Origin of the sequence: Clostridium sp. D53t1_180928_C8 (genome assembly GCF_015667795.1) — a bacterium.
Classification (GTDB): domain Bacteria; phylum Bacillota; class Clostridia; order Clostridiales; family Clostridiaceae; genus Clostridium.
Map to the genome: position 1 here is coordinate 1 of NZ_JADPEL010000023.1, position 51,273 is coordinate 51,273.

The window sequence follows — 51,273 nt, forward strand, 5'->3', positions numbered from 1 at the left end:
GACGTGCGAGTAGCACGGCCAGTAACAGAGCCTTATAGGCGTAGAGCAAACCACCCGTTTTACGGGTGGTCCTGATTTTAGAATTTTTAGATAATAAATATTTATTTATTATCTAAAAATTCTTCAAGAGCTCTTATATTATTTTTTTTGCCTATAATTACAATTAAGTCATTTTTTCTTAGTATATAGCTTGGATCAATTTCTATTACTGTATTTCTATCTCTTTCTAATGCTATAATATTTAAATTAAAATTATCACGTATTTTAGATTTTGATATTGTTTTTCCATCTAATTTATCAGTTATTTTAACTTTTTCTATATGAATATTATTATTTAATTCAATAAACTCTAAAGCTTCTTCATTTAGTAATCTATTTGCAATTCTAATAGCCATATCACTTTCGGGATATACGACTTCTGCACCAATCTTTTCTAAAACACATCCTTGTTCATAAGTTATTGCTTTAGAAATTACTCTAGGCACTCCTAAATTAATAACATTTAAGGTGGTTAATATATTTACATCTATTTTTTCACCTATACATACAAATACAGTTTCACAATTTTGAATTCCGGTTTCTTGTAAGGTTTCCTTATCTAAGTTATTGACAACAAAGGCATTATCAGTAAGTGTTCTAATATTCTTTATTTTATTTTCATCACAATCTAATACTATAACATCTCTTCCGGCTTCTATTAATGTTTTGGCTAAGGAAAATCCAAATCTTCCTATTCCTATTATTCCAAACTCTACTACTGATTTATAATTAAACATAAATATCTCTCCTATCCTATTATAACTGTTTCCTCTGAATAACATGCATTTGATGATTCCTTAAAGTACCAAATAGTAGCTATTGTCATAGGTCCTAACCTTCCAATAAACATAATTAGTGAAATAATAAATTTACTTAAATCAGAAAGATCAGGAGTTATGCCAGTTGATAATCCTACTGTACCAAAAGCGCTAGTTACTTCAAATAATAATTGTATAAAAGTATAATTTGGTTCCAAGATACTTAAGGTAAATGTTCCTATACATATAACAAACAAGGCTAAAATAGTAATATTAAATGCTTTTAATATAACACCAAGTGGTATTTTTCTTTTAAAGGCAACACAATGATTGTTAGTAGATGTACTATAAATACTTTTATACAAGGTAAATAATGTTGTAGTCTTTATACCACCACCAGTTGACCCTGGTGATGCGCCTATAAACATTAAAATAGTTAATACAAATAAGCCTGCATTTGTAAAAGTGCTTAATGGATAAGTACTAAACCCTGCTGTTCTTGCAGAGGTACTGAAAAAGAATGCTCCAAGCCATGATATATTTTCAGTAAGTTTCAATAATATAGTCCCAACTATTAATAGTATTCCTGTCATGATAAGAACTATCTTTGTATGTAGAGTGAATTTTTTAAAAGATCTTATTTCAATAATCTCTTTAATAACTAAAAATCCTATTCCACCAAATATAATTAATCCGCAGGTAGTTAAATTTAAAATTATATTATTTTGATAAGGTATTAAGTTTTGAAGTCCTCCTAATATATCAAAACCTGAATTGTTAAAAGCAGCAATAGAGTGAAACAAACTAATGCCTAAAGCATCTAATGGTTCATAATCTTTTGAAAATACTATATAACTTAATATTACGCCTATACTTTCAAAAACTAAGGTCATAATTAAAATTGATTTAACTAATTTTACTACTCCTTTTAAGGAGTCTAAATTCATAGATTCTTTTATAAGTGTTCTTTCCTTAATACCCACCTTTTTCCTCATTAACATAATAAATCCGACTCCAACTGATGTAACTCCCAGTCCACCTATTTGAATTAATAAGGCTACGATAGTTCGTCCAAATACAGTAAAGGTATCAGCGGTATCTATTGCTATTAAGCCTGTTACACACACAGCACTTGTAGATGTGAATAGTGCATCTATAAAAGATACATTTTTACCTTCATTTATAGATATAGGTAGCATTAATAATATAGTTCCTAAAAATATTACTATTAAAAAACCTAATACAATAATTCTACCGGGTTTAATTTTCTTAATTAATTTCATTTAAAAGTCACTCCCTTAAGAATAAAATAATATCTTGCTATTAATACTCCTTATAAAGTTAAATAATTAACTGGTGTTAAATTCATAATTTTTATTGAATATTATTTTTATATTAAGTATTTTATTAATAATTCTAAAAATTTGAAATAATTTTATTGATAAATATACAATAGCTTGTTCAAAAATATTAATTGATAGTTTATATTCAAAATACTCTTGATTAAACTCTTTCATAATAAAAATAGTGCTCCTTTTTTATTCAATAAGTATTAATAGCTTTTATATAAAAAGACATAATTTACAATTGAAAATATGTAAATAATGTCTTAATAATTTTAAAGGTTATTAGGTTTTATGTTTAAGTTCGTGGAAACATTAAGATTAATATCTAAGTATTTCCATGTAGTTTTATGGATAATTATATATAATCAAATATCTAATTTCAATAACTTTATTAATACTTTGATGTTAAATTTTTATAACAATAATTTAACGTTATTTAACAATTACTAAAAGTATATTAGTAGGATTTAAGATAAAAAAGTAGTATGGAGTACGATAATAAAATTTAAGCATACTAATCTTGTAAAGGAGAATGATAAAGATGAAGGTTAAGATAGTATGTAATATAGATAATGAAACAAAAGAAGTAGAGTTACCAATGAATGAATCGGAACTATTAGATATTCAAGGAAGTGTACTTGATAGAAATACGGTAGGGTATATAACAGGTGCAGAAGTAAAGTATTATGATGAAAATGAAGAAGAAATAGATAATATATTCATTTTAAATAAAAAGTTGCAAAAGTAATAAATTGATTTATAATGTTTTTTTATAAGTACTAAAATTAAAATTAGAAGATAAAGTACGGTAAAAATGAAAATGAGGTGTATTTTATGAAGGAAATTATGAATCAAGCTAAATTAATAAAAGATGAATTAATAAGTTATAGAAGGACTATGCATAGTAACCCAGAGGTAGGTTCAGAGTTACCTAAAACAAAAGCATATGTTATGGATAAATTAAAGGAGTTCGGATATGAGCCTCAAGAAATATGTGAAAGTGGTATAGTTGCTACAATTAATGGAAATAAAGAAGGAAAAGTATTTTTATTAAGAGCAGATATGGATGCATTACCAATGAAAGAGGTAACTGAATGTGATTTTAAATCAAATAATGGAAGTATGCATTCATGTGGTCATGATATGCATACTTCAATGCTTTTAGGGGCAGCTAAGCTATTAAAACAAAATCAAGATAAAATAGAGGGAACTGTAAAATTAGTATTTCAGCCAGATGAAGAAGGATTTACAGGGGCAAAAAAAATGATACAATCAGGAGTTTTAGAAAATCCAAAGGTTGATGCAGCTATGGCAATGCATGTTCATTCAGGAACGCCATCTAATGTTGTTTTATGTGGATTAGGAACTAGCATTGCAGGATGTAATAGATTTAGAATAGTAGTAAGAGGAAATGGATGTCACGGGGCTATGCCTGAATTGGGTGTAGATCCAATAAATATAGCAGCTCACATATATATATCTTTACAAGAAATAATTGCTAGAGAAATATCGGCTACACAATCAGCCGTGTTAACTATAGGTAAATTTGTTGGTGGAGAAGCAGCTAATATAATACCAGGTGAAGTTGTTATGGAGGGTACAATAAGGAGTTTAAATAAGGAGATTGGGGAATTTATATTTAATAGAATTAATGATATTGTTATTTCTACTGCTAAGATGTTTAGAGGAGAAGCAGAGTTAATTGAGTTATCATCAGTTCCGCCACTGACTAATGATACGGAGTTATCTAATGAGGTTACTTCTTATTTAAAGGATTTATTAGGTGAAAAATCAGTAGTATTATTTGAAGGTGGGGGAATGGGATCTGAGGATTTTGCTTCATATTCATATAAGGTTCCTAGTGTTTATCTTATGCTAGGTGCTGGTACAAAACAAGAAAATTCATTGTATGGAGAAGCAATGCACAATGAAAAGGTGGTATTTAATGAAGACATATTAGTTACTGGAGCAGCTATGCATACATATTCTGCAATTATGTGGTTAAAAAATAATAAATAAAATAATTTATTATTTTTTAATCTAATTTTAATCTTTCTTATATTTTAGATTAATTTTCCAAATGTATTATATAACCATGATGAACGACAAAAGTAATTAAAAATTAAAAATCATGGAGGTAATATAAATGGAAAGAAATGAAATGATCGAGGTATTAATGGGAAAGGCTAATGTAACTAGAGAGGAAGCAGAACAAGCTTTAGGGAACTGTAATTTTGATTTGTTAGATGCTATTGTTTATTTAGAGAGAAGAGGAAAAGTAGAGAACAATGAAACAACTACTATAATTGAAATTAAAGAAGAAAAAGAAGAAAGTAAAAATCAAAGTAAAAAGCATGAAGAAAATTTTGGCGGTATAGGAGAAGTTGTTGGAAGAATATTTAAATTTATAGGTAAAATATTTAGAAAAGGAAATGAAAACTTCTTTGAAATTAGAAAAAATAATGAAAAGCCAATAAGAATATCTTTAACAATGTCAATAATTTTATTGTTGTTATTTATGCCACCAACTTTAATACTATTAGTTATAGGATTGTTCTGTGGATATAAATATTCATTATCAGGGAAGAAAGTAAATTATGAAGGCGTAAATAATATTTTTGAAGAAGTCTCAAAATCAGCAGATACTATTAAAAAAGATTTTAAAAAAGGTTATGAAGAACAATAGGTTAATGAGGAATAGGGTAAAACTTATTCCTTTATTTTTTGTGAAAATAATAGTTTAGATGTTATAATTTAGTAGAATACTTATAAAGAGAAGTTATTAATTAAATTTGGGAGAATAAAATGGAAAAGCGAGAGCTTGTAGATAAATTAAAATATAAAACTAATATAAGCTATGAAGAAGCTAAAGATGCTTTAGAAAATAGTAATTGGGATATGTTAGAAGCTATGCTTTATTTAGAGAATAAGGGAATAATAAAAAAACCTGCTGTAAGTGTTTTTTATAGTAATAATCAGCAGTATGAATATAGTAAAGGGGAAGAAGAAGGCAAAGAGGATTATAAAAATAATAATAGTGAAAATAGATATAATAAGAAAAATGATTTTTATGGAGTCTTTGAAGTAATATGTAAGTCTATAGATACATGCAATAATATTTTAATTGAGATAAAAAAAGATAATGGATTGCTTTTTAAATTACCTCTTACAGTAGTAATAGTATTATTATTTTTTGCATTTTGGATTTTGATTCCTTTAATAATTATTGGATTATTTTTTGGAATCAAATTTAAAGTGTATTCTAAAAATGTAAATACAGATAAAGCTAATAAAGTAATAAGTAGAATTGAAAAAATAGTTTATGAGATAAAAGAAAAAGTAAAAAGGGGGACTAAACATGATTAAAATTTTAATTATTGAAGATGAAGAAAAGCTAGCAAGATTTGTTGAGCTAGAACTTAAACATGAAGGTTATGAAGTAATAAAAGCAACTAATGGAAGAATAGGTATTGAAATAGCAGAGCAAGATAAAGTAGATTTAGTTCTTCTTGATGTAATGCTTCCGGAGATTAATGGACTTGAAGTGTTAAGAAGGATTAGAAGAGTTTCAGATATTCCAATAATAATGCTTACTGCAAGAGATTCTGTTATGGATAAGGTATCAGGTCTTGATGCAGGGGCAGATGATTATATAACTAAACCATTTGCAATAGAGGAATTACTTGCAAGAATAAGAACAGCTCTTAAAAAGAGAATAGTTACAGAAAAGAAAAATGAAGATGTAATAAGTTGTGGATTATTAAGTTTAGATAAAATGAAGCATAAGGTAATGTATGATAATACTGAAATTGAATTAACTAATAGAGAATTTAACTTGCTTCAAATATTAATGGAAAATAAAAATATAGTATTAACTAGAGATGTACTTATAGAAAAAGTCTGTGGTTATGATTATATTGGTGAAACTAATGTAATAGATGTCTATATAAGGTTTTTAAGAACTAAAATTGATGATGCATTTAAAACAAAAATAATAACGACAGTTCGTGGAGTAGGATACGTAATAAAGGATGAGTAAGCATAAGAAGAATAAAAAAGTTACATCTATTGCAATAAAGCTTAATGCTATACAGGTAAGAGATTTATTCTTTAAGTTTCTTATAATTGATACCATATTACTAGCTATATTACTAATTTTATGGTGCATTGATTCAGAAAAGAGTTTTTATGGCTCAGTAGTAGAAAGTGCTCAAAGAAAAATAAACTTTTATCCAATAGAAACAGCAACTTATACAGTAATTTGGGATAGTGGAAATACTATGGTTAAGGAAGCGAGTGAGTTTTTATATAATATAAGAAAAATAAGTATAATATTAGGAATTGCAGAAGGGATATTTTTATTAGAAGAAATAATTTTTGGTACAGCAAAGGTTAGAAGAATCTTAAGACCTCTTAATGAAATAGCAGAAACAACAAGTAGGCTTAGTAATTTAGATTTTGATGAAGAAAAATTTCATAACTTAGAGGATGCCATATCTAAAATAAGCCCTGTAACTTCTGATGAAAGAATAAAGATTGAGGATAGTGAATTTCAAGGTTTAGAAGAGGCGATAAATAAATTATTAGATAGAATGAGGGATTCATATAGGCAGCAGGCGAGATTTGTCTCAGATGCTTCTCATGAACTTAGAACTCCAATTTCGGTAATACAAGGATATGCAAATATGCTTGATAGATGGGGAAAAGATGATGAAAGTGTATTAGAGGAATCGATAGCTGCAATAAAGTCTGAATCTGAAAGTATGAAGAATTTGGTAGAACAGTTATTATTTTTAGCTAGAGGTATTAATGGAAAAACTCATCTTACTTTAACTAAGTTTTCTCTTAATAATCTGATTAAGGAAGTTACTGAAGAATCTAAAATGATAGATGATAAACATATATATAATTATGTTGATTTTGAAGAAGATATTGATGTTTATGGTGACATTGGACTTATTAAGCAAACAGCTAGGATTTTAGTTGAAAATGCAGCAAAGTATACAGAACAAGGAGAAGAAATACTTCTTAAAGTTAGTAAAAATAATAGTGGTGAAGCTTATTTTTCTATTCAAGATAATGGAATTGGAATGGATGAGGAAGATGTACCTCATATATTTGAAAGATTCTTTAGAGCAGACACAGCAAGAGTTAGAAAAGATGGTGGGACAGGGCTAGGATTATCTATAGCTAAGTGGATTATTGATAATCATAAGGGGTATTTTAGTGTTTTAAGTAGAAAAGAAATAGGAACTAGAATAACGGTATATTTACCATAACAAATATAATAAATTAAAATTAAATTTACTATATTATCAATAAAATCTATTATTAATGGTAATGTACTAATATTATGTAAAATAATTAAGAGTTCTTTTTATTATCTTGTTAAATTTAATAAATTCATTATTTAACGTTAGGATTCAACTATAGGCATTGTATCAAAATATTATGTCTATAATATACTGTTATTATAACTGTATAAAGGAGTTGGATAAATTTATGGCTTACTTTGAAGGAAGTTATAGATTAGCTAAGAGTGATTTAGTTAGTGAAATTGAATTTCAATTTGATGAAAGACCAGATGGTGATGATGTTCCTATATCAATTGATGCTATGAATCCTACCCATATGCTTGAAGTAGGATTTAAGCAAGTTTTCGCAGGCGATGTTATATGGTTAAATGGGGTTGTTGTATTAGATCATGAATATGAACCAGACTTAGAAGATGGGGAAACTACTGAAGCTGAAAATGCTAATATTACAATAATTATTCAGAAGGTTTCTTCATTAATGAGTACTCCTAAACCTATATACACTTTAGAAGTTGATCTTGCACCAGCAAGTGATGATGTGGCAATTCCATTTTCACATGTAGATATTGAAACTACAAACCTTAGAAATGTTAGATATAGGGTATTGGTATATTCAGATGCTAAAGCTATGGAAGATGTTGATATTGAAGGACCAAATACTTTAACAGCTATTAGATTTATAAAGTAAAATAAACGTTATGTATACAATTTAAGTAAAAAGGTATATTTTAATTTACAGATTATTTATACTGTTTATTGAAGTTAATATAAAAAGTCTCATTTAAAATACAAAATATAAACAGGAATATATCTATTAGATTAATTTTCACATTTAAGATGTATTATATTTAATCCTAAAATTAAATATAATACATCTCTTTTTTTAGTAACAAAAACAACGCTTTTTAGATGTTAAAAAGTCAATAAATTTTTCTTCATAAGGAGCTAATATATAATTTTTTCTAAATACTATATAGTACTCAAAAGGAAACTTTATATTATTTACATTAATCTTTTTAAATACACCACTTCTTAATTCATGAGTAAGTGAAACCTCCGGTAGAAATGAATATCCGTGCCCAAAAGAAATAGAGGATTTTATAGATTGTGGAGAGTTCAAAGACAAAACAATATTTAAGTTATTAAAGTTAATTGAGTTATTTTTCATACTCTCTTTTAAAATAGATTTATTAGCAGAGCCATTTTCTCTTACTATTAAGGGTAAATTGTATAATTCATTTATGCTAATAGACTTTATATCATTATTTTTTCCACCAACCAAAATAAGGTTATCTGATAATAAGGGAATTATTTCAAAATTCTCACTGTTATTAGGTTCACCCTGTATAATTCCTATATTAGTTTCATGGTTAGATAACTTTTTTAAAATATCAGAGGTATTGTCTATATCCATTGATATATCAATATTGCAGTGAATTTCTTTAAATGTATAAATACTACAAGGTATAACATGTTCACCTAAACTTTTACAGCAAGAAATAGCTAGTTTAGATTTAATATTTTTTAATTCTGTTAGTTTTTTCTCTAAATTATCTTCTAAAGATAACATAGATTCAGAGAATTCAAAAATTATTTTTCCAGCTTCTGTTAAACTAACACCTGTATTACTTCTATTTAATAGTTTAGAGTTCATTTCATTTTCTAGCTTCTGTATTTGTATACTAACACCTGGTTGGGTCATATGTAGTTGTTTAGCAGCCCTAGATATACTATTACATTTAACTGTAGTATAAAAGGAACGAAGATACGTTAAATTCATATTTTCACATCCTACCATTATTTTATTACTTAATATTAGTATTTTTAAATATTAGCATTTTTATTTTTTTGAAATGGAATACATTAATATTACATAAAATTACTTAATTAAACAAGCTTTATAACAAACTGTTATTAAACATAACATATTATTATTATGTTATGTTGTAATTTATATGATATTATCACAAGGAAGGCCAGAATAGGTTATATATTTAAAAGATAAAAATTTAACAATTATGTAAGTATAGATTTTAAAAGTTATATTGAAAGGTTGGAAAGTAATATGGGCAAAAAGATAGTTATTGTTGGAGGAGTTGCAGGTGGGGCTTCAGCAGCTGCTAGACTAAGAAGATTAGATGAAAAAAATGAAATAGTTATGTTTGAAAGAGGACCACATGTTTCATTCTCAAACTGTTGCTTACCATACCACTTAAGTGGAAAAGTTGAGAGTCATGATGATTTAGTTCTTATGAAGCCTGATAAATTTTATAGTCAATATAGAATAGATGCAAGAGTTTATAATGAAGTAGTTTCAATAAATAGAAAAAATAAAACAGTTCATGTTAGAAATGTAGTAAATGGTAGTGAGTATGATGAAAGTTACGATAAATTAGTATTATCACCGGGAGCTAAAGCTATAATTCCACCAATTAATGGTATAGAAGATATCAATGTATTTACAGTAAGAAATGTTGTTGATATTGCTAGGTTAAATGTATATATAAAAGATAACAATTGTAAGAATATCTCTGTAATAGGTGGAGGATTCATAGGAGTTGAAGTTGCAGAAAATTTAAAGGAAGCAGGATACAATGTAACATTAATAGAAGCTATGGAGCAAATAATGAAACCATTTGATTATGATATGGTTCAAGTATTACATAAATCAATGGATGATCATGGTATCAATTTAATAGTTGGGGACAAAGTAAACGCTTTTGGATTTAATGCTGTTATTTTAGAATCAGGTAAGAAAGTTGAAGCTGATGCTGTAGTTATGGCAATAGGAGTTACTCCAGAAACTGATTTAGCAAGAGAAGCAGGATTAGAAGTAGGAAAGACTGGTGCTATAAAAGTTAATCAAAATTACTTGACAAATGATAAGGATATATATGCAGTAGGTGATGCTGTAGAAGTTTATCATGCATTAACTAATTCAACAACAAAATTACCATTAGCAGGGCCAGCACAAAAGCAAGCAAGAGCAGTTGCCGATCATATTCATGGAAGAGCATCAAGAAATAGTGGGTATATTGGATCTTCATGTATTCAAGTATTTGATTATAATGGAGCTTCAACAGGATTAACGGAATCACAAATAAAGGATTTGAATTTAAACTTAAACTATGAGGTAGTAAGAGTTATACCACAAGATAAAGTTGGACTAATGCCAGGAAGCGAGCCATTACATTTTAAATTGATATTTGAAGTTCCAACAGGAAGAATATTAGGAGCACAAGCAATTGGTAGGGGAAATGTTGATAAGAGAGTAGATATAATAGCAACTCTTATTAAAATGGGAGGAACAATTGAAGATTTAAAAGATTTAGAATTATGTTATGCTCCACCATTTGGAACAGCTAAAGATGTTGTTAATCATGCTGCATTAGTTGCTTCAAATATTTTAGAAGGAGCATTTAAGCAAGTATATGTACATGAAGTAAGAGACTTAGTTGAAAATGGAGCTTGTATAATTGATGTAAGAGAAGCTGATGAGTATGAAGAAGGACATATAATTGGAGCTATTAACTTACCATTAAGTGAAATAAGAGATAGATTAGAAGAAATACCAACAGATAGACCAATTTATTTACATTGTAGAAGTGCACAAAGAAGTTATAATGCATGTTTAGCATTACAACACTTAGGTTTTGAAAATGTATATAACGTATCAGGAGGATTTATGGGTATATCATTCTATGAATACTTCAATGATAAAGTTTTAGATAGACAACCAATAGTTTCTAAATATAATTTTGATTAATTAAAGTGATAATACGCTAAGGTGTTTTAAGAATTATTGATTAAAACACCTTAGATAAATAAAAAATATTGTTTGTTAATTAACAAATTATCTAATTAAGGGGGAAATAAAGTGAAAAAGAATATGGAATATATTATTGGATTTGCTTTACTAGCAATAATACTAATAATGGGAAAAATAAGTCTTGATAACTCAATGTTATTCTTCAGATTAATTATTGGATTAGGATTAGGGTATGCTCTTACTAGGTCTTTTTTTGGATTTGCGGGTGGAGTAAATAGAAGTTATAGAGCAGGTTCTACAAAATTAATGAGAACATTAATGATATTATTTGTAGGTACAGCGATAGTTAATGTTTGTTTCTTATTTGGACAAGATGTAACTCAATATGATTTATGGGTTAATCCAATTAATCTAGGACTTATATTAGGGGGATTAATATTTGGATTTGGTATGGCATTTTCAAGTTGTTGTGCATCTGGAGTTCTTACTGATGTAGTTACTGGTTTACCACGTGCATTAATAACACTTGTATTCTTTGGATTAGGTGTATTTGTAGGATTCCCAATTCAAGGTTCTGCTTCGTGGATAAATAAATCATGGTTATCTACTGAAACATTTGCTAATGGTGTATACTTACCAGACCTATTTAAATGGGATGGGGTAGATGGATATTTAGGTGCTATTATAGTAACTGCTATTTTAGGTGGTATAGTAATTTGGATTGCTAAAAAATATGAAGATAAGAGAAGGTCAGAAAATACATATAGTGGTGTAGATACAGAGATTCTTCAAGAAAAAACTTTTGAAGACAATGAGGAATTTAAGTTATTTAGTAAGAAAACTTATGAAATATTATTTGTAAGACCATGGACTTTAGGAATAGGTGCAGTTGTAATTGGTGGTATATTTACATTATTAATGGGTGTAACTAAAGCAGGATGGGGGGCCTCTACTCCTTATGGCTTCTGGTTTGGTAGACTTCTTGTAATGCTTGGTGTTTCACCAGAAAAACTTGCTGAGTTTTCAGGTAAATCAGTAGAAATGTTTACAGCACCATTTTTCTCAAATGGAATGAATGTACAAAATACTGGTATAATTTTAGGTACACTTATTGCTTTACTTTTAGCTGGAAGTTTTACTAAGACTTTTAAAGCTGGTTTAGCTATAAGTTTCAAAGAAGCTATAATTTATATTGTTGGTGGATTTGCTATGGGATTTGGTACAAGATTATCAAATGGTTGTAATGTAGGTGCTCTTTATACACCAATAGCTAATTTTTCACTATCAGGATGGATATTCTTAGTATTCCTAGTTTTAGGAGGAATTTTAGGAAATATAGTTTTCAAAAAATCAATGATGAATAAATCATGTAAAACTTGTAAATCTTAATTATTATAAATAAGAATAAATTTAAAAAAGCTGCAATTGGTTAAATTAAATAAAATCAATTGTAGCTTTTTAATATAATTTAAATATTATTTTAAATTTTAAGTTAAATTTAAGGATGGAATTAGTTATGAATAAAAGAAGTTTAAGTAAGATTGATATATTCTCAATAGTTTTAGGGGCAATAATAGGATGGGGATCTTTTATGTTACCAGGAACAAAGTTTTTAAAGGAGTCGGGTGTAATAAATACATTTTTAGGACTTGCTTTAGGTGTTATATGTATAATAATTATTGAAAAAAATTATTCAATAATGATGAGTACTCATGATGAAGAGGGAGGAGAATTTTCATATACATATAATAATTTAGGAAAGAAACATGGTTTTGTTGTAGGTTGGTTTTTAAGCCTTGCATATTTTACAATGATTCCATTAAATGCAACAGCATTTCCTCTCGTAATCAAAAAATTATTTGGAGGAGTTTTAGAATTTGGGTATTTATATAATATAGCAGGATATAATGTTTATTTAGGTGAAATATTGGTATCAAGTATAATAATACTTGCATTTGCTATATTAAATTTAAAAGGAATTAAGAAAACAAGTAAAATTCAGAATATAATAATTTTTAGTCTAATATCAATGATAGTGATAGTAGGTATAGGAATGATTTTAAAAGGTGATAAAACAAAGTTTATTAATACATATATTGAAGGTTATCATTTTGATTTAAGTGAAATAGCAAAGGTTTTTGCAATAACACCTTTTGCATTTATAGGATTTGATGCAATTCCACAGTTAAGCAAGGAGTTTAATTTTTCAAAGAAAAAGGCTTCAATAGTTGCAATATTTTCTTTAATAATTGGAGGATTAATTTATAATATATTAAATATAATAACTGCATTAGCTTATACAGCAGAAGAAGCAATAAATTTAGAATGGGCAGCAGGAAGTGCGGTATTAACTGTATTGGGTAAGGGTGCATTTGTTTTATTAATTATAGCTTTATGTTCAGCTGTATGGAGTGGAATAAATGGATTTATGATTTGTAGTTCAAAGCTATTAGGGTCCATATCTAATTATAAAATGTTACCATCAAATATTGGAAAGGTAAATAAAAATGGAGTCTTTGGAAATGCTATTATATTTATAACAATAGTAAGTTTAATAGCACCGTGGTTTGGAAGGGAGGCTATAATTTGGATAGTAGATATGTCATCAGTAGGAGCCTCAATTGCATATCTTTATGTATCATTTATAGCTTTTAAACATGGAAAAAGTAAAATAAGTAAATTAATACCAATAATAGGTATAATAATAAGTATAATTTTTATGATATTATTACTTTTACCAAATTCGCCTGCTTCATTAAGTAAAGAAGCGATGATAGCGTTAGTAGTATGGAGCTTGATTGGATTTTTTGTTTTTTATAGGATTCAGTTAAAGTTTAAAGTTAAGGAAAGAAGAAACAGAAAATTAGCTTCTTAGTTAGTGAGAAAATAGAAATATAATAATATTAATAATTAATAAAATAGGATAGCATTTAGCTATCCTATTTTATTGTTATAGTTTAATTTTTCTAAAGGCTAATGGGGTTTTACCATGAGTTTTTTTAAACATTTTAACAAAATTTCCACTATAATTATAACCAAGTTTTTTAGCTATTTCTTCAACACTTAGCTCAGTGGTAGAAAGCAAATTTTCAGCCATTGTCATTCTTATAGAATTAGTATATTCACTAATAGACATATGATATTTAGCAGAAAACCCTGCTTTTAGCTTTTGCTCGTTTAAAAACACCATCTTACTTAAACTCTTAATAGTAGGAGGGTTACAAAATTCCTCAGTTAAAATGTCATGAGCACGTTGTATTGCATTAGCATCAGAGGCTGTTAGTGTAATATATCTATCCTTGCCTATTTGAATCTTTCCATAATTTAATTGATTAGTAAAAACATTTTCTGGTGAAGAAGCAATTTCATTATAAAGCAAAGCAATACATTCCAATATTTTGCTTTCTAAATAAAGAGAAGTAATTTTATCTGTTTCAGACATACTCCTTAATCTTTGAATGATAGATGATACTTCAAGAGGTAAATATATATAAGTATAATTACTAATAAAGTTATCAAAATCTATAGTTTTAGGGAAATTAGGTTTTATAATTTCATCAAAGTACTTTTTATAAATAGTTATTTCTGCACCATGAAAATGCTGACCTTTTTTCCATGTTTGTTTACCTTTTATACCTTGTTCAGCAACGAAAAAAGAAGAAGGACTAAAAGAAGATATAGGATTATTTTCAATTTCAAATTCAGTTTCTCCAGTATAAACAGTTCCAAATCTCATTAAGTGTTCATTATGATCAAAGGAAATAGAAAAATCACTAGGTATAGTATAATCACCAATTCCAAAGTCATAATAGCTCTCTCTACTATATTTAATGAAATATCCAAGTTCAGGTTTCTTTTTATTTTTGTAAATTGTATAGTTTTCTGTTTCGTAAGGAGTAAAAGTCATTTCTTTTAAAACTCTATTTTGAAAATCTTTTGTTGTTTTAGAAATCATGAATACCTCTCAGTAATAAATTGTTTGTTTAAATTTAGGAAATAATATTTTTAATAGATTATATAAATAAGGTTTATTATTTACTATCTAAATTATACATTTTACACTAATAAAAAAATAATTTAAATAGATGATAAAATTATTAAATTAGGTGCAATGGTTGAAATGAGAATGACTCTCATATACAATTAACTCAAGTCAAACGAGAGAAAAATCGAAGTTAGTTATAAGATATATGGAGGTATAAAATGAAAAAGAAAATATTAAAGACATTAGTTGCAACTTGCATGACAGCTATGATGTTTGTAGGATGTGCAAGCAATAGTGCATCAAATGAAGATAAAGCTATAGGAAACACTGTAACAGTTACAGATGTAAGAGGAGAAGTTGAAATACCTGCAGATCCTCAAAGAATAGTAGATTTAAGTGGTAATAGTGATATTTTATCAATTTTAGGATATAAGGTTATAGGAACTGCAAATAGTGATGCTTATGATTACACTAAGTTCCCTTCATACTTAGAAGAAACATTAAGTGGAGCAGAAATATTAGGATATAGCATGCAAGATACTATGGATGTAGAAGCTGTTATGAACTTAAAACCAGATTTAATAGTTATATCAACAGTTCAAGAAAAAATGTATGATGCATTAAGTGAAATTGCACCAACTGTAATGATTCAATTAGAAGCTTTAAACTGGAAAGATGATGTTAGAGCTTTAGCAAAAGTATTTAATAAAGAAGATGTTGCAAATGAATGGTTAACTAAATATGAAACAGAAGCTAAAGAAGAAGGAGATAAAATCAAAGCTGAATATGGTGAAGATACAACTTATCTTTCATTCTTAGCAAGTGGGGGACAATTCTTCATATTCGATGGTGCAGGTTTTGGTGATGTATTATATAACGATATGGGATTAGCTAAACCAGCAGGAATGCCAGAACAAACTGATATTAGTTTACCAGTTGTAACTTATGAAGGATTAGCAGCAATTCAAACAGATTATATATTCTTAATTGCAACAGATGAAGATTTAGCACAATTAGAATCAAATGCAATTTGGAACAGCTTACCTGCAGTTAAAGAAGGTCATGTAGTAGTATTACCATCATCACCATACTTTAACCAAGGATATAGCTCAATAGGTAGAGAAGTATTAGTAAATGAAATAGGTGATATGTTAAATGAAACAAAGTAATAAACGTACAATAATATTTGTAATTTGTAGTTTGTTACTCTTAGTAGGAGGATTGACTTTAGCTGTAAGGTTAGGGTCAGTCCATATTACTTTTTCAGATATTTGGAATAGTATCTTCAATTACAATGAAACTTTAGAACTTATGCTAGTTAGAGATGTACGTATTCCAAGAACACTTTCTGTGTTATTTACTGGAGGAGTTTTAGGAGTAACAGGAGCAATGATTCAAGGTGTTACTAGAAACCCAATAGCAGAACCATCAATATTAGGTATAAGCCAAGGGGCAACTTTAGTAATAGCTATTTTTTATGCAGCTGGAATAGGAATAACAACTAAAAATGTAATGATAGCATCTTTTATGGGTGCATTAATAACTGGAGTTATAGTTTTAGGTTTTATATCAAAAAAAGCAAATAATAACTCAATTGCAAAGATACTTTTAGCAGGAACAGCTATGAGTACATTCTTTATCTCCTTAACTACTGTAATTGGACTTTTATCAAACCAATCTCAAATGATAGGATTCTGGGTATCAGGTGGTTTTAGAAATGCAAGTTGGTCAGATTTTAAATTAATATTTATTGTAGGAGTTATTGGTCTTATTATTGCAATATTCTTATCACCAAAGATAAATATATTAAACTTAGGTGATGATGTAGCAATTGGACTTGGAGAAAATCCAGAAAAAATAAGATTTATTACGCTTATGGTTATAATACCAATGTGTGCAGCAGCTGTTGCAGTAGGAAAAAATATAGCATTTGTTGGTCTTATAGTACCACAAATAGTTAGAAAATTATTAGGTGAAGATTATAGAAGAAATATTCCATGTGCATTTTTACTTGGAGCAGTTCTTTTAACTTTTGCAGATGTTGCAGCTAGAATGATATTTAATCCTTATGAGACACCGATTGGGGTATTTACAGCATTAATAGGAATACCATTCTTTATATCAGTAGCTAGAAAGGAGAGAGGATAATGAATAAGAAAAAATTTAATATAGTTATAGCGGTATTAATAGTTTTATTGGTTCTCTCTTTTTTAGTTACTTTATGTTGGGGTACATATAAAGTTTCACCTTTAGAAGTTATAAATACACTTCTAGGTAATGGAACGAAGCTTCAAAATACAGCAATATTAACAATAAGACTTCCGAGAATGTTAGTTGGAGTATTTGTAGCAATTGCATTATCAACAGCTGGAGCAATTCTTCAAACAGTTACTAAAAATGATTTAGCTGATACAGGAATAATAGGTATAAATGCTGGAGCAGCAGTTGCGGCAATAATGTTTATTACATATTCAACAGGAGCATATTATAGTGAGTTAGGACAGCTATCAATATTTGTTTTACCATTTATGGCTATAGTAGGGGCAAGTATTACTGCTTTTATAATTTATATGATGTCTAGTAGAAAAGGAATAAAACCTAAAAGACTTTTATTAATTGGTATTGGATTAAATGCTGGATTAAATGCATTTATAACTTTCTTTACTTTTAGAGGTGGTGTTGGAGACTACAATAGAGTGTTAGTTTGGACATCAGGAAGCCTTTGGGGATCAGGATGGAGTTATGCAAAAGTGATTATTCCAATAGTAGCAGTAATGTTTATGATAGTTTTATTGAATCATAAAAAGTTAGATGTATTAAATCTTTCAGATGAGCTTGCTATATCATTAGGTTTAAATTTAGAAAAGGAAAGAAAGAAGTTTTTGAATTTTGCGGTGATTTTAGCAGGAACAGCAACAGCTTTTGCAGGGAATATAGGATTTTTAGGACTTATAGCTCCCCATATTGCAAGAAAGCTAGTTGGACCTTATCATAAAAAATTTATTACCGTATCTGCAATAATAAGTGTTATTATAGTTATTCTTGCAGATGCAGTTTCAAGAAATCTATTCTCACCAATTGAAATACCAGTTGGAATAACAGTATCAATATTTGGTGTACCATACTTTATTTATTTAATGATGAAGGAGAAGTAATTATGGAAGCTATTAGTGTAAAGAACTTAAGTGTTGCATATGAAAATAATACTATAATTGAAAATATGAGCTTATCAATACCAAAGGGAGAAATAAGCATAATAATTGGAGCTAATGGATGTGGTAAATCAACTTTACTTAAGACAGTAGCAAGAATTAATAAGCCAAAGAATGGTGATATCTTTATAAATGGTAAGAACATAAAGAAAGTTAAAGAAAAGAATATAGCTAAAGAAGTTGCATTTCTTCCACAAGGACCAGTATGTCCAGATGGACTTACAGTAAGAGAACTTGTTGCTTTTGGAAGATTTCCTCATCAAAAAATGATAGGTGGACTTACTACTCATGATAATGAGCTTATAGATTGGGCAATAGAAGAAACAGGACTAAGTGAATTTGCAGATAGAGAAGTTGAAAATTTATCAGGTGGACAAAGACAAAGAGCATGGATTGCAATGACTTTAGCTCAAGAAACAGAAATAATAATGCTTGATGAACCTACTACATACTTAGATATGTCTTATCAATTAGAAGTTTTAGAGGTGCTTGAAAAGCTTAATAAAGAAAAGCATATTACAGTAGTTATGGTTCTTCATGAACTTAATAATGCTTGTAGATTCGCTCATAACATAATTGGACTTAAAAAAGGTAATATTATTTGCCAAGGTAGGCCGGTAGATGTAATTAATAAAGAAAATTTAAAAACAATATATGGAATTAATGCCAATCTTACAATAAGTGAAGATGGTAAGTATCCAATATGTATGGAATATGACTTATTCAGGGGGACTAATGAAAAATAAAAATTTTATAATAATAGTTATGGGGCAGATTATTTCTCTGTTTGGTAATGCCATTCAAAGATTTAGTATGTCATTATATCTATTAGAATTTACAGGGAGTACAGCTGCTTTTTCTACCATATTAGCAGTATCAACTATACCTTATATTATATTTGCACCAATTTCAGGTAGGCTTTCTGATAATGTAAATAGAAAAAAGATAATGGTTTATTTAGATTTAATCTGTTCAGTATTAATTGGAGGTTATGCATTTATATTATTAAGAGGGCATGATCATGAACTTATAGTTGGAACTGTAATGTTTATATTATCAATATGTGCAACCTTATATGGACCAGCAGTTACTTCATCTATTCCACAAATAGTAGAGGAAGAAAAGTTAACTTCTGCAAATGGAATAATAAATCAAGTTGGATCAATTGTAAACTTTGCAGGGCCAATACTTGCAGGATTACTTTATGGAATATTAGGTATTAAAATTATAGTAATAATAAATGCTATAAGCTTCTTAATATCAGCTATTATGGAAATGTTTTTAGATATTCCAGACATAGTTAAAAAAGAAGAATCAATTAGTGATAAAAATAAAAAAGTAATATCTATGGATTTTGTAAAAAAATCATGTGTAGATATGAAAGAAAGCTTTGTTTACTTAAAGAAAGAAAAGAAGGTTATATTAGGAATTATAGCTTCTTATGCATTATGTAATATTTTCTTAGTACCAATATTATCAATAGTTGCACCATACTTTATAAATGTATTCTTAGGACTTCCATCACAAGTTTTTGGAATAGTAGAAGCAATATGTGTTTTAGGAATGATATTAGGAGGGCTATGGATAAGTGTAAAACCTAATATGTTTTCTATTAAAAAGGTGCATTATACATGTTTACCTATGATATTTGGTATTATTATTATGTCTACATTAGGCTTTATAAAATTGAATTCTTATGCTTTAGCAGGAATTTTTGCTTTTGGTGGCTTTGCAATAATGTTATCAATAGCATTATCAAATGTATTAACTTTAACATTTATACAAAAACAAATTCCAAGTAATATGTTAGGAAGAGTATCAGCATTTTCAACAGCAGTAGCAACGATAAGTGTTGCACCAGGACAAATATTATTTGGACAAGTAATAGATATAGGAATACCCATAGGAATAATTCTTTTAGTGTCAGCAATATTTAATATTGGACTTATGTTATTTATTAAATGGAATATACGTAATGTAGAAGTTAATTAATATAAAATAAAACTACTTTCAATTGATTTTATTTCAAGTGAAAGTAGTTTTTATTTTAATAAATTTTATTAAGCATATTTATATTTAGATTTATATTTTTTTAGATAAAATATAGATACTATAAGTGATAAAAGTTCAGCAACAGGTACGGATAACCAAACTCCATTTATTCCAATTAGTAATGGTAATACTAAAACAGATATTACTATAAATACTAAGGTTCTTAGGAAAGATATAATTGCTGATATCTTACCATTAGAAAGAGCTGTAAATAATGCAGATGTAAAAAGATTTAATCCCATAAATAAAAATGAAATAGAAAAAAGTTTTAAACCTATATTAGATAATTTATATACATTAGTTCCATTGCTTGTGAATATTGAAACTAATAAATCAGATTTTAATAATCCAAACATAAATACAAGAATAGATGTAACAATAATTCCTATTAAACTAAGTTTATAAATTTTATGAAGGCGATTATTATCTTTTTTTCCATAATTAAAACTTATTAATGGAGAACACCCCATAGAATACCCCATAAAAACAGCTACTAATAATCCTTGAATATAAAGTATTACAGTAACCGCAGCAACGCCATCTACGCCTATTGACCTCATTAAAATATTATTAAACAATAAAGTTACTATACTAGCGGAAAGAGAAGATACCATCTCAGAAGAACCGTTAATACAAGTTTCAGATAAAAGTTTTAAGTTGAAAATCTTAGTTTTTACAATATATAATGAATTTTTACGATTGAATATAAAATATGCTAAGCCTAAAAGTCCAGGGACAGAATATCCTATACCTGTAGCAATAGCAGCACCTGAAATACCAAAGTTAAGAACTTTTATAAAAACATAATCTAAAATTACATTACTTACTCCACCTATAATAGTAAAAGTAAGACCTAAATTAGCCTTTCCAATAGTAATAAAAAATGTTTGGAATACTACAGAAAACATAGTTGCAGGCAAAAATATTAAACTTATTACTGCATAGTTAAAGCAATAATTATAAATAGAGTCATTTGCTCCTAAAAACTTTAAAAGTGGATTTATAAATATAAAGCTCAATATAGAAATAATAACACTTAAAGCTATAGAAATAAAAACTATAGTTGAAAAATCCTTTCTTGCTTCACTTTCTTTTCTTTCCCCCATTTTTTTAGAGATTATGGCATTACCACCTGTAGAAAGCATTGTAGATATAGCAATAACAGTCATAATTATTGGAAATACTATATTTATTGCAGATAAAGCATCAGTTCCAACTAATCTTGAAACAAACATTCCATCTACCATAGTATATAAATTCATAAAGACCATTCCAATAATTGATGGAAGAGAAAATAAAAATAGTGATTTTGCTGTAATTTTTTTATCTAATGCATTATCAGTATAATTATCTATAGATGTTTCTTGTGATTTTTCCATAGAACAATTCATAAAATCATCTCCTTGTCTATTTAATTATTTAAGAATACAATAGAAAATATAAACTATGTTGTTACAACACAGTCAAGGAGGCGGAATGAAAAAATCATTTTTTACAACAGGACAGTTTGCAGAATTATGTGAAACAACAAAAGAGACTCTTAGACATTACAAAAATATAGGACTTTTAAAGCCAGAGGTAAAAGGACAAAATGGGTATCAATATTATTCACAAAGGCAATTATATGATTATTATTTAATAAATACTTTAAAAAATACAGGTTGTTCTTTAAATCAAATAAATAAATATATTAATAATGAAGAAGTTGATTTAAGAGTATTATTGGAAGATCAATTACAGCAAATATTAATAGAAAAACGGAATATAGAGAAGAGAGAACAGGTTATTAAACAAAGTATTAATAAATATGATTTAATGAAAGGTTATATAAATTTTAATAGTTGTTATATTAGTGAAGAAGATGATGAATATTTTGTTATAACTGTATTAAAGGATGTTGAATCAAATAGTGAGTGGATGAAAAGTATCAATAATCATTTAAGATACTGTGAAGAAAATAGACTTAGTATAGAATATCAATTATCATATATGGCAATACTTGCTGAAGAAGAAAGAGATTTTAAATATTATATTGCTAGTAAGATTTATTCAAAAGTAGAATGCGAAAGGCTTCATATAAAGGCTAAGGGAAAATATATAAAGTATATACATAAAGGTGAATATAAACCAGTAGAAATTTATAATATTATAGAAAAGTATGCTAATGAAAATAATTTAGTTATTGGTAAAAACTCATATGAATCTGAGATTTCTTTATATAGACAAGGGTATGAAGAAGATTATGTAACTGAGATTTCTGTAGAAATTATATAGTTTTTAATATGCCAATATAAAAAAGAGCTGTTTAAAACAGCTCTTTTTTGTTTCGGATATTTTAGAAAACAGATAGTATTAGTTACAAAAAAGTAACTAATTGATAAAAATAGTGTTTTAAATTAAGCTAAGGTAACAATGAGCAAATAAAAAGGAAGGTGCACAAATGAAGAAGTTAAGAATAATTTTAATAGCAGTATTTGCAATTTTAACTATAAATATCAGTACGTTTAACGCACTTGCCGATGTACAAAAAACTAATAACAAAATTATTAGAGTTGGGTCATCGGGGACTTATTATCCTTTTACTTTTATGGAGGGAAATGAGGTGCAAGGTTTTGAAGTAGATATTTGGAATGAAATAGGCAAGAGGCTTAATTATAAAATAGATTATAAGACTGCTTCTTTTAGTGGATTATTTGGAATGTTGGATTCAGATAAAATTGATGTTATAGCTAATCAAATAACAATAACAGATGAAAGAAAAGAAAAATATTATTTTTCAGATCCATATGTAGAAAGTGGAGCACAAATAATAGTTAAAGAAGGAAATAGCTTAATAAAATCAATTGATGATTTAAGTGGGAAAAGTGTTGGGGTTGATTTAGGTAGTAATTATGAGAAATTATTAAAAGAAAAAAATATTGGAGATAGTATCATTACATATCAAAGTACAGATTCGGAATTTAATGATTTAATTATTGGAAGAATAGATGCTGTTGTTATAGATAAAATATCAGCATTAATAAATAAAAATGAAAAAAATTTACCGTTACAATTAGCGGGAGATCCATTTGAAAAAATAGAAAATGCTTTTGTATTTAGAAAAACAGAAGAAAATGAAAAGATTGTAAGGCAAGTAAATAATGTTTTGACTGATATGAAGGAAGATGGAACATTACAAGAAATATCAAATAAGTGGCTTAGTACTGATGTAACAACTAAAAGTAATAATAGTTTTTTTGAAAACTTATTTAAGGGAATTTTATCGGGATTAAAGGTAACTATTTTATTATCAGTAATATCAATGGTAATAGCGTTGATTTTAGGAATAATTATAGCTGTAGTAAGGTATTTAAAGATATCAATATTAAGCGAAATACTAGCTATATATGTGTCATTTTTTAGAGGAACACCTTTATTAGTACAATTATTTTTATTATATTTTGGATTACCTCAAATATTTACTATATTCAAAGGGGTGAATGGTTTTATGGCAACACTTATAGCTTTAGCATTAAATGCATCGGCATACATATCAGAAGTATTAAGAGGTTCCTTTAATGCTGTAGATAAGGGACAAATGGAAGCTGCTTTATCTATAGGAATGACTAATATGCAGGCTATAAGAAGAATAATATTACCACAAGTTATGAGAATTTCTATACCGGCTATAGGAAATATTTATATAGATATAGTTAAAGGGTCATCACTTGCATTTACTATAGGAGTGGCAGAAATGTTAGCAAAGGCACAAATGGTTGCATCTATAAATTATAAATTTTTTGAAAGTTACATAGGGGTGGCGATAGTTTATTGGATATTAATTGAGATGTTTAATTATATTCAAAGATCAGTTGAAAGAAGGTTATCTGTTTATTAGGAGGCGTTAAAATGATTTATGCTGAAGGAATTAAGAAAAGTTATGGAGATTTTGAAGTTTTAAAGGGGATAGATATAGAAGTTAATAAAGGTGAGGTTGTTGCAATAATAGGTCCTTCAGGATCAGGTAAGTCTACTTTTTTAAGATGTTTAAATTATTTAGAAGCACCAACAGAAGGTAGTATAAAAATTGATGGGTTTAAAATAGATGCAAATAGTCATTCAAATTTAGATATAAAAAAAATTAGAGAGAAGTCAGCAATGGTATTTCAAAACTTTAATCTTTTTAATAATAAAACTGTATTAGAAAATATTATGGAAGGACTTATTTTTGTTAAGAAAATAGAGAAAAATAAGAGTGAGGAAATAGCCCTAAAAATATTAAAAAAAGTAAATATGGATATTAAAAATGATATTTATCCTAAAAATTTATCAGGAGGTCAAAAACAAAGGGTTTCTATAGCTAGAGCAATAGCTTTAGAACCAAAGGTTATATTATTTGATGAACCTACATCGGCTTTAGATCCAGAAATGGTATTAGAAGTACTTAATGTAATTAAGGATTTAGCAAAAGAGAATATAACAATGGTAATTGTTACCCATGAATTATCATTTGCGAGGGAGATAGCTGATAAAGTTATATTTATTGATAATGGTGTTATTGTAGAACAAGGTACGCCAGAAAAGGTTCTATTAAGGCCTAAAGAAATTAGAACTAAGGAATTCTTAGCAAGTGTAAAGTTCAATTAAAAAATTTCAGGTTACATTTTAGTTTCTAAGTAACTTTAAAGTACCTAATTGTAGGAAGTTAATTAGTTATATAAAATGAAAGCAAATCAAGGGAAAATAATAAGTAAAGAGAAAAAAGGAGAGTTTAAGTATGAGTGAAAGATATGATATAGCAATAATAGGAAGTGGGCCAGCAGGATTATCAGCGGCACTTAATGCACAAATAAGAAAAAAATCATTTATTGTATTTGGAAGCAAAAATTTTAGTTCTAAAATTGGAAAGGCTCCTAAAATAAATAATTATTTAGGGGTTCCAAATGCAGATGGTAAAAAGTTATTTGAAGCATTTAATAATCACATAGAAACAAATGGAATTGAAATAACAGAAGAAAGAGTAAATAATGTTTATGCTATGGGAGATTATTTTACTATAATGGCCAAGGATAAAACATATGAAGCTAGGTCTGTAATAATAGCAACAGGAGTAGAATTTTCAAGGCCATTACAAGGTGAGGTTGAATTTCTAGGAAAGGGTGTTGGATATTGTGCAACATGTGATGCACCATTATATAAGGAAAAGACAGTTGTTATAATAGCTTCAAATGAGGAAGGCGAACAAGAAGCTAATTTTGTAAATGAAATTGCATCAAAAGTATATTATGTACCTTTATATAAAGGGGAATACCACTTAAATGAAGGTATTGAATTAGTTGAGGAAAGACCAATGAAAATTGATGGTGATATCCAAGTTAAGAAAGTAGTATTCAAGGATAGGGAAATAGAAACAGATGGAGTGTTTTTATTAAAGGATGCGGTTCCACCAGCTCAATTAGTACCAGGACTTGAAGAGGAAGAGGGACATATAAAATGTGATAGATTAATGAGAACTAATATACCAGGATGTTTTGCTGCTGGAGATTGTGTTGGAAAGCCATATCAATATATTAAATCAGCTGGAGAGGGAAATATTGCATCATTAAGTGCGACTTCATATTTAGATTCAAAAAAATAAAGTTAATATTTAAGTAGTAACTAAAAAGTGCCTAATTGTTAGAAGATAAATAGGTTGATACAATGAAGTCAGTTAATAAATGACGCAAAATAATAACGTTAAGTTAATAAATTATAAATATTTTGGAGGAATTAAGATGGTAAAGCATATAAATGAAAAAGAATTTAACATGGAAGTATTAAAGCAAGAAGGAGTAGTTGTTGTAGATTTCTTTGCAACTTGGTGTGGACCTTGTAAAATGTTAGCTCCTGTATTAGAAGATGTTCAAGAAGAAATGAAGAATGTAAAAATAGTTAAGGTTGATATAGATGAAAATCCTAATGTAGCAAGTGAGTATAAAGTTAAAAATATACCAACAATAAAAGTATTTAAAAATGGAGAAGAAATTACTACAAATGTGGGGTTCTTACCTAAGGGTGCTTTAGTAGAAATGATAAATAAATCAATTTAGGTTAGCCTACTCCCAGGAGATAAAGAATTATTAATTTTCTCCTGGGGATTTTTTATAATGAGGAGGACAAAAAATATGAATAAGTATGATGCTATAATAATTGGATTTGGAAAAGGTGGAAAAACTCTAGCCGGGTTTTTAGGAAAACAAGGAAAAAAAGTAGCTTTAATTGAAAAGTCAGAAATGATGTATGGTGGAACTTGTATTAATATTGGATGTATTCCAACTAAAAGGTTAGTTCATAAGTCAAAAGTAGCTTTATATAAGAAGTTAAATTCTTTTGAAGAAAAAGCTGAAGAATATAGAAGGGCAATAGAAGAAAAAGAAGAGCTAGTTAAAATGTTAAGAGGAAAAAATTATAACATGTTAGATAGCAATGAAAATATAACTATATACACAGGAACAGCATCTTTTATATCTAATACAGAGGTTGAAATATATACTGAAGATAGAAAATTAATTATAGAAGGTGAAAAAATATTTATAAATACTGGAGCAACTACTGTAATACCTAATATTCCAGGAATAAATGATAGTAAGAGAATATATACAAGTACTCAAATATTAGATTTAAAGGAATTACCTAAGCATTTAGTAATTGTTGGTGGAGGTTATATTGGATTAGAGTTTGCATCAATATATGCAAGTTTTGGATCAAAGGTTACTGTAATAGAAACATCAGATAGAATAGCAGGAAGAGAAGACAAAGATATTTCAGATAATATTAGAGAAATACTAGAAAATAAAGGTATTTCATTTATATTAAACTCTAATGTTACATCATTTAATGAAAATAGTGATGAAGTCACTGTTTCATACTTTAATAAATTATATAATAAGGATGAAAATATTAATGGTGACGCAGTATTAATTGCAACTGGAAGAAAACCTAATATAGAAGGATTAAATTTAGATTTAGCAGGAGTAAAGGTTACTGAAAGAGGGGCAATAGCTGTTGATAATAAGTTAAAGACAAGCGTTGATAATATATGGGCTATTGGAGATGTTAATGGTGGACCTCAATTCACATATATATCTTTAGATGATTTTAGAATTATTAAGGATAATTTACTTGGTGAAGGTAAGAGAACAACTGATAATAGACAAGTTATACCTTATTCTGTATTTATTGAACCAAATTTATCTAGGGTTGGATTAAGTGAAGAAGAGGCAAGAGCACAAGGATATGATATAAAAGTAGCAAAATTACAAGTAGCTGCAATTCCAAGAGCAAGGGTAATTGGAGAAATTGAAGGGATTATGAAGGCTATAGTAGATGCAAAGACAAATAAAATATTAGGATGTACATTATTATCTCCTGAGTCTAGTGAATTGATAAATATAATAAGCATTGCAATGAGAGCAAATTTAGATTATACATTTATTCGTGACAATATATTTACTCATCCAACTATGAGTGAAGCATTAAATGATTTGTTTGCATTAATTTAAGTACAAGGAGAAAAATTAGTGAAAAATAAAAAAGTAATATTATTTATTATATCAGTATTTATAGTAGGAGTAATATCTGGTAGTATAGTTAATTTAAAAAGCAAAAGTGTTAATGTTGAAAAAAATGTATTGGGATATTCATTTGAATTAAGTGATAAAGATACAATTAATAAAAAATTAGACGGAAAATATTTAAATAGTTTTGTAACAGTTATAAATAAGAAAGATGAATTTTTGATTAATTTAGAAGGCATAAATTCTGATAAAGATGTTTATATAATAAATCCTGAAGATGGCAGTCAGTTTCCGTTGCAATATGAGAATGGAAAGTTTTATGGTAAAGTAAAATTAGAAGAGAATATAGATTATGGTATAATTATGGATGTTAATTTAGTAGGTTCGATAAGAGTAGTTAATAATATTAAAGAGATAGATGAAAGTAAGTTATTTAATGAAATTTTATCAAGTTTAGGATGTGGTATCTAAACAATAAAGAGAGGTGTTGTAAAATGTATAAGGTAAAAGAAGAGGTATATAACTGTCCAGTTGAAGCATTATCTAATATCTTAGGAAAGAAGTGGGTTGCAGAAATAATATGGAATATCCAGGATAAAAGAATTAGGTTTGGAGAGCTACAAAGAATTTTAGATGGATGTAGTAAAAAGATGCTAACCCAACAATTAGATTTATTAATAGAAAATAATATTGTAATAAATGAAAAAAAGACTATAAACAATACGGTTGAATCAAATTATTATTTAAGTGACTCTGGAATATTATTACTACCAATTATGGAAAGAATGATTAATTGGGGTAATAGTAATCTTTCTTGTGAAGGTTAGAAAATATTATCTAGGGGGGTATATATTGTTAGTATTATGACAGCTAACAATAAGATAAATTAAGTAGTATGGAATAAGAGTTCTAATTTTACTATTATTCCATACTACCTTTTAAAAAATATAGTTACTAAAAAGTGCCTAATTGTGAATATAAAGTCTTTATATTAATATAAAGAAAAAAAGAATAATAGGAGGAAACAGTTAGTGGGAAATATTAATTTTTTCATAGTGTTTATTGAGGGGATATTATCGATTTTCTCTCCATGTATATTGCCGATACTGCCGATATACTTAAGTATGTTATCAAATAGTAGTGTAGATGAATTAAGGGATTCAAAATTTAGAAGTGGAACTTTAATAAAGAATACCATATTTTTTGCACTAGGAATATCAACTACATTTTTTATATTAGGTTCATCAATAAGTGCTCTAAGTACATTTTTGAATGCTAATAAGAATATTATAATGATAATTGGTGGAATTATTATTATATTTATGGGACTATTTTATTTAGGAATAATAAAATTAGATTTATTAAATAGAGAAAAAAGATTAAATGTTAATTATAAAACTATGTCTCCGGTGTCTGCTTTTGTCTTAGGATTTACATTTAGTTTTGGTTGGACACCTTGTATTGGTCCTATCTTAGCATCAGTACTAGTTATGGCATCAACATCAGATAATTTATTTACTTCTAATTTATTAATTGCAATTTACACTTTAGGATTTATATTACCATTTATAATAGCATCAATATTTTATGGAAAATTATTTAAAAAATTTGATTCAGTAAAAAAATATATGAATGAAATAAAAAAGATAAGTGGTATTTTCATAATTATAGCTGGAATAGTTATGCTTGCTAATGGTGTTATTAATGTAAATAAACAAGCAAGTATTAAGAATGAAAATAAAACAGAAAATAGTGAGAGTGTAAATGAAAATAATAAAGAAGATAACGGCAAGATTTCACCAATAGATTTTACTTTATATGATCAATACGGTAAAGAGCACACTCTTAGTGAATATAAAGGAAAAACAATATTCTTAAATTTCTGGGCAACATGGTGTCCTCCATGTAGAGAGGAAATGCCTTATATAGATGAATTATATCAAGAATATAATACGAATCAAGATGATGTAGTAATTCTTGGAGTATCATCACCTAATTTAGGAAGAGAAGGCTCAGAAGAAGATGTTAAAAAATTTTTATCTGAAAATTACTATAAGTTCCCTGTAGTGTTTGATGAGGGGGGACCTATGATTATTGAATATGGTATTAGTGCTTTTCCATCAACTCTTATAATAGATAAAGAGGGATTTGTAAGTAAGTATATACCAGGTGGTATGGATAAGGAAACTATGAAGAGTCTAATTGAAGCTGAAAGATAGCATATTTATAGTCATAAAAAATAGACCTATTTTAAAATTAAACTAGGTCTATTTTTTTATGTAATCTTATAGAGTGATTATTAAATTGTTTATATTTATTTTAGGTATTCTTCTAATGTTAATTGTTTTTCAGTTATTTCTTTAGCTGCATCTTTTCCAACGTATCTTAAATGCCATGGTTCGTAGCTATATCCTGTAATATCCTCTTTCCCTTTAGGATATCTAAGTATAAAACCATAATTACTACTATTTTCTAGCATCCATTTAAAGGTTTTTGTATTTTCAAATCCTTCATCTAAACTACTATATTCACTAGATAATATATCTATTGCTAGACCAGTTTGATGCTCGCTATGACCAGGATGAGCAACATAATTATTAGCAGACTCAACACCTTCATTTGCAACTGCATCATTATAAACTGTAACTTGATAATCGCATGAACGGTATCCTGAAATACCAATTAAATTAATATTATCTTTTTTTGCAGCGTTAAACATGTTTTCGAGTTCTGTTGCAACTTCAGCTCTAACATGAGCTGTCATATTAGAGGTTGTTTGTAATGGAATATTAGGAACAACTAAATCACTAGGTTCATAGTTTTCTTCAAGAGCGTGATCTCTGTTAACTAATATAAGATATTCATTATTAGAATCATTGTAAGTTAAATTCATACCTTCAGATGTATTATTATCTTCAGATTTGTTATTATCTTCAGAACTAATATTATCTTCAGAGTTGCTGTTATCTTGAGTAGCATCATCACTTTTAGAATTTATGCTAGCAACGTTATTAATGGTAGAATTTTTATCATCATTAATATATTTATTTATAAAAGCAACTGAAACTACAATTAAACCTATAATAAGTAAAATAAAAATGTTTTTTTGAATTATAAATTTTTTATTTGATTTTATATTTTTCATAGTACCACCCCTTCTATATTGTATTCTAGATTTTAAATATTTTAAAGTACTATTATATTTATTTAAAAAGAGGAAGCTAGTTTAATTTACTTAAAGCAAAAAAAAGGTTGTACAAATTTATGTACAACCTTTTAATAATTATTAAGCAGCTTTGTTAAATTTTAATTCATTTTTTTTTACTATGTTATATCTAATATTAACTATAAGTGCTAATATAACACCTAAAGCAGTAATTACCATATCGAATAATATTACGTGGCTTAAGTTTATATCTGCTAATATACCAGTAATACTTGGTACTACAGTAGAAGCTATACTTGAAGCTGTAAATACTATACCAGTGATTTTACCCTTACTTGATGGGAATAATTCTGACATTGAGGTTAATGCTAATTGTAGAACTCCACCAGCAGCAGAGAATCCAATTACAAATGCTGCAATTATGCAAGTTAATGTGCTTGGGAACATCCAAAGTATTGTTAACATTACTAAGGATATTAATGGGTAAACAAATGTAAATCTAACTTGTTTTATCCATTTAGCAACTAATACTGAAGTAACAAATACAGATACTATTGAGCCAGTACTATAAATACTTATTAATTTAAGAGAAACAGTTTGTTCAACGCCAGCAACTTCTCTTGCAAATGATGGTAGCCAGTTTGCGACAACTTGGAATGTTGCAGTAGCAGTGAAGCCGATTAATATTAAGCAAATGCCTTCAATCCAGAAGTTAGCTTTAACATTAGATTCAATTTTTTCTTCAGTAACAATAGCTTCTGTTTTTTCAACAGCTTTGAAAGCAGGGAACGGAAGCTTTAATATGAAGAATCCATTAATTATAAATACAGCAATACAGAATATAAATGTCCATCCGAAGTAAAGATCGTTAGCTATTAAGAAGCTAATAATCCAAGGCAATATAAATTGTCCAGCAGATATAAAGGCTTTAATAGCAACGTTTGCACTTCCAGATGCTTTAGGGAAACATTCAGTTAATGCAGGGTAAGTACCAGCATCCATAAATGAGTTAGCCATACCAGCTAATAATGCAAAGAAGAAGGCCATAGTAACGTTAGTACTTACTAATATACCACCCATAAATATTGCATAAGTTCCCATGCCTAAAAGAATAAATGGCTTTCTACCATATTTGTCTGATAATATACCTGATACAAATAATACAATTAATCTACCTAATCCAAGAGCTGAAATAACATATGATACACCAGCTTTGTTAGTATTGAATTGTTCCATTAAGAAATCGATGTTTTGTGCTAAGATGATAGCACCCATACCATGTATAAAGTAGTTAATATACATAGCTAATGCCGTAGGCATATACTTATTTTTAGTAAGCGTATTTTGCATTTTTAATACTCCTTTTGATAAAAATTTAACTAAGTTATGTATAAAGTTCTTTGTAAGATTACAAAATAAATTTTAATATATTATTTTCAATTATTCTAATACATATTTTTGTGTTTATTTATAGAAAATATCTATATATATGTTATAATATTTTAGATTTATAAAGAAAAATAAGTTTAAATTATAACAAAGTTAATATTTAAGATTTAATATATGTTATTAAAATAGAATGTTAGGCAAAGGAGATAAAAATGAATTTAAATCATTTAAGTTATTTTAGAGTTTTAGCAAGGTTAGAACATTATACTCAAGCAGCAGAAGAATTATCTATAACACAACCAAGCTTAAGTCATGCTATGGCAACGTTAGAGAAAGATTTAGGAACTTATCTTTTTGAAAAGCAAGGGAGAAATATAAAACTAACTAAGTATGGGAAAATATATTTTGAATATGTAGACAGAGCTTTAAGTGAGTTAGAAAAAGGTGAAAAAAAGATTAGAGAGTTGACTAGCGTTTCTACAGGAACTATAGAATTAGGTTATATATATACGCTAGGTCCAAAGTTTATTCCACATCTTATTAAGGATTTTACATCTTTAGATAATAATAAAAATATAAAATTCATATTTGGTCAAGGGACTACAAAGTCTCTTATTGAAGGTTTGAAGGAAGAAAAATTCGATATGATATTCTGTTCAAAGGTAGAAAATGAACCAGATATAGATTTTATTCCAATAGCAAATGAGGAGCTTGTTGTTATTGTATCTAATGATCATCCATTAGCTAAAAAAGAGTCTATAGATTTAAAAGAAATAGATAGTTATCCCTTTATCGGATTTAGTGAAAAGAGTGGTATAAGATCAATAATAGAAGAGTTATTTAAAAAGGTAGATATTGTACCTAATACTATATGTGAAGTAGAAGAGGATAATGCAGTAGCAGGATTAGTTGAGATAAATTATGGAATAGCAGTTCTTCCAAGGATATCATCTTTAAAGTATTATAATGTTAAAGTATTACCAATAACAAACCCTAAACATGAGAGGTTTATTTATTTAGCAACTTTAAAGAATAGATATCTTACTCCTTCTGTTAATTTATTTAAGAAATATAGCTTAGAGTATAGTAAGGATAAATTTTAAAATAAATGCTATAATGTTTTGAGAAAAATATTAGATAATATATAGGGGTGATATTTTGGAGTACATTAATGATATAAATATTCAAGAGGCTGTGATACATATTTTAGATAGTAATTCATCTGAACCAATTTTAAATGAGTATACATTAGAGTTAAATGAAGATATTTATAAGTTTTTACATAAGCATATTGAAAAATGTTTAAAGGATGAAGAGTTAAAGACAGCAGCCTTTAATTCAGAAAGAAATATTGTAAAGGAAATAGTTCAAGACTATTTAAATGGAGTAGATAACGACTTTTTAGGATTATCTAAGGAATTATCTAGACAGCTTTTTTCTATTATGAAGGGAAATGTTAATATTCCATCTTGTGATTTGATAATAGTTTCATTAATTACAGACGTAGGTCCTATGGTAGGAGTACTTAAGATGGATTATGTTAAGAACTTTACTCATTCTGTGGAATTTGTAAATGATAAAATAGGAATAGGAATAGTACCGCAATCTGCAGGATTACCAGGTAGTAGTCAAAGAATTCAAAAGGCAGCATTTATAAAACCAATTAGAGAAGATCAAGTATTTGATTTGTATGTAATTGATAAGCAAAAAAAATCAGCTGAAGATGATGAGTATGGAGCTAATTATTTTATGAATAGTTTCTTAGGTTGTAGTATTGTTACTAATAAGAGGGACATGACAAAGACATTTTTAAAAGCTACAGAAACTTGGACTAGAAGTAATATTACCGAAAATGCAGATGAGGCTGAAAAAATAAGAACAAAGATAAAAAGTAAGCTTAAGGATGAAGAGTTTATTAATATAGAAGAAGTTTCTAATGAATTATTTAAAGATCAACCAACAAAGAAGCAGGATTTCGAAATATTCATGAAGGGAAATGGATTAGAAAATGAGGTTTCTGTAGATAAAGCGTGGGTAGAAAAAAAGCTTAAGAGAGTAAGACTTAAGATTGATAAAGATATTGACTTATACATAAATGAAGAAGCTTATCATGATAATTCTAAATTTGAAATTCAACGTAATGGAGATGGAAGTATCAATATGATAATTAAACATGTAATTAATTATATTGAAAAATAAAAGCTGTTGAAATTATTATTATATATTTTTGTATTAAAAATAGAGGCTATTGTATTAAGTAATCACAATAGCCTCTATATTGTTATATTTATTCAGAAATAGTATCAGCTTTGGTTTTTCTTAAAATGAATCTATTGGCTAATAGAGCTAAAATAGTTCCAATTGCTACATACATTAATCTTTCTAATGCAACCTCAACAGATCCGTTTGTAATAGCTATAGGAGCTATTGCAGAAATAGTTGCTAATACTATCATATCTCTATAATCTACAGCAAAGGAGTTTAAGTATCCAGCAGCTAATATTATTATACCTCTTAAAGCGGGGCTTTTAATAAACATAAATGCTATTATTACAATGAGAGCTCCTATAATAGTTCCTTGGATTCTTTTTACAGCTCTAATTTTACAATTTTCAGAGTATAGCTCTGTTAATGAGAAAATAGTATATACCATCCAACGGCCTTCAGGTAATTTAAAATAAAATGAAATAAAAGAAGTTAATGCTGTAAGAACGCCGACTCTTATTGCATAAGAAGCTCTAACAGTATGAATTTTTACTTCTTTACCTAATATAGATACAGTTCTATAAGCCTTATCACTTTCATGAGTATTAAACCCTATTATTGAATTTTCTTTGTTAAAGGTATTTTTTTTCTTAGAGTTTACTATAAATTGACTTACCATAATAACTATAGCACCAAATATTAAGCCTGCTATTCTTTTTACAAAGATTTCTCCATAAACAGGACCATTTAGTAAAAACAAATATTGTAATCCATAAGGTAGTATTAAACCTTTAGTAAGGTTATAGCTAAAATAATATCCTATTAATGATAATGATAAAAAGTCTATAATTATTCCTATCCATATATTGTTTGCAGCTATAAAGGATCCAAATCCTATTGCAAGATTTATTCCAAGAAGTATTAAGAAATTTTTAAATGGGTTTTTAGTTAAATCTTTACCTAATAGCATAAGTAAAGCAATTATAGTAGTAATTCCTATTGGTGTATTTTCATCTCCAAACAATGATTTAAATATAACTACAAAAATCATTATTGCAAAGAATAGAATGGTTTTTGATATAATATTTTTCTTTAAACTTGCTTTATCCATATATAATTCGCTCCGATATTGTATATTATTTTTCTTATGTCTAGTATGTGTAAAAATAAAAAATAAATTGCTTTAAATTAATTTTATTTTACCGTATTAATGTTATTTCTTTAGTATTTGATAAAAGATAATATATATGAGAAAATATATATAATATTAAAAAAATAAAAGCTTAGGAGGAATTAAAGTTATGTTAAATGAAACTTTATTAAAAGCACTTAATGAGCAAGTGAATTTTGAATTTTACTCTTCATATACCTATCTTGCTATGGCAGGGTATTGTGAATCAATAGATTTAGTAGGGTTTGCTAATTTCTTTAGAGTTCAAGCTAAGGAAGAGTTAGATCACGCAATGAAATTTTATGAATATGTTTATCAAAAGAATGGTTCAATAGAATTAGAAAAGGTTGATAAGCCACAGATTACTTACGATGGAGCAATTGATGTTTTTGAAAAGGGATATCAACATGAGCAATTAGTGACTAAGAAAATTTATCAGTTAACTGATATTGCATATGAAGCTAAAGAACATGCTACAATTAGTTTACTAAAATGGTTTATTGATGAGCAAGTGGAAGAGGAAAATAACTTCAATGCAATTTTAAAGAAGGTTAGAAGATGTGAAGGAAATCCAGCTGCTTTATATTTATTAGATGATGAGTTAGCAAAGAGAGTTTATGCCCCTGCAGGTATACAAGCTTAATAAAATTAATAAATTATAACCTGTTACATTAAGTATAAACTGTACCTTTTGTCAAGGAGAGTTCAAAAAGATTATAATAATTTAAAAGATGATTTATATATTAAATCAACGGATTCGGTTTTCGTGTGTAAACTTTAAAATAACACTGTTAATAAATTTATTAACAGTGTTATTTTTATTAAAAGAGAAAAATGAAATATTTCATAGTCAATTGAATTTAACGATTAATTTTTTAGTTTTACTATAATTTGTGGCTTGATTATATTATGAAAGAAGTTTAACGAGCACTGCTTTTTGAGCATGAAGTCTATTTTCAGCCTCTTCAAATATTTCATCAGCATGAGCTTCAAGAACTTCTTCAGTTATTTCCTCTTCCCTGTGAGCTGGAAGACAATGAAGAATAATTGCATCATCATTAGCTAATTTCATAATTTCTGAATTAACTTGGTAGCCTTTAAATGCAATTTTACGTTTCTTAGCTTCATCTTCTTGCCCCATACTTGCCCAAACGTCAGTTATAATTACATCAGCATCTTTAATAGCAATTTTAGGGTCTTCTGTCATTTCAAAAGAAACATCATTTTCTTCGGCTAATACAATACCTTTTTCAATATAATATTTAGGTGGCTTATAGCCAATAGGATTAGCAATTGATATATTCATTCCTAAAGTTAAGCAACCTATAATTAAAGAATTACACATATTATTACCATCACCAATATAAGCAACCTTTAAGCCTTCAAGTATAAGTTTCTTTTCTCTTATAGTCATTAAATCAGCTAAAATTTGGCATGGATGTTCATCATCTGTTAGTCCATTAATAATTGGAATAGATGAACATTCAGCTAAAGTCTCAATTCCTTTTTGAGAAAATGTTCTTATCATTATTCCATCTAAATACCTAGATAATACTCTAGCAGTATCTTGGATTGGTTCCCCACGACCTATTTGCAAGTCCTTAGAGCTTAAGAAAAGCGGATGTCCTCCAAGCTGATACATTCCTACTTCAAATGAAACTCTAGTACGAGTTGATGCCTTTTCAAAAATCATACCTAGTGATTTCCCTTTAAGTAAGTGATGCTCTATATCATGTTTTTGTTCATATTTTAATTGATCTGCAAGATTTAATAAATCTAAAATTTCTTCCTTTGAAAGATTGTCCATACGTAATAAATCTTTATTCATAAATAAGCCCCCTTTATAATAGTTAGTAGTTAGTGAAAAGATAAGAGGTAAAAGTAAAAAGTTAAAGTGGAAACTCCTAGGGGAGTTTCTTTAAATATATTTTAGAAAATAAGATATTTTTATCTTTTAATTTAATAAACTCTTGTGTAATTTAGGAATGTTGTTTAAGAACGGATATTAATATATTTATCCCCAATTTAATATCTTCTATGGAAATATTTAAAGGAGGAAGTAGTCTTACTACGTTTTTACCAGCAGTTAATACTAGTAATCCGCTTTCTAAGGCTATCTTTTGAATGGTAGAAGAGTCTCCATTAATCTCTATTCCTATCATTAGTCCTAAGCCACGAACATCTTTTACTATTTCTATCTTTTCCTTTAAAATAGTTTGTTTAATAAGCTCTCCTTTGGAAATAATTTTAGTGTAAGAGTCACTATTGCAAAGTTGATTTAAAACAGAAGTAGCACCAGCACATACAACTGGGTTTCCTCCAAAGGTTGAACCATGATCTCCAGGAACAAATGTAGTTGAAAGTTTTTCATTACATAAAACTGCACCTATAGGAAGACCAGCTCCAAGACCTTTAGCACTAGTTACTATATCTGGTTCGATATTAAAGTTGTTATATCCAAATAGCTTTCCAGTTCTAGCTATTCCGCATTGAACTTCATCAAAAATTATTAATATGTCTTTTTCTTTAGCAAGTTTACAAGCTTCTAAAACAAAGCTTTTATCTAATGTATGTACACCGCCTTCACCTTGAATAGCTTCCATTATAATTGCACAAACATCTGAAGTGAGATTTTCTTTTAAGTCATCTATAGAATTAGCAGGTGTATATTTAAATCCAGTAGGGAAAGGGAAGAAGTAGTTATGGAATTTATCTTGCCCTGTTGCTGTTAATGTAGCTAAAGTTCTACCGTGAAATGATTGATTTAGAGAAAGTATAGTACCTCTTTCTTTACCATATTTATTAAAACTATATTTTCTTGCAAGCTTAATAGCACATTCATTTGCTTCAGCCCCAGAGTTTGCAAAGAATACTTTGCTCATCCCAGAAAGTTGACAAAGTTTTTTTGCTAATAATACAGTAGAATTATTAGTAAAAATATTTGATAAATGTTGAAATGAGTTTAGTTGAGATATTAGTTCCTTCTTCCAAGCTTCGTTATTATATCCTAATGAGTTGACACCAATTCCACTAGTAAAATCTATATATTTTTTATTATTTTTATCAAATAAATATGATCCTTCACCATATGAAATTTCAATTGGTAAGGTAGCATAAGTATTCATTAGATATTGATTTTCTTCTTCAAATAAATTCATTTTTAAATAGCCCCCCCGTTATAAAAGTTAGTAGTTAGTAGATTTCTGTTCCTATTCCTTTTTCGGATAAGAGTTCAAGTAGAATAGAGTGCTTAATCCTGCCATCAATTATATGAGCTTTTTTAACACCCATTCTTACTGATTCTACACAGCAATTTATTTTTGGAATCATACCACCATTAATTATTTTATCTACAGTTAATTTTGGAATTTGATGTAATCTTAAAGTTGAAATTAGAGTAGAAGAATCAGCAGGATTTCTCATTACACCAGGTACATCAGTTAGAAGAATTAGTTTTTCTGCTTTTAATGCAGATGCAATTTTTGAAGCACAAGTATCAGCATTTATGTTATAACTATTATCATCCTTTTCACCAATAGCAATAGAAGAAACTACAGGTATATAGCCAGAGTTCATTGATAGGTTTAAAAGATCTGTATTTACAGAGGTTATTTCACCTACATAACCTAAATCTATATCTTTATTGAGTTTTGTTGCCTTAATCATACCACCATCAATACCTGATAGACCTATTGATTTACCCCCATTTTTTTCAATAAGTTTAACTAAATCCTTATTTACTTTACCAGCTAAAACCATTTGAGCAACTTTTATTGTAGTTTCGTCGGTATATCTTAATCCATTTATAAATTTACTTTCATGATTCATTTTAGCTAAAGTATTGCTAATATCAGGACCACCACCGTGCACTATTATGGGATTAATTCCTATACATTTCATAAGGATAATATCATTTATTACAGTTTTAGTTAATTCATCATTAATCATGGCATTTCCACCATACTTTATTACAATGGTTTTACCGTAATATTCTTGGATGTAAGGTAATGCTTGTATTAATATATTTGCATGTTGAGCATAATTCAATTTAATTCCTCCTCTTGCCTGTGCGGGTAATCCAATATATTGATTGCCCCCTTAGGTAAAATTAACTACGGTAGTCGCCGTTTATTTTTACATAGTCATAAGTTAGATCACAACCCCAAGTTGTTACTTCTGATAAGCCTTGTTTCATATCTATTAAGATTTTAATTTCATCTTGCAATAAAATTTCTTTTGCTTTTGCTTCATCAAAGTTTACTGATGAACCATCTATGCAAACTATAATTTCACCTGCATTACTTGAAAAGGAAACATCAACTTTTGCAGGATCAAAGTCTATACCAGAATATCCTAATGCACAAAGTATTCTTCCCCAGTTAGCATCACTACCAAAGATTGCAGCTTTAACAAGACTTGAAGTAACTACACTTTTAGATAGACTTTCAGCATCGACGATAGAGTTAGCATTACTAACAGTGCACTCTATAAGTTTGGTGGAACCTTCGCCATCTTTAGCAATTTTTTTGGAGATATAAATATTTAAAGTTGTTAATGCTTCTAAAAATAAATTATAGTCTTCATTTTTTTCTATAATAGTTTGATTATTAGCAAGTCCATTTGCCATAATTAAAACCATATCATTAGTACTAGAATCACCATCAACACTTATTCTGTTATAAGAAATATTAACACTTTGTTTTAATGCTTCTTTTAATAATGCGGGAGCTATTGAAATATCAGTAGTTATAAAAGAAAGCATAGTAGCCATATTTGGATGTATCATACCAGAACCTTTAGCCATAGCAGCGATAGTGATTTTTTTTCCACCAATTTCAATTTCTATTCCAGCTTGTTTTTCAATAGTATCAGTAGTCATAATTGCCATAGATGCATTTTTAGCACCTTGAATATCACTAGATAAATTATTTACTAATTGAGGAATTCCATCTTTTATTGCATCTATATTTAGGGGTACTCCAATGACTCCAGTAGAAGCAACAAGCACATCATCATTTTTTATATTTAACTCTTTAGCACAAAGGTGAGTCATTTTTTTTGCCTTTGATAGACCATCATCACCATTGCAAGTATTAGCATTTCCACTATTAATAATTATTGCTTGAGCTTTTTTATTGATTAGGTGTTGTTTAGTTACTGTAAGTGGAGCACCTTTTACTTTATTTTTGGTATAAACTCCACAGGAAGTAGCAATAACATCAGAATATATTAAAGCTAAATCCTTTTTTAATAAGCTTTTTTTTAATCCACAGTGAACTCCTGATGCTTTAAAACCAGCTGGAGAAGTCACAGTTAAATTTTCATCTATATTAATCATAAAAATTACACATCCTTTAATTAAAAACTAGGAGCTATTAGTTTAAGTCCAGTATTTTCAGGAAGTCCCAATAACAAGTTCATATTTTGAATAGCTTGTCCGGCAGCTCCTTTAACCATATTATCTATAACACTAACAATTATTATTTTGTTTTTTCTATAATTTTGATGAATAGAAATATGACAATTATTTGTATATTTAACGTGTTTTATTTCAGCAGTTTGATCTAATGGTAGTACATGGACAAACTCTTCGTTTTCATATTGGTTTTTATATATTTCATGAATTTTTTCTAAGGTAAGTTGATCTTTAGGTTCGCAATAGATTGTAGAAAGTATTCCTCTATTGATAGGTAATAGGTGAGGAGTAAATGTTACTTCTACATTTTCATTTGCCATATATGATAGGGTTTGTTCAATTTCAGGAGTATGCCTGTGACTACCAATGCCGTATGCAGCAAAGTTTTCGTTGGCTTCTGCAAAGTGAGTTTTTAAGGAAAGCCCTCTTCCAGCACCAGTAATTCCTGATTTTGAATCACAAATTATATTTTGAGTATTAATTAGTTTATTTTTTAATAGTGGCATAAGGCCTAGTGAAATGCTTGTAGGATAACAACCAGGATTAGCAACTATATTAAATTCTTTAACTTTAGAACCATTAAATTCTGGTAGTCCATATACACTATCTTTATGAATAGTTTTACATGTGAATTTTTTTCTATACCATTCTTCATAAGAATTTTCAGATTCTAATCTAAAATCAGCCCCAAGATCTATTACCTTTTTATTTTTTCTTATTGCTTCATCTGCAATTTCCTCACTTAATCCATGAGGAAGAGCAGTAAATATAATATCAGATTTTTCAATAACTTCACTTTTATCTTCACATACTAAAGTTGTTTTATTAAAAAAGCTTTTGTATACAGAGCTTATCTCCTCATCTTTAAAAGTAGAGGAGGAGATAGCAGTAACTGTAACCTTATCATGATTAAGTAAAAGCCTTAGTAATTCAACCCCAACGTATCCTGTAGCACCAATTATTCCTACTTTAAACATGATAAATTCTCCTTATTTTCTTTTATAAAGTTTTCTAAAACTTCTATTTGCATTTTAACAGATGAAGAACTAGGTCCCCCAATGACACTTCTTTCTTCAACACAAGTTAATAAATCAATTGCTTTATATATATCTTCTTCAAAAATAGGAGAGAAGTCTTTAAATTCAGCCATACTTAAATCATCTATAGCAATATCTTTATTTATACAATAAAGAACTATTTTACCTACAACTTCATGAGCATTTCTAAATGCCATACCTTTTTTAACAAGATAATCAGCAACATCGGTAGCATTTGTAAATCCACCAGCTGCAGATTTTTTCATATTAGCTTTTTTTACTTTCATAGTTTTAATCATTCCATTAAAGGTTTGAAGTGAAAGAAGCGAAGTATCTAAACCATCAAACAAAGCTTCTTTATCCTCTTGCATATCTTTATTATAAGCTAGAGGTATGCCCTTCATAACAGTAAGTAAAGTCATTAAATCCCCATAAACTCTTCCAGTTTTACCTCTAACTAATTCTGCAACATCAGGATTCTTCTTTTGAGGCATTATGCTACTTCCTGTACTATAGCTATCATCAAGTTCAATAAAGTTAAACTCACCAGTACACCAAAGTATAATTTCTTCAGAAAATCTTGATAGGTGCATCATAATTAATGAAAGTGCAGATAATGTTTCGATTGCATAATCTCTATCTGAAACAGAATCTAAACTATTAAGTGTAATTTTAGAAAAGCCAAGCTCAGAAGCCACAAACTCTCTATCAATAGGGTATGTAGATGTTGCTAAAGCACCACTTCCAAGTGGCATTTCATCAAGTCTTTTATAGGCATCAAAAAGCCTGCCTATATCTCTTTTAAACATTTCACAATAGGCTAAGATATGATGCGCAAAAGTAATTGGTTGAGCTTTTTGCATATGAGTATATCCTGGCATTATTGTATTTATATTTTCATTAGCTTTTTCTAATAATGTTTCATGAAGATTTAAAACCTCATTTATTATAATTTGTATATATTTTTTTAAATAAAGTTTAGTATCTAAAGTAACTTGATCATTTCTACTTCTACCGGTATGAAGTTTTTTACCTTCATCACCGATATAGTAAGTTAATATGCTTTCAATAAAGCTATGAATATCTTCAGAGTCCTTATCTATTTCTATAGTATTATTATTAATTCTTATTAATATTTCTTTTAAGCCTTCAACTATTTTTTCACTGTCTTCAGAGGGAATAATACCTTGCTTTCCAAGCATTTTAACATGAGCAAGGCTTCCTTCTATATCTTCCTTATACATTCTTGAATCAATTGAAATTGAGGAGTTAAAGGTATTAACTAGCGTATTAACTCCCTCTGTAAATCTTCCACCCCAAAGTTTCATTTTTATTTCTCCTGTTTCTTTAAAGATTCTTTCATCTTTGAATTTACTACTGTTGGTAAACCATAAAGATTAATAAATCCTTCAGAATCCTTTTGATTATATACGCCATCTTCACCAAAAGTAGCATATTCTTCGCTGTATAATGAATAAGGAGATGTCATTCCGGCATTAATAATATTGCCTTTGTATAGTTTAAGCTTAACTTCACCAGTAACAGTTTCTTGAGTTTTATCAACAAAAGCCGAAAGACTTTCTCTAAGTGGTGTGAACCATTCACCGTTATAAACTAAGTCTGCAAATTTTAATGCAATTGATTGTTTAAAGTGATGAGTGGCTTTATCTAAGCAAATTTCTTCTAAATCAGCATGTGCCTTATAAAGAATAGTTCCACCTGGAGTTTCGTAAACACCTCTTGATTTCATACCAACAAGTCTGTTTTCTACCATATCAATAATACCAATAGCATTTTTTCCGCCAACTTTATTTAATTCATCTATTAATTTAACACCATCCATTTTTACACCATTAAGTGCAACAGGAATACCTTTTTCAAAAGTTAAGGTAATATAAGTAGCTTCGTTAGGAGCAGCTTCTAATGTATTACACATTTCTAGAATTTTATCATATTTAGGTTCATTTTCAGGGAATTCTAAATCTAAACCTTCATGACTTAAATGCCATAAGTTTTTATCTTTACTATAGTTAGTTTCATAAGTAATCTTTATTGGAATTTCTCTATCTAAAGCATATTGAATTTCTTCTTCACGAGATTTAATATCCCAAATCCTCCATGGTGCTATAATTGGCATTTCTGGAGCAAAGTTTTTAACTGCAAGCTCAAAACGAACTTGATCGTTCCCTTTACCAGTACAGCCATGACAAATTGCATCAGCTCCTTCTTTTTCTGCAATTTCAACAAGTCTCTTTCCAATTAAAGGTCTAGCAAAAGAAGTTCCAAGTAAATATTTCCCTTCATACACTGCACCAGCTTGAAGTGTAGGGAAGATATAGTCGTAAACAAATTCCTTTGTTAAATCTTCAATATAAATTTTTGATGCTCCAGTTTTTAATGCTTTTTCTTCTAATCCTTCTAGCTCATCTGCTTGGCCAACATTACCAACTACTGCAATAACTTCACAGCCATAATTTTCTTTAAGCCAAGAAATTATAATTGATGTATCTAATCCTCCTGAATAAGCTAAAACAACTTTATTAAATTTTTTCATATATAAAAGCCCCCTTTAAAATAATTATTAGTTAAGAGTTAATAGTTAAGGTACAAATTCTTAGGAGAATTTTTTGCGTTATTTATAACTTTTAACTAGTAAAAATATCCATGTGTCCTTGATGTTTATAATTATACAAAAGAATGTATAATTATGCAATAGGGAAAATTGAAATTATAAAAAATAATTAGTGAAGGGATATAAAGTCAGTGAAATCAATAGTTTTGTTAAAAATACAAAAAAAAATATGCATAAAAAAATAAAATTATGCATAAATATTATTAGATATATACAAAAAGCAAAAGGTATAAATACCTTTTGCTTTTCTAAAATATGTTTTCAATGTTAGGAACTTGAAGTTCTTTCATATGCTCGGTACTATATTTTAATAGATGAAGTGAAGCTTCAGTTTCACTTGAATCATCTTTTTCTATGTATACAGTTAACTTTAAAGCTTCATTTAACATTACATCATAATCAACATGATTTATATAGATGGAGGCAATAGCACCTTTATCTTGAATTAGATTAAAAATTGCCATAGCATCTTGAAAATTTTCTTCCTTGGTGGAGTAACTTAATGTTTCCTCCATTTCATCACACATTTCTATTATATCAGAACATAGGTTTTTAAAGCTTATATCTGTATAAGTTAGAAAGCCTAATAACAATATAAAAAGAAAAATAGAAAATAATGAATTCTTCATTTTTTAGCTCCTTTTTCATTTTTATCGTATAATTGATAAACAAATTTTCCTTGAGTATCAATCATAGCAATTAGTACATCTTTAATTGAATCAATATGATGTTTTTTTAATTCGTGCTCAATCCAAACCTTGTTTTTACCACTAGTAGTAAGAGCATTATTATTAACATGCCCATCTAACACGTAAATTATAGGTAATCTAGGTGGTTGGCTAGAATTACTAGAGCTTGATGAAGATGAAGTATTACTTCCACTAGAGTTGGTAGAATTACTTTTTTTATTGTTTTTAGAAGAACTCTCACTTCCAGAAGCATTACTATTAGTATTTTGAGTATTATTAGAGCCACTTTGAGAAGAAGAATTTTGGCTTCCTGATGATAATGGTTGTGTATTAGAACTACAAGAAGCATCAACAGAAGCACTGTTAGAGCTACTTTGAGAAGTTAAAAATGATAGCTGACCATTATTTTCTAATATTGCATATTGAATTTCGTTTAAATCAAAATATCCAGCAAGTCTTAATTCTTCCATAAGTTCATCTAAATTTATTTGTTGTTTTTTTAAAGCCTGATAATTTATTTTACCTTTACAAACCAAAATACAAGGTTCACCTTCAAGTATTTTTCTAGTAAATTGACTTTTAAGTTGAAGTTGAGTTAACACTGTTTTTATAAATAACAATGTAACTATTGGAATAATACCAAGAATTAAAGGTAATCTAGTATCTTGCATTGGAAGGGCTGCTAAATCCGATATCATTATTGTTATAACAAATTCATATGGTTGCAATTCACCGATTTGCCTTTTACCCATCAACCTCATTACAAGTATTACTAAGAAATATAAAAAAGCAGTTCTTATTAGAACAATGAACATAATTAAATCACCTCTTAATTAAGTATTTGTAAAAAAAATACTTTTATTCCTAAGTGAGATTTTTAATTTTTAATTTAGTTAATAGAACTTGTATGAAGCTTTAAGTTTTCAAGCAAAAATATAGCAATTTTACTATATAAAATAATAGAATAATTTTTAAAGCCGTATATAATAAGAGTATAGAGAAATTATTTCTAATAATAATTAATGAAACAAAATTTCGCACTAAATTTTATAATATAATTTTTGTTAACTAATGGTATTATAAGGGTTTAGAAGGGTGGAGTAAAGATGAAAGAAAATATTAATTTAGTAAACACTAAGAATGAAGCTATTGAAAAAGACTATACAAGAACATTACAATTTATCTTTATTAAAGCTACTTTGGATTTGTTTCCAAATGCCAAAATAACAATACAACATAGTGTAGGTAAGGGTATATTTGGGGAAATATTTAAAGAAGATGCTCTTAATGAAAAAGATATAGAAAAGATAAAATTTAAAATGCAAGAGCTGATAAATAGAGATTTACCTATTAATAAAATTAAAGTTACAAAAGAAGAAGCAATTAATATTTTTAAGTCTTATAATATGAGTGACAAGGTTCTTTTGTTAGAACAAGTAGATTTTAAAACAGTTAATTTATATGAATTAGATGGAAGATATGACTATTTTTATGGGCATATGACTAAAAAAACAAGTGATATAAAAGCCTTTGATTTAATTTATTATGAAAATGGATTTATATTAAGAAGACCTAATGATTATCAAACATTTACTTTATCAGAATTTGTTGAGCAAAGAAAAATTACAAAAATATTCAGAGAAACTGAAAAGTGGTTAGATATTTTAGATGTAGGAAATGTTGGGGCATTGAATGATAAAATTGATAATGGAGAATTAATTAATTTAGTAATGATTTCTGAAGCTTTACACGAAAAGAAAATTGCAGAAATTGCTGATAAAATTAATTCTAAAGAAGAGGTTAAATTAGTATTAATTGCAGGGCCAAGTTCTTCAGGAAAAACAACCTTTGCTAATAGATTAGGAGTTCAGTTACGAGTTAATGGAATTATACCAATACCAATATCATTAGATGATTATTTTGTAAATAGAGATCAAACACCAATAGATGAAAATGGAGAGTATGATTTTGAAACAATTGGATCAGTAGATACAGAATTATTTAATAAACACTTAAATTTGATATTACAAGGTGAAGAGGTTGAAATTCCAGAGTTTAATTTTATAAAGGGTGAAAGAGAATGGGTTGGAAAGAAAGTTAAATTACCTTCAAATGGAGTTATCATAGTGGAAGGGATTCATGGATTAAATCCTATATTAACAGCTCATATTGATGAAAAATATAAATTTAGAGTTTATATTTCAGCATTAACTCAATTAAATTTAGATAATCATAATAGAATTACTACAACGGATGTAAGAAGAATTAGAAGGATTGTAAGAGATCAATTATCAAGAGGTCATGGAGCTGAAGATACATTAAAGATGTGGCATAAGATAAAAAGAGGTGAAGAAAAAAATATTTTTGTTTACCAAGAAGAAGCAGATGTAATGTTTAATTCTACTTTAGTTTATGAGTTATGTGTATTAAAAAAATATGCACTTGAAGAACTTAATAAAATTAAGGAAGATAGTATAGTTTATGGTGAAGCTAAAAGATTAAAGGCTTTACTAGGGTTCTTCAGAGAGGTTGATAAAAATGTTGTTCCTGAAAATTCAATTTTAAGAGAATTTATTGGAGGAAGCATTTTTTATAAATACTAAAATGTTTTAAAGTTATTATGAATACTTGAAATAAACTGCGAACTACAGTGAGAACGAAAAATGGAATATTGCTTTTCCGGGAAGCGGTGAAATTTTCACTTTGAATTTATATAATTGATTCCATAAAATTTGCTAAAGTTTTTAAACTAGCTAGCGCGTCAAACAGTAAAAACTTCTTCACACAAATTTTACTACATCAATTATTAAATTCTACAGCTTAATTTCAATGCTTCCCTCCAAATTAATATTTCATTTTTTCTATTCACTATTTTTCTTAGTTTCCCGACTTAAGCTTTAGTTCGCAATTTATGAAAAGTATTCATATAAATTCAAAGTAAGTGTATTTAAAATTTAACATAATAATTTTGGAGGTTACATATGAAAAGTGTAGGAGTTTTTGATATATTAGGTCCTATAATGGTTGGGCCATCATCATCACATACAGCAGGAGCTGCAAGGCTTGGAAAGGTTGCAAGAGCTGTTGCAGGAGCTGATATAGAAGATGTAACATTTTATTTACATGGCTCATTTGCTAAAACTTATAAAGGTCACGGAACTGATAGAGCATTAGTTGCTGGAATTTTAGGAATGGAACCAAGTGATTTAAGGCTTAGAGATTCTTTAGAAATAGCCAAAGAAATGGGATTAAAAATAAGATTTAGGGAAGCAGATTTAGGAGATGTTCATCCTAATACAGTTAAGTTTGTTATAAAGGGAAAAGAAGGTACATATGAACTTATAGGTTCTTCAATTGGAGGAGGAAGTATTGAAGTTACTTCTGTTAATGGAAATTTAGTTAACTTTACTGGTGCATATCCAACTATTATTGTTTCTAATAAGGATGTTCCAGGTGTAGTATCTAAGGTAGCGTCAATACTTTATGAGAATGATATAAATATTGCATTTATGAAGGTGTTTAGAAGTCAGAAGGGCAGAGATGCAACAATGGTATTTGAAGTTGATCATGAGGTTACATCAGAAATAATAGGTAATGTTAAAGCAATTAACGGTATAAATAAAGTAATAATGATTAATCCAATTAAGGAGGGTGAATAGTATGATAGCAAGATCAGGTGAAGAGTTATTAAAAATATGTGAAGAAGAAAATATATCTTTAAGTGAATATGCAATAAGAATTGAAATGGAAGATAAAGGGCTATCTAGAGAAGAAGTATATGAAAAGATGGCTAAGAATTTAAAAGTAATGAAAGAAGGAGCTACTGAAGGAAGAGAAAAAGAGGTATATTCATTAAGTGGTCTTATTGGTGGAGATGGATATAAAATTCAAAAGTATTTAGAAAAAGGAAATACTTTAACAGGAGATGTAACTGTAAAAGCAATGGCAATGGCATTATCATCATCAGAAGTTAATGCTGGTATGGGAAGAATAGTAGCATGTCCAACAGCAGGTTCCTGTGGAATATTACCAGCTGTAATTTTATCAGCAGGAGAAAAGTTAGGAAAGACAGATGAAGAGCTGATCGATGCGTTATTTACTTCAGCTGCAGTAGGAATGATAATTGGAATGAATGCAACTCTTTCAGGAGCAGAAGGAGGATGTCAGGCAGAATGCGGTTCAGCAGCAGCAATGGGTTCAGCAGCAGTTGTTGAAATGATGGGAGGAACTCCTAAGATGTGTTTAGATGCAGGTGCAATAGTTTTAAAAAATATACTTGGACTTGTATGTGACCCAGTTGCAGGCCTTGTAGAAATACCTTGTGCAAAAAGAAATGCAGCAGGAGCTATAAGTGCTCTTTGTACAGCTGATATGGTTATGGCTGGAGTAGGAAGTAAAATACCTTTTGATGATACCGTATCTGCTATGTATAAGGTAGGAAAGAGCCTTCCATCAGCACTTAGAGAAACTGCAATGGGTGGTGTTGCTGTTACAAAAGCAGGACTTGAACTTCGTAAAAAAGTATTTGGAGAAGAATAGAATAAAATTGCGCACATCGTAGATTTTGTCGAATAGTATAGTATTAGGCAAGAGTTGCACTATAGATAATAAAGTGAGGACGCGCTATGAGGCTTAGTGAAGAGTCTATAAAGTATATTTTAGACTTGCAAAAGAATATGCTACCTCTTATTTATTGTTGTGCTAATAATGAAAGATTAAGCATCTTAGAAGATACAATTAAACATTATAACGGAATATTTAGCTATAAAGATAGTAACCTTAATAAAGAGGAATATCAAATAAATACACTATTGATTTTTTTAGATGAAATTAATTCAGAGAGTATATTAGATATAGAAAAAGCTTTAATAGCTATTAATAAAAAAGAGAGAGTATTATTAGAAGCCAATGGAATAGATTCGTTAATTAACAAAAGAAATTTAGCATTAAGTATTATAAATAGATATGATATTAATGTTATTAAAGGAACAAAGAGTGAAATAGAAGCTTTGATAAAATTTCAAGAAAATGTTGAAGAAAAAGATTTGAATGAGAGTAATGTCAACTATAAGTATAGAAATTTTTCAAGGAAAAATAATACTATAATAATTATAAAAGAAGATAATTATTATATAACTGATGGATATAGTGAGTTTTTAATAAAAGGTAATAATAATTATTTTTTTAATAAAAATGAATTAGATAATATATATACAGGTATGTTAGCTACTAGCATTGGAGTATGTAAAAACAAAAGTGAAATAATTCAGGCTATACTAATATCTACAATAGCTTTTTATATTGGAAAGCAAAGGGCATTAGATAACGTTAGAAGTAGTGATGAGAATATAGAAGAATATCTATTAAATGAAATATATAAAATTGATATAGATAAAGTAAAGTCGTATGGGGATATATGTTATTCTTTTAAAAGATATTAAATATAAAAAGAGCACAAATGTGCTCTTTTTATATTTAAAGAGACTGTAGATAATTTTGTGTAATATAGTTTCTTATAAATTAAATATTACTGGAAATTTTGATTTCCAGTAATATT

At 28.1% G+C, this 51,273-nt stretch carries 47 protein-coding genes and 2 pseudogenes; 31 read left to right on the top strand and 18 right to left on the bottom strand.

Features of this window, described 5'->3' with window-relative positions; genetic code table 11:
- Positions 1 to 101 precede the first annotated feature (101 nt).
- A complete protein-coding gene (locus tag I4V51_RS13330; protein WP_195988924.1) occupies positions 102 to 776 on the bottom strand; it encodes a TrkA family potassium uptake protein in 675 nt (224 codons plus the stop codon).
- Positions 777 to 787: 11 nt separating this feature from the next.
- Entirely contained in the window at positions 788 to 2,080 is a 1,293-nt protein-coding gene (locus I4V51_RS13335) for a potassium transporter TrkG (RefSeq protein WP_195988925.1), read from the bottom strand.
- A 604-nt stretch (positions 2,081 to 2,684) separates the two neighbouring features.
- Between I4V51_RS13335 and I4V51_RS13340 the strand changes: the two genes are divergently transcribed.
- From I4V51_RS13340 to I4V51_RS13370, 7 genes are all read left to right on the top strand, one after another.
- Positions 2,685 to 2,891, top strand: coding sequence for a hypothetical protein (locus I4V51_RS13340; RefSeq protein ID WP_195988926.1), 207 nt, complete (start codon positions 2,685 to 2,687; stop codon positions 2,889 to 2,891).
- 86 nt (positions 2,892 to 2,977) lie between these two features.
- Entirely contained in the window at positions 2,978 to 4,162 is a 1,185-nt protein-coding gene (locus I4V51_RS13345) for a M20 family metallopeptidase (protein WP_195988927.1), read from the top strand.
- Positions 4,163 to 4,289: 127 nt separating this feature from the next.
- On the top strand, positions 4,290 to 4,829 hold the full coding sequence (locus I4V51_RS13350; RefSeq protein ID WP_195988928.1) for a DUF4342 domain-containing protein: 540 nt from the start codon (positions 4,290 to 4,292) through the stop codon (positions 4,827 to 4,829).
- A gap of 119 nt (positions 4,830 to 4,948) precedes the next feature.
- A complete protein-coding gene (locus I4V51_RS13355) occupies positions 4,949 to 5,509 on the top strand; it encodes a ubiquitin (RefSeq protein ID WP_195988929.1) in 561 nt (186 codons plus the stop codon).
- A complete protein-coding gene (locus I4V51_RS13360; RefSeq protein ID WP_195988930.1) occupies positions 5,502 to 6,182 on the top strand; it encodes a response regulator transcription factor in 681 nt (226 codons plus the stop codon). The genes I4V51_RS13355 and I4V51_RS13360 overlap by 8 nt, the downstream gene beginning before the upstream one ends.
- Entirely contained in the window at positions 6,175 to 7,422 is a 1,248-nt protein-coding gene (locus I4V51_RS13365) for a HAMP domain-containing sensor histidine kinase (protein WP_195988931.1), read from the top strand. Before I4V51_RS13360 ends, I4V51_RS13365 begins: the two co-directional genes overlap by 8 nt.
- Before the next feature lie 223 nt (positions 7,423 to 7,645).
- Positions 7,646 to 8,146, top strand: a complete 501-nt coding sequence (locus I4V51_RS13370) for a hypothetical protein (RefSeq protein WP_195988932.1) — start codon at positions 7,646 to 7,648, stop codon at positions 8,144 to 8,146.
- 195 nt (positions 8,147 to 8,341) lie between these two features.
- Here I4V51_RS13370 and I4V51_RS13375 read toward each other — a convergent pair whose 3' ends face one another.
- A complete protein-coding gene (locus tag I4V51_RS13375) occupies positions 8,342 to 9,238 on the bottom strand; it encodes a LysR family transcriptional regulator (RefSeq protein ID WP_195988933.1) in 897 nt (298 codons plus the stop codon).
- A gap of 285 nt (positions 9,239 to 9,523) precedes the next feature.
- Between I4V51_RS13375 and I4V51_RS13380 the strand changes: the two genes are divergently transcribed.
- The 3 genes from I4V51_RS13380 (at position 9,524) to I4V51_RS13390 (ending at position 14,102) form a co-directional block, all read left to right on the top strand.
- Positions 9,524 to 11,224 (top strand): FAD-dependent oxidoreductase, encoded by a 1,701-nt coding sequence (locus I4V51_RS13380; protein ID WP_195988934.1) that lies wholly within the window; start codon positions 9,524 to 9,526, stop codon positions 11,222 to 11,224.
- A 111-nt stretch (positions 11,225 to 11,335) separates the two neighbouring features.
- Complete coding sequence (locus I4V51_RS13385; protein WP_195988935.1) at positions 11,336 to 12,616, top strand: YeeE/YedE family protein; 1,281 nt, start codon at positions 11,336 to 11,338, stop codon at positions 12,614 to 12,616.
- A 127-nt stretch (positions 12,617 to 12,743) separates the two neighbouring features.
- Positions 12,744 to 14,102, top strand: a complete 1,359-nt coding sequence (locus I4V51_RS13390; protein ID WP_195988936.1) for an APC family permease — start codon at positions 12,744 to 12,746, stop codon at positions 14,100 to 14,102.
- A 75-nt stretch (positions 14,103 to 14,177) separates the two neighbouring features.
- On the opposite strand, the gene I4V51_RS13395 is transcribed toward I4V51_RS13390, so the two are convergent.
- Positions 14,178 to 15,182, bottom strand: a complete 1,005-nt coding sequence (locus I4V51_RS13395; protein ID WP_195988937.1) for an AraC family transcriptional regulator — start codon at positions 15,180 to 15,182, stop codon at positions 14,178 to 14,180.
- Positions 15,183 to 15,430: 248 nt separating this feature from the next.
- Here I4V51_RS13395 and I4V51_RS13400 point away from each other — a divergent pair, with 248 nt between their 5' ends.
- The 5 genes from I4V51_RS13400 to I4V51_RS13420 are packed head-to-tail and all read left to right on the top strand — an operon-like array spanning position 15,431 to position 20,416.
- Complete coding sequence (locus I4V51_RS13400) at positions 15,431 to 16,381, top strand: ABC transporter substrate-binding protein (protein ID WP_195988938.1); 951 nt, start codon at positions 15,431 to 15,433, stop codon at positions 16,379 to 16,381.
- A complete protein-coding gene (locus I4V51_RS13405) occupies positions 16,368 to 17,360 on the top strand; it encodes an iron ABC transporter permease (protein WP_195988939.1) in 993 nt (330 codons plus the stop codon). The genes I4V51_RS13400 and I4V51_RS13405 overlap by 14 nt, the downstream gene beginning before the upstream one ends.
- Complete coding sequence (locus tag I4V51_RS13410) at positions 17,360 to 18,367, top strand: iron ABC transporter permease (protein ID WP_195988940.1); 1,008 nt, start codon at positions 17,360 to 17,362, stop codon at positions 18,365 to 18,367. The genes I4V51_RS13405 and I4V51_RS13410 overlap by 1 nt, the downstream gene beginning before the upstream one ends.
- Before the next feature lie 2 nt (positions 18,368 to 18,369).
- On the top strand, positions 18,370 to 19,170 hold the full coding sequence (locus I4V51_RS13415; RefSeq protein WP_195988941.1) for an ABC transporter ATP-binding protein: 801 nt from the start codon (positions 18,370 to 18,372) through the stop codon (positions 19,168 to 19,170).
- Complete coding sequence (locus I4V51_RS13420; protein WP_195988942.1) at positions 19,160 to 20,416, top strand: MFS transporter; 1,257 nt, start codon at positions 19,160 to 19,162, stop codon at positions 20,414 to 20,416. Before I4V51_RS13415 ends, I4V51_RS13420 begins: the two co-directional genes overlap by 11 nt.
- A 68-nt stretch (positions 20,417 to 20,484) precedes the next feature.
- Here I4V51_RS13420 and I4V51_RS13425 read toward each other — a convergent pair whose 3' ends face one another.
- Positions 20,485 to 21,867, bottom strand: coding sequence for an MATE family efflux transporter (locus I4V51_RS13425; RefSeq protein WP_243281510.1), 1,383 nt, complete (start codon positions 21,865 to 21,867; stop codon positions 20,485 to 20,487).
- Positions 21,868 to 21,952: 85 nt separating this feature from the next.
- Between I4V51_RS13425 and I4V51_RS13430 the strand changes: the two genes are divergently transcribed.
- The 9 genes from I4V51_RS13430 (at position 21,953) to I4V51_RS13470 (ending at position 30,230) form a co-directional block, all read left to right on the top strand.
- Positions 21,953 to 22,750, top strand: a complete 798-nt coding sequence (locus I4V51_RS13430) for a MerR family transcriptional regulator (RefSeq protein WP_195988943.1) — start codon at positions 21,953 to 21,955, stop codon at positions 22,748 to 22,750.
- Between the two features lie 166 nt (positions 22,751 to 22,916).
- The gene (locus I4V51_RS13435) at positions 22,917 to 24,353 is read left to right on the top strand and encodes an ABC transporter permease subunit (RefSeq protein ID WP_195988944.1); all 1,437 of its coding nucleotides are present in this window, start codon (positions 22,917 to 22,919) and stop codon (positions 24,351 to 24,353) included.
- An 11-nt stretch (positions 24,354 to 24,364) separates the two neighbouring features.
- Positions 24,365 to 25,102 carry an amino acid ABC transporter ATP-binding protein gene (locus tag I4V51_RS13440; protein WP_195988945.1) on the top strand — a complete coding sequence of 246 codons (738 nt, stop codon included), beginning with the start codon at positions 24,365 to 24,367 and terminating at the stop codon, positions 25,100 to 25,102.
- A 130-nt stretch (positions 25,103 to 25,232) separates the two neighbouring features.
- Positions 25,233 to 26,093 (top strand): NAD(P)/FAD-dependent oxidoreductase, encoded by an 861-nt coding sequence (locus tag I4V51_RS13445; RefSeq protein ID WP_195988946.1) that lies wholly within the window; start codon positions 25,233 to 25,235, stop codon positions 26,091 to 26,093.
- A 136-nt stretch (positions 26,094 to 26,229) separates the two neighbouring features.
- Complete coding sequence (trxA, locus tag I4V51_RS13450; RefSeq protein WP_195988947.1) at positions 26,230 to 26,544, top strand: thioredoxin; 315 nt, start codon at positions 26,230 to 26,232, stop codon at positions 26,542 to 26,544.
- 75 nt (positions 26,545 to 26,619) lie between these two features.
- Positions 26,620 to 27,996: an FAD-dependent oxidoreductase gene (locus I4V51_RS13455; protein WP_195988948.1), complete on the top strand. Its 1,377-nt coding sequence runs from the start codon at positions 26,620 to 26,622 to the stop codon at positions 27,994 to 27,996.
- A gap of 18 nt (positions 27,997 to 28,014) precedes the next feature.
- Entirely contained in the window at positions 28,015 to 28,482 is a 468-nt protein-coding gene (locus I4V51_RS13460; protein ID WP_195988949.1) for a hypothetical protein, read from the top strand.
- A 23-nt stretch (positions 28,483 to 28,505) separates the two neighbouring features.
- Positions 28,506 to 28,838 (top strand): helix-turn-helix domain-containing protein, encoded by a 333-nt coding sequence (locus I4V51_RS13465; protein WP_195988950.1) that lies wholly within the window; start codon positions 28,506 to 28,508, stop codon positions 28,836 to 28,838.
- A gap of 204 nt (positions 28,839 to 29,042) precedes the next feature.
- Positions 29,043 to 30,230, top strand: coding sequence for a cytochrome c biogenesis protein/redoxin (locus I4V51_RS13470; RefSeq protein WP_195988951.1), 1,188 nt, complete (start codon positions 29,043 to 29,045; stop codon positions 30,228 to 30,230).
- Positions 30,231 to 30,325: 95 nt separating this feature from the next.
- Here I4V51_RS13470 and I4V51_RS13475 read toward each other — a convergent pair whose 3' ends face one another.
- Together I4V51_RS13475 and I4V51_RS13480 are read right to left on the bottom strand one after the other, a co-directional pair.
- A complete protein-coding gene (locus I4V51_RS13475; RefSeq protein WP_195988952.1) occupies positions 30,326 to 31,156 on the bottom strand; it encodes a M15 family metallopeptidase in 831 nt (276 codons plus the stop codon).
- Positions 31,157 to 31,297: 141 nt separating this feature from the next.
- The gene (locus I4V51_RS13480; protein WP_195988953.1) at positions 31,298 to 32,527 is read right to left on the bottom strand and encodes an MFS transporter; all 1,230 of its coding nucleotides are present in this window, start codon (positions 32,525 to 32,527) and stop codon (positions 31,298 to 31,300) included.
- Between the two features lie 251 nt (positions 32,528 to 32,778).
- On the opposite strand from I4V51_RS13480, the gene I4V51_RS13485 reads away from it, so the two are divergent.
- Together I4V51_RS13485 and I4V51_RS13490 are read left to right on the top strand one after the other, a co-directional pair.
- Complete coding sequence (locus tag I4V51_RS13485) at positions 32,779 to 33,669, top strand: LysR family transcriptional regulator (RefSeq protein ID WP_195988954.1); 891 nt, start codon at positions 32,779 to 32,781, stop codon at positions 33,667 to 33,669.
- A 55-nt stretch (positions 33,670 to 33,724) separates the two neighbouring features.
- On the top strand, positions 33,725 to 34,765 hold the full coding sequence (locus I4V51_RS13490) for a nucleoid-associated protein (RefSeq protein ID WP_195988955.1): 1,041 nt from the start codon (positions 33,725 to 33,727) through the stop codon (positions 34,763 to 34,765).
- Between the two features lie 88 nt (positions 34,766 to 34,853).
- Here I4V51_RS13490 and I4V51_RS13495 read toward each other — a convergent pair whose 3' ends face one another.
- Entirely contained in the window at positions 34,854 to 35,882 is a 1,029-nt protein-coding gene (locus I4V51_RS13495; RefSeq protein WP_195988956.1) for an FUSC family protein, read from the bottom strand.
- Positions 35,883 to 36,072: 190 nt separating this feature from the next.
- Between I4V51_RS13495 and I4V51_RS13500 the strand changes: the two genes are divergently transcribed.
- Positions 36,073 to 36,585 carry a ferritin gene (locus I4V51_RS13500; RefSeq protein ID WP_195988957.1) on the top strand — a complete coding sequence of 171 codons (513 nt, stop codon included), beginning with the start codon at positions 36,073 to 36,075 and terminating at the stop codon, positions 36,583 to 36,585.
- A gap of 264 nt (positions 36,586 to 36,849) precedes the next feature.
- Here the strand turns inward: I4V51_RS13500 and argF are convergent, their stop codons facing one another.
- The 10 genes and pseudogenes from argF to I4V51_RS21520 all read right to left on the bottom strand — a co-directional run.
- A complete protein-coding gene (argF, locus tag I4V51_RS13505) occupies positions 36,850 to 37,770 on the bottom strand; it encodes an ornithine carbamoyltransferase (protein WP_195988958.1) in 921 nt (306 codons plus the stop codon).
- 151 nt (positions 37,771 to 37,921) lie between these two features.
- Complete coding sequence (locus I4V51_RS13510) at positions 37,922 to 39,100, bottom strand: aspartate aminotransferase family protein (protein ID WP_195988959.1); 1,179 nt, start codon at positions 39,098 to 39,100, stop codon at positions 37,922 to 37,924.
- 34 nt (positions 39,101 to 39,134) lie between these two features.
- Positions 39,135 to 39,989 (bottom strand): acetylglutamate kinase, encoded by an 855-nt coding sequence (gene argB, locus I4V51_RS13515; RefSeq protein ID WP_195988960.1) that lies wholly within the window; start codon positions 39,987 to 39,989, stop codon positions 39,135 to 39,137.
- 61 nt (positions 39,990 to 40,050) lie between these two features.
- The gene (gene argJ, locus I4V51_RS13520; protein ID WP_195988961.1) at positions 40,051 to 41,280 is read right to left on the bottom strand and encodes a bifunctional ornithine acetyltransferase/N-acetylglutamate synthase; all 1,230 of its coding nucleotides are present in this window, start codon (positions 41,278 to 41,280) and stop codon (positions 40,051 to 40,053) included.
- A gap of 20 nt (positions 41,281 to 41,300) precedes the next feature.
- Positions 41,301 to 42,335 carry an N-acetyl-gamma-glutamyl-phosphate reductase gene (gene argC / locus I4V51_RS13525; protein ID WP_195988962.1) on the bottom strand — a complete coding sequence of 345 codons (1,035 nt, stop codon included), beginning with the start codon at positions 42,333 to 42,335 and terminating at the stop codon, positions 41,301 to 41,303.
- A complete protein-coding gene (gene argH, locus I4V51_RS13530) occupies positions 42,323 to 43,723 on the bottom strand; it encodes an argininosuccinate lyase (RefSeq protein WP_195988963.1) in 1,401 nt (466 codons plus the stop codon). Before argH ends, argC begins: the two co-directional genes overlap by 13 nt.
- A gap of 2 nt (positions 43,724 to 43,725) precedes the next feature.
- Entirely contained in the window at positions 43,726 to 44,949 is a 1,224-nt protein-coding gene (locus I4V51_RS13535; protein WP_195988964.1) for an argininosuccinate synthase, read from the bottom strand.
- Positions 44,950 to 45,275: 326 nt separating this feature from the next.
- Positions 45,276 to 45,656: a DUF4363 family protein gene (locus I4V51_RS13540; RefSeq protein WP_195988965.1), complete on the bottom strand. Its 381-nt coding sequence runs from the start codon at positions 45,654 to 45,656 to the stop codon at positions 45,276 to 45,278.
- Positions 45,653 to 45,862 (bottom strand): annotated as a pseudogene (locus I4V51_RS21515) (YetF domain-containing protein); the annotation flags it as partial. The gene I4V51_RS13540 and the pseudogene I4V51_RS21515, both read right to left, overlap by 4 nt.
- A 177-nt stretch (positions 45,863 to 46,039) precedes the next feature.
- Positions 46,040 to 46,531 (bottom strand): annotated as a pseudogene (locus tag I4V51_RS21520) (YetF domain-containing protein); the annotation flags it as partial.
- 291 nt (positions 46,532 to 46,822) lie between these two features.
- On the opposite strand from I4V51_RS21520, the gene I4V51_RS13550 reads away from it, so the two are divergent.
- From I4V51_RS13550 to I4V51_RS13565, 4 genes are all read left to right on the top strand, one after another.
- Positions 46,823 to 48,319 (top strand): nucleoside kinase, encoded by a 1,497-nt coding sequence (locus I4V51_RS13550; RefSeq protein ID WP_195988967.1) that lies wholly within the window; start codon positions 46,823 to 46,825, stop codon positions 48,317 to 48,319.
- Positions 48,320 to 48,697: 378 nt separating this feature from the next.
- A complete protein-coding gene (sdaAB, locus tag I4V51_RS13555; RefSeq protein WP_195988968.1) occupies positions 48,698 to 49,375 on the top strand; it encodes an L-serine ammonia-lyase, iron-sulfur-dependent subunit beta in 678 nt (225 codons plus the stop codon).
- 1 nt (position 49,376) lies between these two features.
- Positions 49,377 to 50,255 (top strand): L-serine ammonia-lyase, iron-sulfur-dependent, subunit alpha, encoded by an 879-nt coding sequence (gene sdaAA / locus I4V51_RS13560; RefSeq protein ID WP_195988969.1) that lies wholly within the window; start codon positions 49,377 to 49,379, stop codon positions 50,253 to 50,255.
- Positions 50,256 to 50,341: 86 nt separating this feature from the next.
- Complete coding sequence (locus I4V51_RS13565) at positions 50,342 to 51,157, top strand: hydroxyethylthiazole kinase (protein ID WP_195988970.1); 816 nt, start codon at positions 50,342 to 50,344, stop codon at positions 51,155 to 51,157.
- The last annotated feature ends 116 nt before the right edge of the window (positions 51,158 to 51,273 follow it).

Bases quoted from the DNA above. Each gene is read 5' to 3' on its own strand.
- I4V51_RS13330 (WP_195988924.1), bottom strand. From the start codon at position 776: ATGTTTAATTATAAATCAGTAGTAGAGTTTGGAATAATAGGAATAGGA.
- I4V51_RS13335 (WP_195988925.1), bottom strand. From the start codon at position 2,080: ATGAAATTAATTAAGAAAATTAAACCCGGTAGAATTATTGTATTAGGT.
- I4V51_RS13340 (WP_195988926.1), top strand. From the start codon at position 2,685: ATGAAGGTTAAGATAGTATGTAATATAGATAATGAAACAAAAGAAGTA.
- I4V51_RS13345 (WP_195988927.1), top strand. From the start codon at position 2,978: ATGAAGGAAATTATGAATCAAGCTAAATTAATAAAAGATGAATTAATA.
- I4V51_RS13350 (WP_195988928.1), top strand. From the start codon at position 4,290: ATGGAAAGAAATGAAATGATCGAGGTATTAATGGGAAAGGCTAATGTA.
- I4V51_RS13355 (WP_195988929.1), top strand. From the start codon at position 4,949: ATGGAAAAGCGAGAGCTTGTAGATAAATTAAAATATAAAACTAATATA.
- I4V51_RS13360 (WP_195988930.1), top strand. From the start codon at position 5,502: ATGATTAAAATTTTAATTATTGAAGATGAAGAAAAGCTAGCAAGATTT.
- I4V51_RS13365 (WP_195988931.1), top strand. From the start codon at position 6,175: ATGAGTAAGCATAAGAAGAATAAAAAAGTTACATCTATTGCAATAAAG.
- I4V51_RS13370 (WP_195988932.1), top strand. From the start codon at position 7,646: ATGGCTTACTTTGAAGGAAGTTATAGATTAGCTAAGAGTGATTTAGTT.
- I4V51_RS13375 (WP_195988933.1), bottom strand. From the start codon at position 9,238: ATGAATTTAACGTATCTTCGTTCCTTTTATACTACAGTTAAATGTAAT.
- I4V51_RS13380 (WP_195988934.1), top strand. From the start codon at position 9,524: ATGGGCAAAAAGATAGTTATTGTTGGAGGAGTTGCAGGTGGGGCTTCA.
- I4V51_RS13390 (WP_195988936.1), top strand. From the start codon at position 12,744: ATGAATAAAAGAAGTTTAAGTAAGATTGATATATTCTCAATAGTTTTA.
- I4V51_RS13395 (WP_195988937.1), bottom strand. From the start codon at position 15,182: ATGATTTCTAAAACAACAAAAGATTTTCAAAATAGAGTTTTAAAAGAA.
- I4V51_RS13400 (WP_195988938.1), top strand. From the start codon at position 15,431: ATGAAAAAGAAAATATTAAAGACATTAGTTGCAACTTGCATGACAGCT.
- I4V51_RS13405 (WP_195988939.1), top strand. From the start codon at position 16,368: ATGAAACAAAGTAATAAACGTACAATAATATTTGTAATTTGTAGTTTG.
- I4V51_RS13410 (WP_195988940.1), top strand. From the start codon at position 17,360: ATGAATAAGAAAAAATTTAATATAGTTATAGCGGTATTAATAGTTTTA.
- I4V51_RS13415 (WP_195988941.1), top strand. From the start codon at position 18,370: ATGGAAGCTATTAGTGTAAAGAACTTAAGTGTTGCATATGAAAATAAT.
- I4V51_RS13420 (WP_195988942.1), top strand. From the start codon at position 19,160: ATGAAAAATAAAAATTTTATAATAATAGTTATGGGGCAGATTATTTCT.
- I4V51_RS13425 (WP_243281510.1), bottom strand. From the start codon at position 21,867: ATGAATTGTTCTATGGAAAAATCACAAGAAACATCTATAGATAATTAT.
- I4V51_RS13430 (WP_195988943.1), top strand. From the start codon at position 21,953: ATGAAAAAATCATTTTTTACAACAGGACAGTTTGCAGAATTATGTGAA.
- I4V51_RS13435 (WP_195988944.1), top strand. From the start codon at position 22,917: ATGAAGAAGTTAAGAATAATTTTAATAGCAGTATTTGCAATTTTAACT.
- I4V51_RS13440 (WP_195988945.1), top strand. From the start codon at position 24,365: ATGATTTATGCTGAAGGAATTAAGAAAAGTTATGGAGATTTTGAAGTT.
- I4V51_RS13445 (WP_195988946.1), top strand. From the start codon at position 25,233: ATGAGTGAAAGATATGATATAGCAATAATAGGAAGTGGGCCAGCAGGA.
- trxA (WP_195988947.1), top strand. From the start codon at position 26,230: ATGGTAAAGCATATAAATGAAAAAGAATTTAACATGGAAGTATTAAAG.
- I4V51_RS13455 (WP_195988948.1), top strand. From the start codon at position 26,620: ATGAATAAGTATGATGCTATAATAATTGGATTTGGAAAAGGTGGAAAA.
- I4V51_RS13465 (WP_195988950.1), top strand. From the start codon at position 28,506: ATGTATAAGGTAAAAGAAGAGGTATATAACTGTCCAGTTGAAGCATTA.
- I4V51_RS13475 (WP_195988952.1), bottom strand. From the start codon at position 31,156: ATGAAAAATATAAAATCAAATAAAAAATTTATAATTCAAAAAAACATT.
- I4V51_RS13480 (WP_195988953.1), bottom strand. From the start codon at position 32,527: ATGCAAAATACGCTTACTAAAAATAAGTATATGCCTACGGCATTAGCT.
- I4V51_RS13485 (WP_195988954.1), top strand. From the start codon at position 32,779: ATGAATTTAAATCATTTAAGTTATTTTAGAGTTTTAGCAAGGTTAGAA.
- I4V51_RS13495 (WP_195988956.1), bottom strand. From the start codon at position 35,882: ATGGATAAAGCAAGTTTAAAGAAAAATATTATATCAAAAACCATTCTA.
- I4V51_RS13500 (WP_195988957.1), top strand. From the start codon at position 36,073: ATGTTAAATGAAACTTTATTAAAAGCACTTAATGAGCAAGTGAATTTT.
- argF (WP_195988958.1), bottom strand. From the start codon at position 37,770: ATGAATAAAGATTTATTACGTATGGACAATCTTTCAAAGGAAGAAATT.
- I4V51_RS13510 (WP_195988959.1), bottom strand. From the start codon at position 39,100: ATGAATTTATTTGAAGAAGAAAATCAATATCTAATGAATACTTATGCT.
- argJ (WP_195988961.1), bottom strand. From the start codon at position 41,280: ATGATTAATATAGATGAAAATTTAACTGTGACTTCTCCAGCTGGTTTT.
- argC (WP_195988962.1), bottom strand. From the start codon at position 42,335: ATGTTTAAAGTAGGAATAATTGGTGCTACAGGATACGTTGGGGTTGAA.
- argH (WP_195988963.1), bottom strand. From the start codon at position 43,723: ATGAAACTTTGGGGTGGAAGATTTACAGAGGGAGTTAATACGCTAGTT.
- I4V51_RS13535 (WP_195988964.1), bottom strand. From the start codon at position 44,949: ATGAAAAAATTTAATAAAGTTGTTTTAGCTTATTCAGGAGGATTAGAT.
- I4V51_RS13540 (WP_195988965.1), bottom strand. From the start codon at position 45,656: ATGAAGAATTCATTATTTTCTATTTTTCTTTTTATATTGTTATTAGGC.
- I4V51_RS13550 (WP_195988967.1), top strand. From the start codon at position 46,823: ATGAAAGAAAATATTAATTTAGTAAACACTAAGAATGAAGCTATTGAA.
- sdaAB (WP_195988968.1), top strand. From the start codon at position 48,698: ATGAAAAGTGTAGGAGTTTTTGATATATTAGGTCCTATAATGGTTGGG.
- sdaAA (WP_195988969.1), top strand. From the start codon at position 49,377: ATGATAGCAAGATCAGGTGAAGAGTTATTAAAAATATGTGAAGAAGAA.
- I4V51_RS13565 (WP_195988970.1), top strand. From the start codon at position 50,342: ATGAGGCTTAGTGAAGAGTCTATAAAGTATATTTTAGACTTGCAAAAG.